This is a genomic window from Marinilactibacillus sp. GCM10026970 (genome assembly GCF_042660675.1).
Lineage (GTDB): Bacteria > Bacillota > Bacilli > Lactobacillales > Carnobacteriaceae_A > Marinilactibacillus.
The window spans coordinates 1-57,400 of record NZ_JBHSUL010000001.1 but is presented as its reverse complement, the minus strand read 5'-3'; the positions used below and the strand labels follow the sequence as shown (position 1 = coordinate 57,400).

Here is a 57,400-nt window from a genome sequence, read left to right as displayed (position 1 = left end):
TTCGGGCAAATAGTGAAAGGAGCATCAAAAGATGAAAAAAACAAAAAGCCAATACTGGAATTGGATCGATATTGCACTAAGAAGTACGCTTTTTCTAATCTTACCAGGATTTTTATTGATCTACGTATTTTACCAAGTGTTATTCAATGTAGAACTAACCTTATATTGGCTCACTGTATTCCTTGCATGGACTGGTGTCGTCAAATGGATGATTGAAAAATACGAACACCGATCATTAAACGAACCCTTACCAACCTTTGAGGGAATCGAGAGATTGATGACCACCGAAAACTGGGAAATTCTCGATAGAACAATGGACAGTATGGTTATAAGACCCACATTCGACTTCCCGTTTAACCTACTATTGAACGACAAAGTAACGGTTCAGTATGCAGACGGTCGTGTAAGTATTCAAGGTCCACTTCAATACTTAAATGTCTTTCTCCAAGAAATACGTGGAGACAAGAAGATTGAGAAAAAGAAAAACTGGACAGTTCCAGGAATCATTCTATCGGTCTTTGCGATTTCACTACCAATACTATTGGATGGAGGATTGTGGCGGGAAATGAAAATTTTCTATCACAACGCCTTTGCCAGCGAAGAAGTTCAGATAGAAGTACCAGAAGAAGGCTTCATGGGCAATTCCGCTGAAAATATCTTAGGCAGCGGTTTCGGAGCTGAAAACGAGGATTTTGTCTTTTATATTGAAAACAATGAAATCATTAAAACCAACAAAAACTTTGAAGAAAGAGAAGTTTTACTAGATTCCCAAGGGGCTACCCGAATGAATCTGAATGTCGTAGGCGATTATCTGTATTTCACAAACTACGATGAATTGAAACGGGTACCAATTAATGGTGGAGAAACGGAAACAATTTATGATATGGAAGTTCTGACAGAAGTCCAAATCAAAGATGACTGGATCTACTTTACCAGTTACGAAGACAACAGCAACCTATATAGAATGGATCTAAACGGTGGACAGATAGAAAGATTGTTAAATGAATATGTCAGCAAATTCAGTGTCTATGAAGACAAAATCTTGGTCAGTTATGAAGAAAATCAGGCGCTGAGAACGGATAGACTCAGTCTAGATGGCAGCGAACAAACGCGACTACTAAACGAAGATACCTTCAAGCTACTAGAGTGGGAAGGCTATTACTATTATCTGGATCCCGGCAGCAAACTCTACCGCAGCAAAGTAGATGGCTCAGGGAAAACAGAACAGATTCTTTACGAAAACGTTCGAAACTACACCATCACAGATCAAGGCATCTTTTACTCCATTTACCAGTCTGACCTGACCAATACCCAAAACGGTGTCTACCTGACCGATCATGAAGGAAAAGAAAGAGAAAAACTCTTTACCACAACCAACGTCACAGACTTTGCCACAACAGAACAAGGCGTCCTCTTCCAATCTAGCGGCTTCTCAGGAAGACCAAGAGTGTATGACTATTCGACTGGGGAAGTACGGGTTATTGATTAAATACATTTTATGAAGGAAACTCCGTATTTAAAAAAAGGTCCAATAAACAATGAAAAAAGTATGGGAAACCTATATCAATGTAAATGATATAATCATTATAATATAAGAGTTAATCATTAATTCTTTTAAGTGGTTCAAGATTTTCCTATGAAAATTCGTTTTTTAAGTGTTATTAATGAAAAAAAAATTTTTGAAATTGGACGGCCTTAATAAAAAACAATTAATTTATAATAAATAAATTTAATTGACTTTAATGTAACTTAATGATAAAATTAAAACGCTAACATTAATAGATAATATTGAATGTTAGGGAATATGTATATTGAAGTCAAATGGTATAACCTTTGAATTCGTGAATCTTTCGACGTAAACTTCTAATAATCTTAAGCTTAAGAATATTAGAAGCATACTTAATATTGTTAGAATATGAATTGTACTGGTCATGTCATGATATCTCCAATCTGAATGTGTTTGGAATACTGACTTAATTATATTATACAATAATTGTATTGTGAGCTTAATGCTCACCCTAGCCATGCTACAATGAGTAGTATAGTAGGTTCAAGATCAAACTTGGACAGAGTGCAACACGGATTTATTAGTAGCTAGGGCTATATCCGTGATTGCTCCAATAAATAGAAATAAGAAAGGTGCCGCTTATGGAACCTAAATATCCTTCTAAAAGATATCTGCACTTTGATAATATTACTGCATACAATAAAAAGGTAGAAAAATATGTAATAGATTTTGAAAAAAATCCAAAGCATAGTTTTCTACCTTTATTGTATAACGAGTTAATTTATGAAAAATATAATAACAGTGCTGAAGAAAATAAGATTAGAAATGTAAAGATAGTACCTGTTAAAGAAAAAATTAGACCAATAATGTATGCTTCACATGTAGATAATTTTATCTATAAACATTATGGGATAGAAATAAACGATTTGTATAATTCATCTATAAAAAATTCAGCTGTTGACGACTCAGTAATAGCTTATAGAAAAAGTGCGAATGGTAAAAGTAATATACACCATTCAGCAGAAATCATAAACTATATTAAATCTCACGATAATTGTTTAATATACATAGGAGATTATAGTGATTTCTTTGGCACAATAAATCATAATTATCTCAAAGATATGATTAACAAATTATACAAGGATAGAATGCCTCTTCATCAATTTAAAATATTTAAAAGCCTTACTAAATATTCCTACATAAATAAAGAAGATGTAAATTCAATTGTAGGCGAAGATAAGATTTTAAGAAAAAAAGAGAAAAGAAGTTATTTTAATAGTTTTAAGGAATTTAGAGACTTCAAAAAGAAAGAAAAGTTATATGAGGGTAAAAAGGAAAAGGTACTTAAAACAAACTTTAAAGATCATGGGATTCCTCAGGGTACAGCAATTAGTGCAATTTATTCAAATATTTATATGACCGAGATTGACACAAAAATTACTGAAATTGTATCGCAGTATAAAGGATTGTACAGAAGATATTCCGATGATTTTATTGTTATCCTCCCTAATATAGATAAAAGTAATTTAGAATATGTAAAAAAATCAATTTCTAACATGATAAACGAAGCTAAATTGATTCTACATCCTAATAAAACAGTTACAATTCAATATTTAAATGGCAAGTTGATAGATAATGATGATAATAAAATTGTTTTAGATTATTTAGGTTTTGTGTTTGATGGTGAGACAGTTAAAATGCGAGAAAAAAGTATATATAAATATTATAGATCTGCTTATAAATTAATTAAAAAAGGAGAAGTAGTATCTATAAGAAAAGGATTTATTGGAAAGAAAGCAAGGTTAACATATAAGAGAAAATTATATCAAAAGTATCATGCTTTTGGTGAGAGAACTGACAGAAAATATAAATATAAAAAAAGAGAATTTGGAACTTTTATAACGTATGCTTACAGAAGTCAGCAAGTATTTGACGAAATTTCACCGTACACATTAAATTTAATGAAAAAACAAATTGATAATCATCAAAAATATATTAAAAGAAAGATAATTAAAACACAATATAAACTCAGAAACTTTAATCCATAATTCTAGTTAGAAAAAAGTAATTAATGATTAGAGCAAGTTTAACCTTACATCTTTTACTTATTATAAAAAATGAGCCCAAGTAGCAGTGAAATGCTACTTGGGCTCATTTGTATCTATTTACTTGTACTGATACATAAACCGTTCCATATAATAAATCAGAGTCTGACTATAAAAGCCAGGGTAGTACAAATCACTAGCATGTTCTCCGTAAGGTGTGCGGAGAATGGCAATTTCTGAGTTGTTGTTTTCCAGATAAATATCTCTAAAGTTCTCTGATACTTGAGGATCGACGATTGTATCATGCTGCCCTTGATAAACTAAGGCAGGCGGGCTGTCTTCCGTCACGAGCAAGGCAGGATCTACGAGCTCATCTTCTCCAGTAATATCCTGATATCCAGCTAGTCCGTTTGCAGGGTAGATAGGGATGATCCCATTAACCGTCAGTCGCTCATCTAACAGATCTGTGTACTGACCACTAGCTAGTCCGAGTGCAACAGCATTTGCCAAATGACCACCAGCTGAACCACCTGAAAAAAATACAGAATCGATATTTGCTCCATACTCTTCATGATGATCCGCCAAGAAAGTCGTGAAGATACCTAGATGGCGAACCATATCATCAATTGAGAAAGCACCAGAAACTTCGTCAGGCACGCTTGAGAACGATACAAACTGATCTTGATTATTCAAGCCGTACTGAACATCGAATACCACGTAACCCTGTGCAGCGAAATACTTATTCACTTGAGCGTAGTTTTCGGATCCGTTGCTACCTGTGTTCCAGCCACCACCGTGAATCCGTATCAAAGTAGATCCTTCTCCTGGAAGTTGCGTAGCATCTGTTGTGGGCGTATAGACATCAAAGCGTAGTTCTAGTCCATCGTCAACGCCTTCTGTTCCTTCATAAAATAAAACATCTTCAGTCACACTATACTCTGTTGAGGGTGTGCCAAAGAAGTAGGCAGGAATCGAGATTGGGCTACTCATAAATAAGGAATCATCTTCACCAATCGTTTTCCATTCCTCACCAAAAGCTTCAGAGTAAGATTCTTCCGCTTCGTATAACACGGATTGAATCGTCGTCAACGGCAAGCTGAAAAGAGCGAATAAAGACAGGCCGAAAAAGGATAAAAGTAATCCTGGTATTGAACGTATTTTAATGCTTAAAACTTTTAACAATAAACCCGTCAGACTAAGAAAAATGAAGCCGTAAAACAAACTGTATTGAGATAGGACAACTTGTAGTAAGCCTACATCTCTGTTTGTCACCATAACAAATGCTAAAAAAGTACCGACTAGTAAGCATAGTGCAATAATTACAGCTAAAATCCATTTTAAAACTCTCTTCGTTTTCTTTTTGGACTGATTTTTCAGTGAGTAAGGCCTGTGAACAGGACGAACAGAATACAGTTGCGGTTTACTCGTGATAATTATTCCTAGAATCATCAACAGAAAAAGGAATCCAATCGACACTAAACTTCTAGACGATTCATTAGTAGGAGAGATTGAAGCAACTGTATTCAAAAGCATCACAGCAACTAAGCCGATACTGGATAATAGTAGATAGGCAATATCCAAAGGTTTGTAACGACTTCCAATCGTACTAGCAATGACATTGCTAATCAGGGTCACAATCAGTACAATCCCAAAGCCATTAGAAAGAATAGGGTTCATAGGAAGAATTAGGTAAAGGATACTAAGTAAAAACGAGCCGATGTTCAAAATAAAGACTGACTTAAAAAAAGGTTTCATATACTCACTCCAGGTTTTAGTGACGACTATATCCGTGCCACCATTAAAATTTTCCACTCCTTCTATTGTATGCAATAAGAAGGTCAGTTGCAAAGTATACGTGAGTACAATATAGTAGTGAAAATGAATCGGTTAGGAGAAAACAGATGAGTTCATATCAGTTTATTGCCAGTAACAAGCCGCTACCAGAAGTAGAGAATCCTTACGAAGAGTATTTATCTATTAATGATATGATCAAACGGAAAATGAAAGTAGATAAAGATTTATTAAAAGGCCCGTCTGTTAATAGAAACGAAAAGACAATTCTTTATTACCCTACAGAAGAGTCTTTTCATGAATTGGTTTTGTACAAAGACCAGGGATATGCTCATTATGCCAAAGAATATTCAAACAAACGCTTCTTTACAGGTATTCAGTGGCAGTACACCGAAAAAAGAGCTGAACAGTTAGTGACTTATCTAAAGGAACAACTTAAAACAAATGATGAACTGGAAGTCTGGGATATCTGGTTAGATGATCATGAAGAAGCTGTTGTAAAAACAGTTAATGCAAACCGATTATCGATAGTCGACCTTGCTTTCTTAGATTGGGATGAAGGTTTTGAACAAGCACAGTGTTTGGTGATCAAAAAATAATTCATGGATTAAGGTTGGTCAGTGTATTCAAATTTTATTCTTCTTAGTACAAATTTTATGATATGCTAGTAAAAGGTGCTTTGACGCTAGAGATCATTTATTGGAAAGGAGGGGTAGCATGATTCAAAGAGGTACGGACTTTATTCTTGAGAGAGGTAATCCGTTTAAATGGGTAAAGTTTTCAATTTTAACTCATACTGTATTTGCCATTGTTAAGATATTGACTAGTATTGTCAGCTTCTCTATTTTTCTTTTTATCCATTCTTTTTATAACATCATGATTGTTAGAGCCAAATACTTAGTTTTCAACACCCATAAAGACGAAAGTCCGCAGTCTTTAGATGCAGAGAAAGTGTATCAAATTATTGGCTATTCTATTATCGCGATTAGTTTTATTTTTACGATCTACTGTGTAAGGCTGTTCCACCCAAACTACAATATGATTGCTTATCCCAAACTTGTAGGAGTTGTAGTTGCATTGTTTACAGTATTCGAGTTGATCATTTCCTTTTCCGGAATCGTGACCGCTAGAATGGAGCGCGACTTACTGGCAGAGGCATTAAAGTTCATCAATATGACTTCTTCACTGATTTCTATACATTTGACCCAACTGACGTTAGTGTCATTTACGAATGCTGACCACCACATTTCCCTCTATATAGGCATTTCTGGATATATCATTGGGCTAGTTATTTTAGGAATGGGAATATTTATGATTAAAAGAGCGATTACGATTTCAGTCAACAATAATAGTATAATTTAAAAAAAATCAGTCAAATCGATATACGCATTTTTGTTAAGTAGTAGAATTCTTAAAATTCTACTACTTGTTTATGAAAAACCTAAAATAAGCAGATAGTCGAAGGACTGTCTGCTTATTTTTCTGTTTTTTGCGGTATCCAATACTTAGTCTGTTGCTATCAAAGATCCATTTCAGCTTGCTTTTTAGAGATACGTTCGCTGATTTTTAAGAATGGAAGATAAATCATAATCCCAATCAGGATGACTAGTAATTGCCAGAGCGGTGCTCTCCAGTCTCCAGCAGTTGAGAGATAACTGTTTAAGAGAGGCGGCGTCGTCCAAGGGACCATAACGACAACTCTGTTCATCCATCCGAGTGAAGTCACGATGTACTGTATGGTAATACCGATGATTGGCTGTAAGACAAAAGGAATGATCATTGGAATATTGAATACAATCGGAAATCCGAAAATCACAGGTTCGTTGATATTGAATAGACCGGGTGCAATCGATAGTTTAGCCACTTCACGACTAGCTTTAGCTTTTGAAAAAATAAAAATTGCAATCAGTAAACAAATTGTGGCGCCACTACCGCCGAGCATTCCAAACTGATCAGTATTTACCAAAATATGAGGAATTTCTTCATTCGCACCATAGGCCGCAGTGTTCTCATTTAAATTTAAAAGTAGTAAAGGATCGAGTAGAGTACCGTTGATAACGGTTTGGTGAATACCTAAAGTGAAGAGAAAATTTCCTACACTATAAATTAGCAAAAGCCCAGGTAGACTTGTATTTACACGTCTCAAAGGTTCTTGAATTAAATTAGTCACTAACGTAATTAAATCTGTTCCGGCAAAGATAAATAGTAAAGCCGCTAGTAATGCGAATATACTTAAAGTAAGCGTAGCAGGTATAAGTGAACTAAAAGAAGCAGAAACAGCTGGAGGGACATTATCGCCTAAATTGATGGAAAGCCGTTTGATAGAAGCCAATTTTATAAAGATTTCCGCAGACAGGAGTCCAATGATAATACCGGCGAACATACCTGACGTACCAACGTTTGAAAATGACAAAACACCTGTAAGACTCGCAGCTATTTCTGTCTCAGGTAAAATAGTTTCTACAGTACTTGGATTAGTCATGACTAAACTAGAGAGTGCTAAAATACTGGCGGCTATTGGGTTATAAAATCCTTTGTTTTTTGCTAGTATAAATCCAACTACAGGAGCCAGTAAGAGACCGGCGATATCCAAAGTTCCACGCGTGATAGCATTACCCCAGTACTGTAAGTTTGTTAATGAATCACCCGAGGCAATCGTAGGGAAGACAACATTATTCATCAGTACACCTATTCCCGCTAAGATGAATAGGGGCATAATCAGCGCAAATGAATCTCTTAAAGAGCGCAGATGCACTTCATTTCCTATTCGTGCAGATACTTCTGTGAATCCATCCAAGAATCGAGCGCCACGACTTTTTCCCTCATTCATATCTGATCCTCTCCTTTAACTAAATAGTCTCCATTGGTTGCAATGACTTTTTTAAACCAGTCATAACTTTTTTTCGGTACGCGTTTCATATCTTTTAAATTGTGATTATCTCTGTTTACGTAGACCAAACCATAACGTTTTCTCATATCTCCTTGAGAACTTAAGATATCAATCAAGCCCCATCCCAGATAACCCATTATTTCGATACCATCTATATGAATAGCATCATACATTGCCAGTAAATGTTGCTTATGATAATCTATACGGTAATCATCTTGTATAGAATGAACACCATCCCATTCTTCTTTGACGCCAATCCCATTCTCAATTGGAAATAGAGGGAGTTGATACCGTTGATACAACTTGTTCATCACATCTCTAAAACCTAATGGATCAATCTGCCAATTCCAGGCAGTCGTTTCAAGGTAAGGATTATCGACTTTTCCATAATTCATGTAAAGATTAGGTGCGGTTTGATTAGGAATCCGTTCTGCACTGATTGTTGTGGAAGCATAATAGCTAAAGCTAATAAAATCATTTTTTTGTTTTGAAATGGTTTCTAGTTCGCCAGGTAAAATATTCATTTGAATATGATTAGTTTTAACCCAGTGCATCATTTCGTTTGAATAAATTCCTTTAGTGTAAGCATCAAGTAAAGTGAAATTTACAAATTCATCCCATTTTCTTGCGGCTAGAATGTCTTGAGGTTTACTCGATGCCGGGTAAGCTTCACTATAGGCTAACATACCACCGATTTTTGCGTCGGTAGTTTGATGTAGATAATTGACGGTCTCTGCATGTGCAACCATTACGTTATGCAGAATTTGGTATAACTCGTCGACGGTTTGATCTCCTTTTAAGTATCCGCTGATTTTGAAAGCTTCTGGAACGTGATACAGGTTTTGTTCATTGAATACAATCCAGTATTTGACCTTGTGAGCAAACCGGTCAATCATGAGTTTACTGTAACGGATAAAGGCTTGAAGGACTTCTTTGGACATCAAACCATTGTACTGTTCTGCAAGGTGCAGAGGCATGTCAAAATGATAAAGACAGATCATAGGCTCAATACCTCTCTCAATCAAGGCGTCAATAAAACGGTCATAATAAGCAATGCCTGCTTCATTGATTTCTCCATCTCCGTTTTCGATTACGCGGGACCAAGAGATTTGGAACCGATACATATTCATTCCTAAATCCCGGATAAAGTCCAAGTCTTCTTCAAAATGATGATAGTTATCATTGGCAACTTTCCAGTCACTAGTGAATTCTGTTGCTTCTCGCACATCGTAAACGGAAGGAGATTTACCATCTTCATTCCAACCACCTTCGGTTTGCATACTCGATACTGAATTTCCCCAGAAAAATTTAGTCATTCAACATTCTCCTTAATTTTTTGTAAACGTTTTTATAAATTAACTTTATAGGATATCAATTTTCATGTAAAGGTGCCTATGTGCTATAATCACTAGTATGTAAAGCTTTTTATTTACATACTTTCTTGAAAGCAGGGGACTCATGGCAAAGTATCATGAAGTATTTAAAGATATTCGTGAAAAAATCATGACAGCATATTACGAAAAAGGAAGCCAATTACCTAAACAAGAAGAATTGAAAGGTACATACTCAACAAGTAGAGTAACCATTCAAAGAGCTTTAAATTTGCTTCAAATGGAAGGACTAATTGTCACTAAAAAAGGACAAGGAACTTTTGTGAGCGAAACGGTGTCAACTCATTTTTATCTGGATAGTCAAATTAGTAATTTTCAAGGATCAACAAGTGAATTGGAAGGAAAAGGGCAAATCACAAGTGAGATTATTTCTTTTGATATACGCCTTCCTGATGAAGTCGAGACAGAAAAACTACAGATATCTAAAGAAAAGCTTGTTTACGATATTATACGACTGCGTAAGTTAGACGATGAACCTCTTATTCTTGAATATACAATCATGACTTTCGACGTTATTCCAAATTTAACAGTCGATATACTGGAAAAGTCTATTTATCAGTATATTCAAAAGGATTTAAAACTCGTCATAGGGTCGGCTGTGAGAAGGATACATGCAGATCGAGCAGATGCATATGATAAAAAATATCTAGACTGCACACCAATAGACCCAATTCTTGAAATCGACCAAGTGGCTTTTTTAAACGATGGAACACCGTTTGAATACTCACAGACTCGTCATCGTTTTGATAAAGGGGATATTATATTTACAAGTTCGCTGAATCAATAAAAGAGTATGGTTTTAGAAGTTAGTAAAGTTTAAATCATATAGAGTCTCTATAGATCTTTTCTATAGTAGGCTCTTTTTTGTTACCAATGTAACTTAAATGTAGTTTCATGCAGGTCGCTTAAATTCGATTGAAATAGACTCTCGGGCTAGGTAGACTAAGTTTATAGAAAAGAGGGAAGTTGTTATGAAGCTGAAGTTAGTCGAAGATAAAAGCTTGAAAGAAACACTCGTCAATATTACATATGGTGTCTTTGATAAACATGTCCAGAAAATTATAGATTTCATAGAAGAAAGGGATCTGCAATTAAAAGGCGTGATAGATGATCATGAGTATATAGTAGAGAGCAACGATATTTATTACTTGGAGACAGTAGAAAATAAAACGTTTCTATATACTGAATCAAAGGTACTTGAAAACAAAGAAAAGTTGTATCAGCTAGAAGAGCGACTTCAAGAAACGTCATTTGTGCGTATTAGTAAAAGTGTTTTATTGAATATGAATCATCTAGAAAGTGTTCGTCCATTGCCTAATTACCGCTTAGAAGCTTATCTGAAAAATCATGAAAAGCTAGTGATCAATCGTCACTATATCAAAGATGTTAAAACGTACCTGAATCTATAAAAGGAGAGAGTATAATGATCAAACAATTTTTATCCTATTATTTGAATAACATGACATTTATTTTTAGCGTAATTGTTCTTTCGGTGACTCTACTGAGCGTGATGAATATACTTGAAGTGGGAGATATGACTATTTTTATTCTCACAACAGCTATTTTTACGCTAGGACTTTCTTTGATTTCTTACGGGATATCGCATTTTAACTTTAAGTCTAATTTTGCGTTCCACGTAGCTAACTGCGCTACACAATTTGGGGGCTTACTTTTAATCGGTAGATTATTGGGATACATGCCTACACTGGAAGGTGTGCTATTCAATATCGTGATTTTCTCTAGTGTGTATGCCTTAAGTGTTCGAAAAAGAAAATTTGAACTTGAACAGTTGGCAGCTGCGATGAATGAGCGGTTAGGAGAATAAAAAGAATATTACGGTTTTAACTTTTGTCAGCGAAAAATAGAGAATAAGTAAAAAGTCTCCTCAATTGTTATTAAAGTTGAGGAGACTTTTTATTATAGTTATTGAGTTAAATCACTGTTGCGCCGAGCGTATTCTTAAAATGTCTAAGAGCCCACTCGTGACCTGGCTGATCGAAGCTTGCGACTGCGTCTTGATGAACAACGATTGAGAAGCCTTTATTATAAGCATCCACTGCCGTGTGCAGAACACAAATATCTGTACAAACGCCGATCAAATGGACTTCTGTGATGTTTCGTTCTCTTAGTTTTGTCTCTAAATCTGTTCCATTGAAGGCACTGTAGCGTCTTTTATCTGTGTAATAAACAGTTTTAACATCTTTGATTTCTTGATAATAAGCTTCCAGATCACCGTAAAGCAAACGTCCATCTGTTCCTTCAATATTGTGAGGAGGAAACAGGTTTGTTTCAGGATGATAAGGATCGTTTTCAGTGTGCTTATCGATAGTGAAGGCAATAAAATCTCCAGCTTCGTAAAATTCTTTTGTTAAAGCCAGCACTTTATCGTGAATCACCTGTCCAGGATTGCCACTTGTTAAGGCGCCGTCTTTAGCGACAAAGTCATTTGTGTAATCAATATTGATCAAAGCTTTCATTTATAATCTATTCCTTTCCGGTGAATTCTAAGATTTTAATAATGCGATCGACTAAATTCGGTGAAAACTAATTGTACTTATTTTATCATAATACGAAGGGCTAAAATAGAAACGTATCTTGTATTAGACGAATCTATATAGACCATTAGTTAAATTGTCTATAACAGGAGTAGACGTAACGAAAATCTATTGATTGAATACGACGAAAGTCTAATACTTTTAAAATCATAAATTGTAAATCCCTATTTGACAAATTTTTCTCCGCCTGTTACTATTGTGAAAATGAACAAATGATTAGAGTATTATTAAAATATAGGTCACGTTGAAGAGAAGAGTACATGCTAGAGTATGATCAAAGAGAGCCTCTGTTGGTGGAATGAGGTATCAGAAAAAGAATGGAAGATGGTCTTGGAGTGAAATGGTCGAGTGTTCAGTGAATTTCAGACCATTACGGGTGCGCCCGATAAAGCGCCACAGTATCAGTAAGTCTTTACGGCTGAACGCACTGGTTAAGGTAGACACTGCGAAGTGACTATAAATCAAGGTGGTAACGCGAGAGAATTTTATCTTCCGCCCTTGCACAAGTTTATTTGTGCGAGGGCGGATTTTTTTGTTTTTAAAAGCTGGGAGGAAGTTGAAATGTCATTAGTCGTTAGAACAGGACCGCAAGAATATGAATGTCGAGTTGGGGTGCTAGAGACCCTTACAGATCGGTTAACTGCGCATCACTATAAGAAAGTTGTTTTGATTCATGGTTCAACGTCTTGGAATGTCGCAAAACCCTATCTGGATACTTTGCTTGAAAGTGAGATTGAATGTGAGCTAAGTCTTTTTAATGGGGAATGTACCTATGCAGAAGTAGACCGCATCGCGGAACTTGCTCAAGAAATAGATGCTGACGTCATCATTGGAGTAGGCGGCGGGAAGCTTTGTGATGCAGTCAAATACGCAGCGGTCAAAGTTCCAGGCGTGCAGTCGATTCTGATACCAAGCTTGGCGAGTAACTGTGCTCCGTGGACGCCATTAAGTGTAATGTATGACGAAGAAGGCGTTTGTTTAGGATTTGATATCCATAATGAACAAGTGGGCATCTTACTGATTGAGCCAGAACTGATTTTAAACTCTCCGGTAAACTTCTTTATCGCAGGTGTTGCAGATACCTTAGCTAAATGGTACGAGTCGGATGTGATTTTGTCACAGCCAGAACATCAAACAAATGCCTTTTTATTAATGGCACGAGCGGCGGCGCTAAACTGTCGAGACAATATTGTACAGCACGGGCTTCAGGCAGTGAAAGACGTCCAATCACAGACGCTAACGCCAGCTTTCACACAAATCGTCGAAACAATTATCGCGATCAGCGGATTAGTCGGCGGGCTAGGCGATCATTATGCACGAACAACGATTGGACATGCCGTACACGATAAAATTACCGTTTATCCAGAATCACACGCCTATCTTCACGGTGAAAAAGTAGCTTATGGCGTACTGGTTCAATTGGCTGTTGAGCACAAATGGGATGAAATCGATCAGTTGAGCACTTTTTATACACAACTAAGCTTACCGAAATCACTCAAGGACTTAAAACTAAGACACTTAAAGGATGAGCAAATCAATACATTTGCCGGTGAAATCAAACAGGATGACACACTGGTCAGCTCCGGCTATCCCGTTACTCAAGAAGAGCTGTATCAGGCAATGACGGCACTGGAAGCCTACATGAAATCAAGAACGGAGGTCTAACTATGGTGAATTTTGAACCATCAGATACTTTGAAACGACTACCCAGACAATATTTTTCCTATCTAGCGGAAAGAAAAAATAAAATCAAAGCACAATATGAAGACGTGATCGACCTCGGTATCGGAAATCCGGATCTGCCCGCACCAGGATTTATCGTTGATGAACTAAAAGCCGCAGCCAGCGACCCAGTTAATGATCAATACGGACCGGCAAGAGGATTCGACTACTTGAAAGAAGCCGTAGTAGAGTATTACAGAAGAGAATACAAGGTCACTTTAGATCCCAAAACAGAAGTCGCCATCTTACACGGATCAAAAGCCGGCATCGTTGAAATTAGCCAGTGCCTCTTAAACCCAGGAGACACCGTTCTCTTACCAAACCCGTGCTACCCAGACTACTTATCGGGCATCGGACTGGCAGACGCCAAGATCAAAGAACTGCCTTTACTTCAGGAAAATGCGTTTCTACCTAAGTATGATTCGATAGACGAAGAGAGCGCTGAGGAAGCTAAACTGTTGTTTCTGAATTATCCCAATAACCCGACAGCTGCAGTGGCTACGGCGGATTTCTTTTCAGAGACAGTAGACTTCGCCAAACAATATGGTATCTGTGTGGCACACGACTTCGCTTACGGAACGATCGGTTTTGACGGAGAAAGACCGTTGAGCTTTTTACAAACACCGGGTGCAAAAGAAACGGGGATTGAATTTTTCACTTTATCCAAATCACACAATATGGCGGGCTGGCGTATGGGCTTTGCGGTCGGTAATGCTTCAGTGATTGAAGGGATCAATCTTCTGCAAGACCATACAGGATGTGGCTACTACGGAGGCATACAAAGAGCCGCAGCCAAAGCACTAACGGGAGATCAGTCTTCTGTACGGGAATTAACGGCCACTTATGAAAAGCGTCGGGATTTCTTTTTAGAAGCACTCGCTGATACTGAACTAGAACTCAACAAACCAAAGGGATCCTTTTATATTTGGTTAAAAGCACCAGATGGACTGACTTCTGAAGCGTTCATGGACTATCTGGCACATAAAGCACATGTACTCGTAGCACCGGGAGATGGCTTTGGCAGTTTAGGTGAAGGCTATGTACGCATTGGTTTGTCACAGTCAGACGAAAATTTAAAAGAAGCTGCCAAACGCATCAGAGAGCTCGGACCATTTACCAATATCGATCAATAGAAGAAAAGCGAAAAAAATAGGGGGAAAATAAAATGAGAAAAACATGGGGTATTTTGAAAACAGTAGCAATCGGAGCCTTTTTAACAGGATGTGGCGGACAAGAATCAGAATCCGCAGAATCAGAAGATTTACTTAGCGATGGGGTCCTAACAGTTGGCGTAACAGCTGGACCGCATGAGGATATTGTAAACGAAGTGAAAAAGCTAGCCGCAGAAGATGATTTTGAAATCGATATTGTTTCATTCACAGACTTTGTAAAACCTAACGCTGCACTAGCTGACGGAGAGATTGATATCAACTCTTTTCAAACAGGCATCTTTTTAGACACGGTCGTTGAAGAAAGTGGCTACGACCTAGCAAAAATTGAACCAACATTAACCATCCCAATGGGAATTTACTCAGAAAAATATAATGACGTCAGTGAAATTCAAGAAGGCGACGTGATTGGTATTCCAAATTCACCAACCCAAGAAGGACGTGCCCTACAGTTATTTAACGCAGCAGGTCTGATTATATTACCAGAAGGCTCAGGTGTCGAAGTAACGACCAGTGATATCGTAGAGAACCCGTTGAACCTAGATTTCGTTACATCAGAAGCCGCGCAACTTCCGTCTCAACTACAGGATGTTGGCGCTGCAGGAATCAATTCCAATTTCATCTTGGATGCCGGAATCAACCCACAAGAATTTGGTATTTTCATGGAAGACGTTGATGACCTTGTACAAGTAAATTACATCGTTTCTCGTACAGAAGACCAAGATGATGAAGCACTCGCACAATTCGTTGAATACTACAAAACACCAGAGATTAAGCAGTACATCGAAGAAACCTTTAAAGGCGCCTTAGTACCAGCTTGGTAGAATAGAAAAATGTTTCAAAAAAAGATAACTTAAAAAACTCCAAAAGCTGAGTGAAAATGTACCGCCCCCCCAAAGTTAGAGTAACATTCTAACTTTGGGGGGGCGGTACCAATTAACGTTTTTTTAGTTACTGTGAAGTTTTTTTCTGGCCTCATTCTGATTTTTTCTATATTATAATGTCCTTAATCCTGATTACACATCTAAAAGTTTAATTCTGATATTATTTTAACTATTTCATAATTGTTTTCTCTATTCGAGAATCTGGTATAAACCATCCTATTGCAACAACAAAATATATAATATAAGAAATGAGTGGGACCCAAAACGCGAAAATAATGCCAGTTGCATACAATAACATCGTTATTTTCCCTTTCCAGTCATAGCCAATCTCTTTTGCCAAATCAGAATTTCTTCCTTCGCAATGAACTACTTTTCTCTGTAATAGCAAGTATGAGATGCCGCAAAATAATAATATTACTCCATAAAATATAGTTGGAACAGTTTCTAATGGGTTCATTCCAACCCAAGCTGTTGAAAAAGGTATTAATGACATCCAGAACAGCCAATGAAGATTACTCCAAAGAACTTGCCCATTCAGACGACTTAATTTATATAGTAAATGATGGTGATTATTCCAATAGATTCCTACATAAATAAAACTTAATATATAACTAATTAATGTTGGAATTAATATTTTGAACGCTTCTTTATCAATGATTTCTGGTGGCTTTAGCTCTAATACCATTATCGTTATAATGATTGCTAGTACACCATCGCTAAATGCCTCCATGCGATTTGTTTTCATACTGAAGTTTCTCCCAGCTTAAATAAACTTAATTCTTTCATGTTATTCCTCCAAAATAAGTTATTTTATAGAACAATTAAATATAACAAATAAACTAAGATAAAGTACATATAATTGTGTAAAAAGAAAGGCCATATGATTGCCTGTACGGTACACTATTTTTAACCACTAAAAACATACTAGAAGGCATTCATATGACCCAAGTACATTTTACACAGAAGTCTGGACTTGGCTTACTGTTTTGCTGTATTTTATTAAAGAACAATCCCAAAGATATCTGACAACAAAAAATGAAATTGTAACCGTAACCTTCATGATTTTAGTGAAATTACCCAACACTAGGATTCTATAATGTGGTATTATTATGAATTATAAATGAGAATGAAACAAAAGGGGACTAGGGTATGGAAGGGTTTATGGAGCAGGTCATGAAGGTGAATGAGTTCGTGAACAACCTCGTTTGGGGATGGCCATTTTTATTATTGATTTTTGGGACAGGGATTTTTTTAACTGCTTTTACGGGATTTATTTCTTTTAGAAAATTTGGATATATCATCCGACAAACATTTTTTAAGATTTTCAGCAAAGATCAAGTTGGTGAAGGGGAAATTACAGCATTTCAAGCTGTTTCAACGGCTTTAGCTGCGACAGTCGGTACGGGAAATATTGCTGGTGTCGGAACAGCCATCGCAATTGGTGGACCAGGTGCAGTATTTTGGATGTGGATTGCCGCATTGTTTGGAATGACAACAAAGTATGGGGAAGTTGTCTTGTCTATCAAGTACCGGGAAAAGACAGAAGATGGTCGCTTTGTTGGGGGACCGATGTACTACCTAACGAGAGGTGCCAACATGAAATGGCTCGCGATTGTTTTTGCGGTATTTGGAACACTTGCGACCTTTGGGATTGGAAACATGGTTCAATCGAATTCTGTTGCGGACTCCTTAAATGCGACGTTTGGAATTAATCCGTTGATTACAGGTATTGTGCTCGCAATTCTGGTAGCGCTCGTTATTTTAGGTGGTATCCAATCAATTGGGAAGGTTACTGAAATTATTGTGCCTTTTATGGCAGCCATCTATATTATCGGTGGTGTCAGTATCATCTTACTAAACATCACATTAGTACCAGAAGCATTCGGAGTCATTTTTCATGATGCCTTCACAGGTTCAGCAGCAACAGGAGGATTCGTTGGATCTTCTATTATGTTATCGGTCCGCTATGGTGTAGCTAGAGGAGTCTTCACAAATGAAGCTGGACTTGGTAGCGCACCGATTGCGCACGCGGCTGCGACAACAGATCATCCTGTTAGACAAGGGTTATGGGGCGTCTTTGAAGTCTTTGCAGATACGCTTGTCTTATGTACAATCACAGCACTCGTTATCGTGATGACAGGAGCCTATGATACAGGATTAGACGGTGCACCACTAACAACTGCGGCGTTTGAAGAAGGACTGGCGTATGGTGGATATGTCGTAACGTTCGGATTGATTTTCTTTGCCTTTTCAACACTACTAGGCTGGTCTTATTACGGAGAACGTTGTATGGAGTTCTTGTTTGGACCGAAGTCGATCATTGTTTATCGTCTCGTTTACTTGCCATTGATTGTTGTAGGATCAGTTGGCGGTCTACGTGCAGTATGGGCATTAGCAGATACTCTGAATGGTTTGATGGCTTTACCAAATTTGATTGGTCTTCTTATTTTGAGTCCGGTTATTGTCACACTCACCAAAGAGTATTTCGGCAAGGGCGGAATCTACGAAAAAGAAGAGAAGCAGAAATAAGTTAATAAGAAATTGACTGAGAACCTCTAGATTAGAGGTTCTTTTTTTCTAAAGAAGTGTACAATAAGACTATCAAAAGGATATGATTTAAACTTTATATTATGTGAGTGATACTATTATAGTAATGGGTTCATTAATTTAAAATTAGGAGTGGTAGCTTATCAATACGAAAATTATCAGAAGTAAAGCAAACGAAATCGTGAAAAAGAACCGCTTGATTACATACGGTTCAATCATTGTACCACCCATTCTCATATACTTGGTGATGCTTGGCGCAATTATCATCCCTATTTTAAATGAAAGTTTCTTTTCAGCTTATACCCTCGCAATATTGATTGGCTTAATCGCTGGAATCGTTCCTTTTCTAGTAGCTAGTATCCATTTGAAACTTGTACGAGACGAAAAAATAACCATTAGAGAATATGTAGTTGGTGAAATCAGAAATAATGGTATACGTTATTTTGTAGGTTCTTTTCTTGTACAAGTTTTTATTTTTCTTTGGGCACTCTTGTTTACGATTCCTGGTATCATCAAACAGTATTCTTACGCGATGACACCTTATATCATGAAAGACGATGCGACCATTAGACCCATTGATGCGATTACGGAAAGTCGTAGAATGATGAACGGGCACAAGAAATCTTTGTTCTTCCTTTTTTTAACTTATGCATTACCGCCGGCTTTATTGTATATACTGGTATTGACTGTCACGATAATTGGCACAGCCTTCTTACCTGATGGTGCTTATGAAGGCGGCACTGCAATCTTTATTTCTTTGGCTGCCCTAGTAATGTTCATTGTTGCAGTAGTGGGCCCGCTTATCTTAGCTATCAGAAATATTCCGCGCTATAATGTTGCAGCTGCTCTTTTCTACGAAGAAATTCATGGAGAAAGCCATTACGTCGTTGAAGAAACGCAGCCCGAGTGGGACGAGGAATTTTAATCTACAAAGGTAGGTCGGTATTGGATAGCGAAACCTTGTAGTAGTAAAGTTGGTTTTCTATGTAATGAACACTTTAATTTTCTGACAGATAAATCAAAACGGATAGGAGAAAATGATCATGAAAATATTGATGGTTTTATTTGGATTGATAGTGCTGAGTGGGTGTGCTGGAAATGAAGAAGGAGAGTTTTTATATAGTATCAACCAAATCGATCATTCAAAAATCGTAACGGATACAGTGATTGAGAATCGTTTGGACGTATCCATAAAGGAAGATGGGATGGTCTTGAAAGAGGAAGAACTCGATGAACTTTTCTTAAACATTGAAATTACAAATCAATCCGTTGAAGAGCTTGTTGTTGGCAGCGAATTGAGTCTTGAAAAGTATGTCGATGGAAAATGGGAGAATGCAGATCCCGAGGATTTCGCAGTAACTACTGTGGCTTATGATTTTCTTCCTGACGATACTTTTTCCTATGGAGTTAATCTCTTTGAAAGACTGGAAAGAGATTCGCAATCTCTTGACGGTGTGTTTAGACTGACAAATGCAGAGGTAGTTTATATATATTTTTCAGTGAGTCGTTTTGTGCCATAAAATGAGTAATTGAGAAATAACGACAGAATTATGAATTGAGTGACTGATAAGATAGTATCAACGATAAAGTAACTAACGTATAGTAATCTATAACTTTGAAGAAAGAGGTTATACATAATATTTTTCTATAGATATTGATATTATAAGGTTGTGTCTGTATACTCAATTAGTGGCAAAGATATATCTGGGATTAATGTGTGTATTCTCTATAATAGATAAAAGGTGTTCAAACGGAAAAAATTAGCAGTAGCTTAGTTTTCTTTGAAAAGCTATCGATCTTGAAATGAAAATCCACAATCTGAAAGTTCGAGTATATCGTTGCTCAATAAAATTGAGGAGTGACGTAAGATCGATAACAAATTATTAAGAAGTAGAGCGAATGACATAGTAAAAGGCAATTGGAAAGCTACATATGGACTGATGATTATACCGATGATCATTTTATTTATCATAAATTTTGGTTACGAGTTATTCTTCGATTCCATCATATTAGATATTGTCACCTTGTTGATTAGTCTAGTGGTTCCATTTTTCGTTTCAATCACCTATTTAAAAGTGGTTAGAAGTGAAAGACTATCATTTGAAAAAGATGTGACACAAGAAGTCAGACATAGTGGAATTAGATATTTCATCGGTGCAGGATTAAGTTCAATCTATATCATTTTGTGGAGTATACTATTTTTGATTCCGGGTTACATCAAGCAATTATCTTACTCTATGACACCTTATATTATGAAAGATAATGAAGAAATTACAGGAAACGATGCTATTGATTACAGTCGAAGTATGATGAATGGTCATAAAAAAAGCTTATTCTTTTTGTTTTGGTCATATTACTTGATTCCATTTATTATATTAGTAGTGGCGCTGGCATTGACATTTGTTCCATTAGTTACTTTAATTTTAGAACCACAAGGTATGATTGAATTTTCTGCCAATATCATTTATTCATTGGGAGGAGCGCTACTTTTGTATCTAGTATTCTTTATTTTGTATATTAGAAATATTACTCGATATAATGTAGCGGTAGCATTGTTTTATGAGGAATTAAAGATTTCTTTATCATCTTCTGATAGTACATCTTCTGAATGGGATGAACAGTTTTAAGGTTTGTAAGCTAGACTTATAAAAAATATTTCAATAATGAACAAAAAGAACCGCTTAGTGGCGGTTCTTTTTGTTCATTATTGATTGAGTTGACGAAGAATGATGACAAGGATGTATCAATTTAGTACAAGCTTGTTTTCTCGATTAGTAACCTATACTATAAGAGAAACACTTGAAGGAGTGATATCATGGGAAACAATAGGTTAGATTATAAAGTTTACTTTACGATGGGGCTCATACTTGTTTCAATCAGCCTAATCTATATTGGTGCGTATCTATTTTATCTAAAGGAGTATAGTGCAATAAATTATGTAGTACGTTACTCTTTTATCTACTTTATGATTGCTCGTCCAATTTTTTATACGGCTTTATTCGCTCTAATAACGAAAAGTATTATACTAAGATCGGTTCTTACACTACCTACTAATTACGTGCATTTCGCCAGATACTTATTCGCTATTCTGATTTTGCTTTACATATTACTGATGATTCAATTCTTTTTCGTAGTATTTCCGTCAATGCCTTTCAATATAGATTTTTATTTAATCTATAATAGTCCTATCTTGTATATCCTAATGGGTATTTTTTCAAGTTTGAGCCTATTTAGAAAGTAAAAGAATTGAGTATTTAAGGGTTGAATACAAAAAAGTACCAGAAGTTAGCCGTTGAGCTGACTTCTGGTACTTTAGTTTTTTATGAGTCTTTTTTCAAAGCTTCTTGTTCTTTTTCGCTAACAGTCACCGATGAGTTTCCTGATTTAGATCGCTCTTCTTCAGCTAGTTTTTCAGCAACGGCTTCTACGAGTGCTTCATCTTGAACTCTCGTTTGAATAACTTCACTGATGATGTGATCATCTGTCACTCTTTGTAGTTTTTGATTAACTGCTCGTTCAATTAAGAATTCTTGCCTTAGACCTAAATAAAGTGAATAAATCATTGTGAGTAATATAAAGGTGAACGGCAAACCGGTAATCACAGAAGCAGTCTGTAGTGCAGATAATCCACCACCAACAAGTAATGTCGCTGCGATAACACCTGCAATAGCAGTCCAGAATATACGCTGTGGAATTGGAGAATCAAGCTTCCCACCAGAAGTTAAATGGTCAACGACCAATGAACCAGAGTCTGCGGAAGTAACAAAGAACACGATAACCAACACAACTCCAACAAACGACAGAATAGAAGATAATGGTAATCCTTCTACCATTGCGAATAAGGCGAGTGATTCATCGACCGCAACAGCTGAAGCTAAATCAGCGATCCCATTCATTTCTTGGAAGATGGCAGTTCCACCGAATACGCTCATCCAGATGAATGAGATGGCTGTTGGAATCAAAACAACCCCAACGATAAACTCTCTAACTGTCCGACCTTTTGACACACGTGCGATAAACATTCCAACGAATGGTGACCATGAAATCCACCATGACCAATAGAAGATCGTCCAAGTGCTTTGCCAATTAGTATCTCGGAACGTTTCAGTCCAGGTACTCATTTCAATAAAGTTAGATATGAAGTAACCAATGTTTTGAGTGAAACCACTTAAAATATAAACAGTCGGACCAGTGATTAATACAAACAGTAGGAAAACCCCAGCTAAAACCATATTGATTTCGCTTAAACGTTTAACACCACCATCTAATCCCATAATAACGGAGATTGTAGCAAAACCTGTAATCACGACAATTAAAATAACTTGTACAGTTGTACTGATGCTGATACCAAATAAGTTATTTAATCCAGCATTAACTTGTGAAACACCGAGACCAAGTGATGTTGCAAGTCCCATCAGTGTAGCAAGTACGGATAGAATATCAATAATATTTCCCCAGAACCCATAGATCTTGTTTCCAATCAATGGATAAAAGAGCGAACGAATCGTTAAAGGTAAACCTTTGTTGTAAGAAAAGAAAGCTAATCCTAGTCCAACAACGGCATAAATTGCCCAAGGGTGAATCCCCCAGTGGAAGAAGGTAGTAGCCATAGCTGACTGAGCAGCAGCAGGCGAATTGGGTGCCGTAGAGTTGAACATTGGAGACGGGTTACCTAAGTGATTGATTGGTTCTGCAACACTCCAAAACAGTAATCCAATCCCCATACCAGCGCTCAACAGCATGGCGTACCAGGCAAAACGAGAGAACTCTGGTTTTGCTTTTTTCCCACCAATAACAATTGATCCATAACGACTGAAAGCAAAGAATAATCCTGCAATAATAAAAATATTAGCCGCGAAAATCATAAACCATCCAGTATTACTAGAAATAACATCCAGTGTATTTGCAAAAAATGTTTCAGCTTGTTGAGGAAATAATAGCGTTATTCCAATAAAAAAAGCTAATATGATTGCTGAGGGGATGGTAACCTCAGGATGGATATCAAATCCATAACCTTTCCAGTTTCTTTCTCCAACTTCTTCTCGACCTTCTTTATCAAATAAAGAAACGGTTGGTCTGATTTGAAGTCCTTTGAACTTTTCTCTGTTCTTGATAGCCTCTTTACGTGCTTCAACTTCTTCTTTACGAAGTTTCTTAGCTAGAAGACGTTCAGATTCGAGCTTTTTATCGAATTCTGTCTGCTCTCTTGGTGGCCGCTTCTTTCTTTCCGGTTTCTTTTTTTTGTCCTTGTCCTTGTCCATTGTTATCAACCTTTCTTAATTTGTGATAAGAAGGATACAACAACACTCAATAGTCAACAAAATCATTACTATTGAATCATGTTGATTTACACTCTTCTCGTAAGTAATGTTTTTTAACTATATATCTAAATCATTTTAACATGTTGATGGCTATCTTTCACTAAAGAATAACTTGAAATTTTGAAGATATATTAAATGAGTAGTACTGGTTATAAATATAGGAATGAAGCTTCCTAGATAAGTACACATAAAAAACTCTACCGAAACTTAGCTTTACTAAGTATATAGGTAGAGTTTTATGGTACAGAGTATTGAATTTTGGTTCGTGAAATTATGCTCCAAGTTTTGTTCTTTTTCCTGAATAAATAAATGAGGTTATATCAAATTTTCTAGAAGCATTGATAGAGTAAGTTTTTTCTGCAATTCTATCCAGACCTTTGTGTTCGTAAAAACCGTAGTTACAAGTCGTATCTGTATAAAGGAAAAAATAATCGAGGTTTCGCTTTTTCATCTGTTCTAAGAAACGATTGAATAATCCAGAACCGATACCTAAGCCTTGCGCTTTTTCTCCAACAGCAAATAAGGTAACTTCTCCTTCAAAAGTTTCGTCTAACTGATCAAATAGCTGCTGGTCATTTGAAAGAACTTCTCTTTGAATCCTTAGACTGGCTCTGCCTTCTTTGGATAGCAATAAAGGAATACCGTGCACCAATACATTCAGTAAATACAGTCTGCTGCTTAGAGGGACTTTACCAAAACTACTTGCTAGCATACCGACTACTTCTCCATCAACTTCAGCGACTTCCGTATAAGATGATTTAGCTAGTTCATAATTTAGAAAAGAGGTTCCCATATGGTGAGCATTCTTTTCAGACAGAGTTTGATCAAACTTCCAGTTTTTGATTAGAATAGAAACCAGTGACGGAATATCTCCTTTTTCTAATACTCTATATACAACTTTTTTCATCATAACACCTTTCTTCGTCCTAGTTTTTTGATTACTATAAGTATAAACGCTACAGTTACTGTAAGGTCAAGGGGGAAGAGGATGAAAAAGTACAGATTTAAAGTTTCGGAACTGGCTAGTCTTTTAGGTATCAACAAGAGAACGTTACATTACTATGATGAGATCGGATTGTTTTCTCCTGACTTTAAGGATGATAACGGTTATCGATACTATTCAGTTGAGAAGTCAATGGACCTAGCTGTTATTTTATCTTTGAAAGAACTGGAAATTCCTCTGGAGGATATTAAAAAAATTATTGATGGGGACATGTCTCATTCCAAAACGATTCTTGAAAGTAAAATTGATGAATTAGACAAGCAAATTGAATCTTTAAAAGAAATCAGACAACTAGCCACTAGAAAATTAAAACAAATCAAGATGACTGAAAGAGGATTCTTAAATATTGAAGAGATTGAATTGCAGGAAGAATACCTGACGTTAAGTGAAGTATTGGAAACAGATGACCTTTTGACAACGTTTAATGCTGTATATCAGTTATTGAATGATGAAGGGAAATATTTATTTACCAATAATCGCTATGGCTATATGATTCACACCCGAAAGAAAATCCAAAATAGTAAAGATGAATTCTACGATTACTTTTACCTTGAAAAAGGTCAGGTAACTCAGGGGGCCTTTGTTAAGCCAGCTGGGAACTATTTAAGCATGCTTTATACTGGGGCAGAAGCGGATTTATACAAAGCGTATGAGGATATCTTGAAATTTGCTTCGAAAAATCAGTATGAACTAACGGGTTACTTCTACGAATTTCCGATTCATCAAAGTGTGCATGAAAATCCTGAGGCGTTTATTACGGAAATACAAGTTAAATTCGCCAAAAAATATAAAACATAAGAGACTAGTGAGGGAAGCTGCGGATTCTTGCAGTTTTCCCACTAGTCTTTTTATGCATCAATTCATTGTTTTGAGTGAACGGTTTTTTACGATCGTGTTCAGGCGTTCATTATAGATAAACATGATGATTGTAAAGAAGCAAAGGTATACGGGGTATAATTGAATACTCAAGATTGAAGCAATCCATCCGAATAATGGCGGCATGAAGGTTGTTCCAAAATAAGCGACCGCCATTTGAATACCGATAATGGACTGAGAATAAGCTTTTCCAAAGTTTACTGGTGTACTATGAATAACCGAGGGATAGATTGGAGCACAGCCGATCCCAATAATCACGAGCCCTGAGAGGGCAAAGCCAGTGAAAGTTGTTGGAATAAATAGTAAAAAAATTCCAATGAATAAGATACCTGTTCCAATTCTAATTAACTTTGTATCCCCTAATCGATTGGCTATAAACCCACAAATAAATCGACCAAAAGTAATCCCTAAAAAGAAGAACGAAGCGAATTGAGCAGCCGTTTCAGGATCAACTGATCTGGCTTCAACAAGATAAGTACTTGCCCATAGTCCTGTAGTTTGTTCAATAGCCTGATATGCAAAAAATGCAATCAAAAGGGGAACGATACCACTCAGTCTAAAAATTTCTTTGAAGGTCAGTGATTTGGATTCTGCAATCTCAGAGTCCTCGATACTTTTGTATCCACCTCTCCACAAAGGTAAACTGAAAAGTAAAATAAGAGAAATGACAACTTGAATGATGCCCACAGTTTGGTAGCCGCTAGACCAGCTGTCTCCTCTTGTTAAGTAAAATCCCATGATGTAAGGGCTAATCGAAGCGCCCACACCCCAGAAACAATGAAGCCAGTTCATATGTTTTGGACCATAATAGAGTGCCACGTAATTGTTTAAAGCCGCATCAACGGCACCGGCACCAAGACCATAAGGGATGGCCCATAAAATTAAGGAGACGAACGTACTCGAAATTGAAAAACCGAAAAGCGCAATAGCTGTAGTCAGAACACTCAAAAAGGTTACTAGACCAGCACCAAGTCTTTTAGTCAGTTTATCTGAAAATAAACTGGAAATAATGGTTCCGCCAGCTATCGTCATGGTAATAAGCCCAGCGTAAGAAACGGGGACATTGAGATCTCCTTGCATAACAGGCCAAGCTGAACCAAGCAAAGAATCGGGTAATCCGAGACTGATAAAGGCGATATAAATAATCAGTAAAAGTAATGAATACATAAAAGCTCCTATACGAAATATTTTGAAAGCGGATCAAATTTAACTTACGAAGAAAACTGTAACACAATTCAATCCAGATAGCAGTAAAAACTTTGTTTTAAATTACGTAAAAAAGAAGCTTTCAGAGTTACGGAAAGCTTCTTTTCAACAAGTTAAAATTCATAGAACTTTATAATGCAATTCGACAAACTGATTAAAAGTCTGTGTGCCAATCAACGTAAGGTCTACATGATAAGAGCCAGGGTTGAAGAGTGGAATACCTGTACCAATAATTTTTGGAGCAACCGTGACATAAAGTTCATCGACAAGTTTATTTTTCAGAAAATAAGTAAAAAGTTGTCCGCCACCAACTAACCAGATAGTTTTACCATTGTTCTTTTTCAGCTGATTTATAAACTGTGGAATATCGTTTTTTATAAACTGAACATCATCAGTGTTTTTGTGGTCAAATTTTGAGAAAACAAAACTTTGCTTATCTTTATAGGGGTATTCCGTGAATTGATGATTATTTAAGATCCAATCATAGGTTTTTTTGCCCATCAAAACTGTATCAATCATATCGTAAAAGGCTGAATACCCATTATCGCCTTCTCCTTCCACTTCAAATAACCATTCTAACGTTTCTTCTTCTGTAGCAATAAAACCATCCAGACTGGTAGCGATAAACAAAACGACTTTTCTTTTTACACTCATGGAGCATACCTTCCTTCCAAATAGTTTGGTCGATATCATGGAACGAATGATTCATTGTGACCATTCGTGAGCTTTTGAAAGTCTTCTAGTGAATATACTTCTTTATTGTTCCATAACCATCTAGGACGAGTATCGTCACTGAAGTGATAGTGATTAGCTTCGAAAGTAGTGTCTGTATTTCCTGTATATTCATGACTGATAAATAAACCAGAAGGAGAAGCTGTTAAAGTATTGGACTTAATTGTATTTGAATCAGAATAGTACTGAAATAAAATTTGTCCACCTTCTAGACCAATCATATCATTATCAGTTAATGTATTTCCAGAGATTAGTGAGTGGGTTGTTCCCCCTCTATCGGCATCATAACCACCAATGGAAATGCCTGCATAAGTATTTTCGTAAACGTCATTACTCAATATTTTTATATGATTAGCTGATCGATTTTTGTGTTCAGAAGTGGCTTCGATACCGATATCGTTTTGGTAAACGGTGTTATTTTCAATCGTGATATCTTGCCCGCCATCTATATATATTCCGCCGGCACTATAATCGTTCTGGTAACTTGGATTATGATAACTGGAGTTGTTGTGGACTATATTTTCGCTGATGATTCCGTCTCGAGCATAGTCTTCATTGGTATCATCTGCAATATCTTCATATCCAATAGCGTCGATAGCGATATTATCTGTTTCATAGATATGATTTTCTTTGATAGAAAAGTCACTGACATTTCCATTTACCACAAGTGCTTCACTCAGTCCAAGCTTGAGATTGGTCAAAGTGTTCTTATGAATCTCAATTTTCTGAATAGATGCGTTACCGTATACAGCGATCCCATGTGCGTTCCCCTCAAATGCAGTCGTGGTAATATTTTGTATCCAATTATCGGTAAGTTTGATGTGTTGACTGGGTCCAGTCACCAACATACCTATGACCGTTTTATCAGGATCATCTGTGGAGAGATTTTCAAGTGTCAGTCTTTTTATTGAGATGTGATTGCAGCCATCAATTTCAACTAATGCACGGTCATCAGGGGTATCTTCAAATTGTTCCCCACTTAAATGAACCACTTCATCTGAGTACGCCTGAAATACGATTGGTTCTGATGCGGTACCACTATGTTGGACGATAAGAGATTCGAAGTAGGTGCCTTCTCGAATAGACACAGTTGTCCCGGAAACTGCCTGATCTGCGGCGGCTTCTAAGGTTCTTAACGGTTCGTCAATGGTTCCTGGATTCTTGTCGTCACCGTTTGTAGCGACAAATAGTTCAGAGGCATTGTCCGCAGGTGTTTGGAAATTACGTAAATTAAACCAAAAGAATCCTGAAACAACGAGGATCAATCCGATTACAGCTAAAACTTTTTTCAATAGTGTTTCTTCCTTTCTTAATCAACCATACTTTAAAAGAATACAGGCTAAATAGATACAAAATCCCATCAATTTTTATAGGAAAAGTCTCTCTTGATTTTCATGAAATCCGTTTCAATATTTGTGGTGTGTGATTGATTAAATCGCTATAATGAGTGTGAAGATCGTTTTTTTAATTTTACTGTTATCTGATTGAGGATCCTAAACGGATATTCAATGAAAGGTTTGATTGATTTTAAGTCGATCATAATCTAGAATCCATTCATTGAAGGTCGTATAAGCTTCTTTCAAAGCATCTGGAGAAGGCGCAATGACATCACAGCCACGGTCATCATACACATGGAAAATGGTATTTTTGTTTGTATTAATGAAATAAACAAAGTGGGACAAGCTCGGTTGTATACCGAAATCCTGATTGCAAAGTGCTTTAAGCATAGGCGCATACTGGAGTTCAGCCGTTTGACAACGTAAGGTGAATCTGTGAACGGCGAACGGGTCGATATCATCCTCTAAATCGGTAGAACGAAGATATTGATACTGTATCTTGAATAATAGATGTTTGTCTACATAAGGAGCGAAATTCTTAAGTTGACGCTCGAATGGTTTTCCGGTTTTTTTATCTAAAACATCTATTACGATAAGTATAGTGTCGTCGGGCTGATGGAGAAATTTAAAAAGAGTCTTCGCTCGTTTGTAGGCATCGTATAAATAAGACTCTAGCAAATCATTTTTCTCTTGCCCAAGTTCATATCGGATTCCAATTTCCCATTTGTAAAACAAGGGGGGATAAAGTTCTAGATTAGGAAAATGCTTTTGCATGAAATTATTTAAATCCATCAAAACACCTCGTAAGTTTGATTCGTACGTTAGTTAGTATATCGCATTTAAATAAAAGATTGTTTAATGGAGAGGAGAAATCTGAGATGCAGGATTCATTTGAAGAAGAGAATGAAAAGCAACTGCAGAAGGGGAAAGGATATTCCTGTTTTGGTGTGTTTTCTTTGCTGTTTATTATTGTAATCATTTTGATTCTAGGATCTATTGGTTTCTTGCTTTATAGCTTCGTGAATACGCCTTAGGTTGGAGTTAATAGGCTGAAGGGAGAAAAATATGAGCGTACCAATATATGAACCACTCAATACTTTGAAGAGAGTGGCAGACAATATCTGGATTGTTGATGGGGAAGTGATTCATATGAATGTCTTATCGGTAGGTATTCCTTTTTCAACCAGAATGACCATCATTAAACTAGCAGATCAGTCTCTATGGTGTCATTCACCGATTCAACCGAGCGCAGAATTGTTCAAAGAAATCGATAAGATTGGAAAGGTATGTCATCTAGTCTCACCTAACAAAATCCATTACGCTTTTATAAGAGAGTGGAAGACACACTATCCTGAGGCCGTAACTTGGTCAAGTCCGGGTGTAGAAAAACGAGCGGCTAGTCAAAAGATAGAAGTAAAGTTTGACCGAAATTTAGAAGATAGTCCACCCGTGGAATGGCATAAAGAAATCAATCAGCTAATTTTCAAAGGAAGTCACGTAGTACAGGAAGTAGTTTTTTATCATAAAAGTAGTCAAACTTTGATCTTAACAGACTTGATTGAAAACTTTGAACCAGAATACACAACAAGTTCTTTCTGGAGATGCGTGCATAAATTAGCTAGAATTTCAGACCCAAATGGTCAAACACCTATAGATATGAGACTGACCTTTTTGGGGCAGAAACAACAAGCAAGAGACAGTTTTCAGCGTATGTTAAGTTGGCGTCCGGAAAAAATTATTCTTGCACATGGTCGCTGGTATGAAAGAAATGGAACATCTGAGTTGAAACGAGCTTTTAAGTGGTTAGACATTTAATATAAGGTTATTTTTACTTATACAAAACGCCTTCTCTGTTGATTGAGAAGGCGTTTTGTATAGTCTGAAAAATAGAAAAATCTCGTTATTCTTCCGTCAGAGATTTTCCGTTTGTAGCGATGACTTCTTTGAACCAGTGATAACTTTTTTTAGGGACTCTTTTCATATCTTTTAGGTCGTGATTGTCGCGGTTGACGTAGACCAACCCGTAGCGTTTGCGCATATCTCCTTGTGAGCTGAGAATATCGATCAGCCCCCAACCTAGATAGCCCATGACTTCTACCCCATCAATATTCATTGCATCATACATCGCTAGCAGATGTTGTTTATGATAATCGATTCGGTAGGTATCGTCAATTGGATGTTCTCCGTCCCATTCTTCTTTTACACCGATTCCATTTTCAATTGGGAAGATAGGCAACTGGTAACGCTGATACAGCTTGTTCATGACATCTCTAAAGCCGAGTGGGTCGATCTGCCAGTTCCATTCCGTTTTATCCAAATGAGGATTCTCAACGCCACCATAATTCAGATAAAGATTGGGAACGGTATTTTCTGGAATCTTTTCTACACTGATCGTGGAAGAAGCGTAGTAGCTGAAACTAATAAAATCATTTTTCTGAGCTTTGATGGTCTCTAGTTCTCCCGGTAAAATATTCATATCAATCTGGTTTTGTGCTACATAATGCATCATTTCTTTTGAATAAGTTCCTTTGGTGTAGGCATCGAGAAGCGTGTAGTTGACAAACTCATCGTGCTTTCTCGCTACAAGGATATCTTCTGGCTTACTGGTAGCGGGATAAACTTCACTATAGGCTAGCATACCACCCATTTGAGCATCCGATTTTTCGTGTAAGTAATTAGCGATTGAAGCATGTGCAACCATCACATTGTGGAGAATTTGATACAATTCATTAGTCGTTTCCTCACCTTTTAGATAACCACTAATTCTAAAAGCGGCAGGTACATGATAAAGATTTTGTTCATTGAAAACGATCCAGTATTTGACTTTGCTTGCAAAACGATCGACCATTTCTCTACCGTAGCGAATAAAGGCATCTAAAACTTCTTTAGATACGAGTCCATTGTATTCCTCGGCAAGGTGCAAAGGCATATCAAAGTGATACAGACAAATCATCGGTTCAATGCCTCTTTCAATCAGCCCATCAATGAAGCGATCGTAATAAGCGATGCCTTCTTCGTTGACTGCACCGTTTCCATCTTTAATCACACGAGACCAGGAAATCTGGAATCGATACATGTTCATGCCCAAATCCTGAATCAGGTCTAAGTCTTCTTCAAAGTTGTGGTAATTGTCGTTCGCAAATTTCCAGTCACTAGACTCTTCAGTAGCTTCACGAATGTCATAGACAGATGGTGATTTACCACCTTCGTTCCATCCACCTTCAGTCTGCATACTTGAAACAGAATTTCCCCAGAAAAACTTCGTCATACTACACGCTCCCTTTATAAAATGAAATCGCTTTTACAAGTTAACTTTAGCGGAGAGTGTTTTCAATGTAAAGGATTAATGACGAGATTTTCTAAGAAATATAAAATAATTGGTTGGTAAAGCTCTTTTCTAAGTTACGCTTCATTTTGATAGATATTTAGTAAAAAATAAATATCGTTAAATATAGAATTGGATCAAAGAATAAGGTACACTAATATTAAGAATGTACTAATTCAAACAGGAGGTGAAGAGTTGGTTATTACCGGAATGAAAGTGTATAAATTCGTGACGATTTTTAGTATGTTATTTTTGGCGATCAAAATTGTAGTTGATACATATAGTGGCGGTGTTGAACTGATGGATACAGATTTTATCATACTAGTGTCCCTAGGTTTGAGTTATTTCTCAATTAGTCAAAGCAGAAAGAAACAGGTGCAAAAACAAAAAGTTAATTAAAAGAGGTGTTAATGAATGACAAAAGATGAAAAAGCGCAATGGATCAAACGTTTCAGTCCAGTATTTTGGGGACTCTTTATCGTGTTCGCCTTTATTCCGAATATTGATACAATCTTTGAGATGGGCAAAGAAGTTGGAAGAGCGCTAGCCTACTGGTTCTAATGATTATGAATATTTGAACTCTATCATTCCAATCAATTGACTCTATTTCTGAATTTCTTTAATCTAGAAGCAAGAGAAAGAAGGTGAATACTATGATTACAGATATGGATCCAATGGACACTGATCCTTTTAGTAACATGCTTCAATATGCAGAAAGAACGATGATGATAAACTTTGTTTTTCAAATCGTTATGATCATTCTAGCAGTGGTTGTAATTGCTGGAGTCATTTATGGATTGGTCTTGTTACGTCAGTTTCTAAATGTGTATAAAGCAAACAGCGAACAACTGCATAAAAGGGATAACAAGTAGCTAGAGTTAAAGAAAATAGTACATAAAGAGACAAGCACGAGTATAGCCAAAAGGCTGTGCTCGTGTTTTTTTTGAGGATAAGTATCGGGTGAATAGATGTATTTTCATAAGATTTGTTTTATAGTAGAGGGTATAAATATATTCAGTAGTCGTCAATCGAGGGAGTCTTTAATACAATGAATCAAAATAATCATTATAGGAATAGATGCTTCAGTCGCTTTATGATGAAACAATGAACATACCAGTTAAACAAGCGTACAGCTATGAAAATTTCTTACATTACTCTATGTGTATGGTCGGAGGATTCTGTGGGAGCTATGCTTTATTATTAAGAGGAAACTTTGGTTCAGCTCAGACAGCGAATCTCATCCAAATGTTTATCAGTATCAGCGAAGTGAGTGTCTTGGATGCATTTGTTAGAATATCAGCGCTAGGGGTCTTTATGATCAGTTTGTTTGTTTCTTCTTATTTAAGAGAAAAGTATACCGAGGCATCTGTCAAAATCTGCCTTTTAGTTGAAATCGTTGGTGTCTGCATGATCGGAGTCATACCAAGACAGGCAGATGATTTGCTGGCTTTGTTGCCGCTATTTGCTTTGACCGCATTTCAATGGGGTGTCTTCAATGGAACAAAAGAGTACGTTAGCCCGACACTATTTTCAACTGGAAACATTCGTCAGTGCATTCAGGCATGGATGGATTATCATCTGAACGCGACAGAATCTAGTAAGGTGAAAGGAACCTTTTACGGCTATACATTACTCCATTACCATCTAGGTGTACTCGTTGGGATTGCATTGATTCCTGTATTTGGTGTAAGAAGTATCTTATTTTGTTTGATTCCGTTGTTGATTAACCTTAAATTGGAAAGCCACACTAGAGGATAAGATTGTTGTCACCAAATAATAAAAATTCATAGAATTTTATAAAAATTTATACACATTCTCTACTTTAAAAAGGTATACTCTAATAGGATGTATAAACAGGTAAGTCAAAAGGAGAACAGGCTTATGGAACTGGCACGAGTAGTTAAAAGAAGAAATATCGTTATGATTATTTTACTTATTGCAGGCTTTTTGCAAGGCTCTTTATCTACAGGAGGCTCGTTGGCTGAAGTTATTTTTGTAGGTTTATTTGCAGGTATTTTTTATGCAGCGATCACATATGTGGTGTTCAGTATTTATATTTATTTTTATAAAATACTTGGAAAACCATAGACTGAAAAAGGGGCATGCGAGAGCAGGCCTCTTTTTTTAAGATAAAAAAGGAGCGTATACATATGAAAAATGTCATATTAGGAGAAAAAGTTGCCTTTACACACTTTGAGGAAGAAGATTTCGGTATGTTGACACAATACCAGTGGGACAATGAATTTTTGCGCAATATTAGTTGGGATACCTTTCATCCTTGGAATGAAGAAGCGTGGAAAACCTTTCAAGGAGATAGTGACAGTAATGAACGTTTTCTATTTGCCATTAGGGAACGCTTTTCTAGTGAATTTGTGGGCTGGGTTTCCTTATCTGATGTGCAGTTTAAAAATAGAGGAGCTGAACTAGGGCTCGCAATCGTTCCGGCATCTAACAGAGGAAAAGGATACGCAACGGATGCTTTGCATACCATCTGTAAGTTTGCTTTTTATGAGCTAGGCCTTCACAAGATACGCTTGAGTGTACACAGTAACAACGAATCAGCTATCAAGGTTTACGAAAAAATTGGATTCCAAAGAGAAGGCATCGACCGTGAAGGATTGTTTCAGGACGGAAAGTGGCTAGATGTTTACAATTACGGGCTATTAATTAGTGACTGGCATTCAAAGTAAGGAGAATAACATGAAGTCTATAACACTCACCAAGCAACTATTATTAAAAATAGGTCTTGAGGAAATGACCGCTATAAAACTAGAAACTCAAAACATTGAATATGAAGGAACATGTTTCAATTTGAATCAGCGTACTTACAGAAGTCGCTTAGCAAAATTGACTTCAAAGAAAGCTGGATATTTTGTGGTATTCTGGGAAAAGGATGCTGACAATAAGAATCAACCTTATTCATTTCATGGAAACCCAGATAAAGTAATTGTATCTATCTTGGATAATGGGAAAATCGGCCAGTTCATCTTTCCTAAAGCTGTCTTATATAAGCAAGGCATACTGAGAAGTGAAACTTCAAAAGGGAAAATGGCAATTAGGGTTTACCCTACATGGGAAAAAGAACTAAACCCTTCAGCAACAAAAACTCAAAAGTGGCAGTCAACGTATTTTATTGATTTATCTGAAAAAACCGATATTAAAAGATTATCTGAATTGTACTTTTAAGCTTAGTCAGAGAAAGAATTTGTTTATTTCGATTTCGAGACTTATACTAGAAGTAGACGAACTTTAAAACAATATCTATTTTGAAAGGAGTCGCTTATGGGACTGTTAGTTAAAGGGAAATGGCATGACAAATGGGATTACAATAATGACGAAGGCGAATTTATTCGTGAGGAGTCACAATTTAGAAACTGGATCACCAAAGACGGTAGCGCAGGTCCGACTGGAGAAGCTGGATTTAAAGCAGAGCCAGGTCGTTATCACTTATATGTTTCGCTCGCTTGTCCATGGGCCAGTCGCGCTTTAATCATGCGCAGTCTGAAAGGACTAGAAGATATAATTTCAATTTCTGTTGTGAACACTTTGATGGGAGAAAACGGATGGACATTTGAGGAAGAAGAAGGTGTCATCCAAGATCCTGTTATTCATGCAGACTTTATGTATCAGATTTATACACATGTTGAACCAGACTACAGTGGACGCGTAACTGTACCTGTCTTATACGATTTAAAACAGAATAAAATCGTCAATAATGAATCCGCAGATATTATGCGCATGTTGAATTCAGCTTTCGATGAAGTGGGCGGAAATGATAAAGACTTTCTTCCAGAAGACAAAATGACAGAGATTGATGAAATCAACGAAAAAGTTTATGGCACAATCAACAATGGTGTCTACAAAGCTGGCTTCGCTACAACCCAAGAGGTTTATGAAAAAGAAGTCACAACATTATTTGATGCCTTAGATGATATTGAAGAACGACTAGAACGTAGCCGCTTTTTAGTAGGAGACGAAATTACGGAAGCAGATTGGCGTTTATTTACGACCTTGATTCGTTTTGATAGTGCTTATCACGGTCACTTCAAGTGCAATATCAGAAGAATCGTAGACTATAAAAATCTATGGCGTTACACAAGAGAATTGTACAATGAACCGGGTGTAAAAGAGACGGTCAACTTTGATCATATCAAAAAACATTATTACCGTAGTCATAAACAGATCAATCCAAATGGTATTGTACCAAAAGGGCCAGAACTGGACTTCAGTTTAGATAAATAATCATCAATTCAAAAAGCTGTCTTTCTTCGGAAAGAGAGCTTTTTGCGTTATACTGCTGACGAGAATAAAACAGAGAAAGAGATGATGATCATGATCAAAACGGTCTTATTTGATATGAACGAAACGTTATTAAACTTGAATTTATTGAAAGAGAAATTCGACCAGCACTTTGACGGAGACTTTGCGATGGCTTACTGGTTCAAAATAGTTCTTCATTCCTCAACGGTACTAGGAGGACTGAACGAGTACGAAGATTTCAGTAAATTAACCGAAGCAGCTCTTGAAAGTCTGTTTATGGAAAGTGGTAAAGAGCTAACAGAAGATATTAAAAACGATATCCTCGATGCATTTCAGGAACTACCAGCCTATGATGATGTAGAAGAAGCGTTAAATTTGCTAAAAGATCACGAATTAACCATTATTGCCGTCACGAATTCATCAGAAGCGATGGTCGAGAAGCAATTAACCAATGCTGGAATCATTAACCAAGTAGATCATTATTATTCAGTAGACGCTGTGAAACGATATAAACCTTATAAAGAAATCTATAACTATGTATTGAATGAACAAGCATTAGTTGCTCAAGAAACAGTAATGTTAGCGACTCATGACTGGGATTTGTTTGGTGCTAAAAAATCCGGACTCAAAACAGCTTATATTAAACGAAAAAATACACAATTCAATCCTTATTACCCAGATCCTGACTTTTCAAACGATAACCTCGTGAAACTTGTAGAAGATATTCTCGAAAACCAAAAATAGTCAATAGAATTAATTTGTTCAAACAAAGTTAAATAAGAAGCATCCAAAATTTATCATCTTGGACGCTTCTTATTTTTGGGAAAACGACTTTTAAAAGAAAGAAAACAACGTTGCAAAGATGTAAGTAACTACCAGTACTGTAAAGATAAAAGACATTATTTGCGTATAACGTGTATATATATTCCAGTTTTTTCTGAATCCATTTAAATGTGACTGACCAACAGTGAGCTGACGATCAGCAGCGTAATGAAATCTCCTCTTGGGATACCAACAAACATATAACCAGAAAATATTACAATATTTAAAAATGTTAGAAAATAGGGGTTTTTAAACATTAAAACATACCTCTTTTCTTTCAGTTATTAGCTAATCTGCGGAGAATATTTGTAGTAACAATTTCCGTCTTTGAAAACGCCAAAAGGATCTTGAGAATAAGCAGGGATTTCGCCGTACAAAACAAAGCCTTCCGATTGATAAAGGGCATTTGCGGGTCCTTCTTTTTCTGTGTCTAATAACAGTAAGGTTCTATTTTCTTCTTCAGCTACTTTTAAGACGTATTGCAGAATCGTTCTGGCAACACCTTTCCGTTGCGCTTTTGGATGGGTCATCAGCTTAGCGATTTCAGCTCGATGAGGAGCATTTTCTTTATCGCTCATCTGTAATTGAACGGTGCCTACGATTTCTTCGTCTAATAAAGCAACGAACAATCGAACATGTTCTGATAGTACACCGTTCCAGTATTTAACAGCCGTCTCTTCGCTCATGGGGTGTAGAAAGTTCATAGCCGCGCCAGAAGCCACGACTTCTTGAAACAAGTCCACTAATTCTGCTTGTTCAGTTGTGATGTTTGTAATCTCTTTAATCGTTATCATAATATCCTCCTCTATTCCATACTAGATTATAAAACAAATTTAGAATAAAGTAGATAGTTGTTTTGAATTTAAGAACCAGCACATCCCATCATAGCAAACGCTAAAAAGCCAAAAAATGTTGCAATACAAGTAGTAACGATAGAAATATTTAAAAGCGGTGAAGCACTATGTCGAATAATAAAACAACTGTAAAAACCGAGGGCTGATAATCCCCACCAAAGAACATCAAACAGCGCTTCGGGAATATTTATCCATGCCAGAAACCCCGTCAGGAATAAGATGATATAGAAGATCTGGAATAAACACACCGTTAGAGTAAATGATCTTTTAGTTTGTTTTCGGTTATAAATATAAGCTATGAGTAGTATCATAATGAACAAAAGTGTGCGATCAGAAATCGATTTTAAAAACATATGTAATGTCTCCTTTAATTTATTTACACCCACTATTAAAGTATCGAAAAAAATTTAACGAATAACTAAAAATATTTAATAAAATACTTAAATCTAATAAAAGCGATTGAGCTACAAAGGTTTAAAAAGTAAGAACGTTGTTTTACCGTAAAAGAGGAGAAACTACTACACTTCTTGGAACGTCCTTTTTGCTTTACTATAAAGAACTTGATACGCTTAAGTTGATTAAATCAAACCTGTTATAGGAGTGGAAAGATGAGTCAGGAACAACTGGACGTCATAGTAATTGGAGCTGGACTAGCCGGATTATCTGCTGCTAGAGCCTTACAAGACAAAGGATTATCGTATAAACTTCTTGAAGCGACTGATCGAGCTGGAGGAAAAGTACAATCGAAAGTTTCAGAAGACCGCTCAAGTTATGTAGAGTTGGGTGCTCAGTTTGTGAATGACGATATGATTGAGATGGTTCAACTGATCAAAGAAGCGGGTATGGAGTTAGAAGATACGTATATAGTAGAAGATGCCGTTATTATCAATGAAACAAAAGACGAAGTCGGTCACATTGATTTTGAGCATCACGCAGAATTGTTGAAAGATCGTTCATTTAGAAAAGACCATACATTTTCTGAAGTTGTGGATGAGGCTGTTGAAGATGATGTGGAAGCGAAAGCGATCAAGAGTTTAGTCGCTTCGGAATTTACAGTAAGTAGCGATTATATTAATCCAAAAGCATTGAAGCGATTGATTGGAAATATCACACTAGAAGAAGATGAAGTGAAATATCAAGCTTCCGGTCCCTTGAGTCAGGTGATTGACCATCTAGTAGATATTTCGAAGACAAATCTTTTGTATGAAGAGCCTGTTGAAGCAGTTAGAAAAGTGGATGAGGGTTATGAAGTCGTATCGAAAACAGGACAGACTTTTAAAGCGAGAGCCGTTATTGTTGCTGTTCCGCCTACAGTAGCACGCCGTATTCAGTTTAGCGAAGAACTTAAAGGGAGATTTTATCCTGCATTGAATAGCTTTATAGATGGAGCAGTCATCAAGTTGACTTTTACTTATGAGGAGCCTTTCTGGCGTGAGATTATAATTAATGGAGAAAAGAAGAAGCTGTTCGGTATCTTGTTTGGTGAAGAAGAAGGTGTCAATGTAATGGAATCTTCTAAGAAGCTAGGAAAAAACCGCTTGACCATGTTTATCGGTGGAGACAAAGCCATAGAGCTTACGCGAGTAGCGTCTGATGAAAGAACAGCATTTGCAGTGGATCGTTTAACACAGGTTTTAGGTGAACGCATTGCTGCATACCAATCCCTAGAAGAGAAAGTATGGGTGGATTCTCCATACTATGGTGGAGGATATGGCGGTATCACGCATTATGGAGGAGACATTGATGCAAAACGAATATTGAAAGAGCCTTACCAGAATATCGTATTTGCCAGTACAGAATTAGCTCCAGCATTTCCTCAATTCATGGAAGGCGCTGTTCTTTCAGGAAAATATGCAGTTGAGCAATTGCTAAAAAAGCTTGTTGAGTAATGAATATATAATAGAAGAACCCGAGCTATGTGCATTTCACACAGCTCGGGTCCTTTTAAAATAAATCAGGTTTTATCTAAAAATTGCTTTAATTTCAAAGTAGTCTTCAACACCGTATAGGCCGTTTTCTCGACCGAAACCAGATTGCTTGTAACCACCAAATGGCGCTTTAGGTGAACGCGCTGCGTCGTTAATTGCGATATTACCAGTGCGCAATTGACGAGCGACTTTAACAGCTTCCTCTTCGGGTCCAACCACACCACCAGATAATCCGTAGATAGAATCGTTGGCAAGCTCAATCGCTTCTTCAACGGATTCATAAGTGATAACAACGAGTACGGGGCCAAAGATTTCTTCTTGAGCGATCGTCATATCGTTGGTTACATTGACAAAGACCGTTGGCTCAACATAATACCCTTTACGGTCTATTTTGTTTCCGCCAATTAAGACTTCTGCGCCTTCTTTTTTACCTTTTTCAATATAATCCAGTACGGTTTCCATTTGACCTTCTGAAACTAACGGCCCGACAAGGGTGTCTTCTTCTGTAGGGTCTCCAATTTTAATATCTTTGTAATAGTTTTTGATCACTTCTTTTGTACGTTCAAGTTCATCTTTGGGTACAAAAAATCGTGTCAATGCAGAACACGTTTGACCTTGGTTATGCAGTACAGTGTCCGCTGCATTTTTAACAGCCAGTTCCAGATCTCCGCCTTTAAGATAGACCATCGGGGATTTACCGCCTAATTCGAGTACCAATTTCTTGATAGTCGTTTTGGCTTTTTCGTACAAGCTCGATCCAACCTTAGTTGATCCAGTAAATGAGATGACAGATACATCTGGATGACCAGTAAGATAATCTCCTGTGTCGCTACCGGTCCCTGTTATTATGTTGAATACACCTTTAGGAAAACCGACTTCATGTGCGATTTCCGCCAAAAGCAATGCAGTGAATGGTGTCAAGTTCGCTGGCTTCACGACGACTGTATTTCCTGCAAGTAAAGCAGGGGTGATTTTTCTTTGAATTTGGTTTAATGGAAAATTCCAGGGTGTGATACAAGCTACAACACCAAAACCTTCTTTGATGACAGTCGCGTTGTCTACATTTTCTTCAAAATCATAATGTCTGATTTCTTCAATCGTTGCTTCCATCTCTTTGACCGCTAAGCCGACTTGAGTGTTATCAGCAAAAATATGAGAAGTACCCAGTTCCTTGATCATAATATCCATAAGATCTTCTTTACGTTCTTTTATACCATTTAACAATTTTTCTACATAATCTGCTCTAACTTCAGGATCCGTCTGATTCCATTCTTTGAACGCGAATTTAGCTGAAGTAACAGCCAAATTAACATCTTTTTGGTTAGCGTTAACGACTTTTCCAATCGTTTCTTCTGTTGTTGGGTTGATAACTTCTGTATAATCGGTTGATTGAGCTTTTTGCCAATCTCCATTATAGTAAAGTGTCTGTTCTTTCACTTAAAATCAGCTCCTTAATACTATTATGTAAAAATCTATCCTGAAAACCAACCCAAAGACCTTGTGAAATTAAATTGTGTACATGGATTTAAGACAGAACCTTAAAATGTCATACAAAAAAGGCCCAGTGAATTTGTTCACTAGACCTTTCAATTTAGTTAAATTATTGTTCCAGATAAGTGGGCAGATCTTCAATAGAATCGATTTCCATATAAGAAGGAACGATGTAGCCAACTTGAGTACCATGAAGATTAACACCCAAATCGTCCATTTGACCAGCATACTCTTTAATCAAAGGCGCTTGAGTCGTCGGTAACCAGACTGCAACAGTCGCATCCGTTTCACCAGCAGCGAGCGCTTTGAACATGATTGCTGGATCAACATTAGTCGTCGTAACCTTATAACCTAATTCTTCCAAAACAGCTTCGACAACATGACTGGAAGCACGCTCTGTATCCCAAGGGAAAGAGACAAGATCAAAAGACTCTCCATCTACATGGTCGATTCCTTCAGTCCAACTTTCCACCATATCTCGATTCTCTTCAATCCAAGTTTCAGATGCTTCTTCAAACTCAACATCGATTGCATCGACCATAACAGCCTGCATATCTTCAACGGTCCAGTTAAATTTTTCCAAAAACGCATAAGCTTCTGGTTTGTCTTCTTTTAAACCAAGGCGTGCCATTGTATGGATATCCTCGGCATCTCCTAATACATTTTTGGGATCTTCTAAAAACTTAATATCATAAGTCTCAAATATAAAATGTGGTGCCCATCCCGTAATAATTACAGGCTCCTTGCGTTTCGTAGCCTGATCGAGTGCAATGAGCATACCTGCAGTTGAGCTTTCATGAATTTCCCAGCCCTCTAAGTTGTCGTATGCTGCTAGTGCTTTTCGAGATGTTTCAGCGATACCGGATCCAGGTTCCATGCCAGTAATCGTAAAGTCCATTTGTTCTCCAAGATTCATTTCTTCTCGGGGTTTTCTATCTCCACAGGCAGCTATAAGTAAGGAAAGGGCCGTAAGAGAGAGAAACTTGAATGATGCTTTTTTCATCGTTTCCTCCAGTGAGTTGTGCTTCATTAAACCAAGGACGTTAAATCCTCAGGAAAGTCGCTTTTTTATCGTACATCTGATGAGTAGGTACACAGATTTTACTAGCCTATCATAAATGATTACCTACATCAAAACATATTCTATGGATTTCAGTCAGAGTGAGGAGTTTCTCATACAAGTATGAAAAAAACTAGGGATTTTAGAACGCTAAACTGTTCTAAGGCAATTGTTTACTGTATTCTTATAACCGAGGTGGAAGAATATGAAATTGATGATCAGAAAAAGACGTATCGGAAATATCCCAATACTTGAAGTGGTAGAAAGAGAAAAAAGAAACCAATTACGACCATTAATCATTTACTATCATGGATGGCAGTCATCTAAGGAACTGGTCCTAACACAAGGACGTAAATTAGCAGAAGCGGGGTTTAGAGTATTATTGCCTGATGCGGCCAATCATGGAGAGCGGAAACAGCCCATCATTCAAGTTCCTTCACTGACTTTCTGGCAAAGTATTCAAGCAAATCTTTTTGAATTTGGATCTCTGGTTAATCATTTCAAAAAACTAGGATTAGCAGATGATCGAATCGGGGTTGGTGGTGTTTCTATGGGGGGGATTACGACATGTGCATTAATGACGAATCACCCGGAGATCAAAACGGCTGCCTGCGTAATGGGGTCACCGAAACCGGTGTATTACCGTGAACGGATTTACGAACGAGCAACGGAATCGGGTAGATATGTACCTGAAGATTATAAAACTTTACTAGCATGGATTCCCTATTATGATTTGTCTTTGAGACCCGAAACGTTAGCCGGTAGACCCATGCTGTTCTGGCACGGGATAGAAGATAAGATTGTGCCTTATAGTGACGCAGCAGAATTTGTTGCTGAAAATCCAGATGCGAATCTAACGTTTGTAGATGAGGACGAAAAACATCTTGTCAAAGTACCCACAATGGAAATGATCACAGCCTACTTTGTAGATAAAATGAGTCCAGAACATTAAAAATACTTCACTAGGCTGTGGACTTGTAAAGAGTGTATGGCCTAGTTTAAGTGAGGAAAAGTTTATAGGCGAGTAATAGTTTAATATTAAAGTCAGGAGTCGTATTATGCGTTACTATTATGGAGTAGTCTTTTTTCAAACACTGATGATAGTTGTCTTTTTAAGAATAGGATATATGACAATACTAATGAGAAGGAAACTAATTTCAAGAAAGTGGTTGATCTTTCTTGGGGTATTGACGCCATTAGTACTTTTCCTGATTTTCAACTATACCCTTCCATTATACAAAGACATTCCAAATGCATTAAATAAAAAGACAAAAATTGTAGAAGGTACGATAGATACTGTCTACTTTCAAGGGGATACGTTTGGATTTTTAATAGAGGGTATTGAATACCAGAGGGATCCATGGGCATTAAAGCCAGAAGAGGGTGAGTATTACAGATTGTACTATTTGCCAGAAAGTAAATTTGTCATAGATCATGAACAGTTAGTGGCTGAATAACTATATTTTTTCTAACCGCTCGATTTGCTTACGGTGTTTTAATCCGTCCCCAATGAATGATTCTTCATTTGATGGTATACTAAAAGTAAGTAAAAAGAGAGGTTGTTTAAAAGAATGAGATTAAGTGTATTGGACCAGGCACCGATTACCGGTGGGAAAATGCCACAAAACGCGTTAGAGTATGCTGTTGAACTCGCACAAGTGGCGGAAGAACTAGGCTATGACCGTATGTGGCTTGCAGAACACCATGGAAGTGATGCATTTGCAAGTTCAGCACCAGAAATCATCACGGCTTACATCGCAGCGAAAACAAACCGTATCCGCTTAGGTACTGGTGGAACGATGATTATGCATTATTCACCTTTAAAGATGGCAGAAGTATTTAAAACCTTGAGCGCACTTGCACCAGGCAGAATTGATTTCGGTGTAGGCCGTGCACCAGGTGGAGATCAGCGATCCATTTACGCCTTATCTCAAGGAAATAATCCAGATTTTGATCATTTATATGAAAAACTGGATACGACGTTGACATTAATAAACGATGAAGTACCCGAAGAGTTATTATATAAACACACAATTGCGACTCCTCAAAAGGTTGTATTGCCAGAGTCATGGTTACTTGGATCTAGTGGGAACAGTGCGATTGAAGCAGGTCGTAGAGGTATGGGGTATTCATTTGCTCAATTCTTTATGCTTGGATCCATGCGTAAAGAAATCTTTGAGTTATACAGATATCATTTCAAACCTTCTGCTTTTATGGAAAAACCTGAAATCAATGTAGCCTATCTAGTGACGGTAGCTGAAACAAAAGAAGAAGCAGAATATCAGGCAAAACCTCAAGACATTGCGCGCATTCACTTAGCTCAAGGTAGAATGGAACAGTTAATGTCACCTGAAGAGGCGAAAAATTATCAATTGTCTGAAGAAGAAAAAGTTGGCATTCAAACGAATCGTCAGATTCATCTGGTCGGAACAGCAAAAGAAGTAGCAGATAAGTTACGTCAGGATGCAGAAGAATATGGATTCCAAGAAGCAATGATCTGCAGTATTGCACATTCTCAAGAACAAAGATTAAATGCGTACCGATTGTTAGCTAAGGAAATGCTTTAAAAGAATTAGAGTTAAAAAAGGAAGGAGACGGATTCAAGTCTCCTTCCTTTTTTCTGTTTTCAAAATATGTAAAAAAACTGAAGCAGTAAAAATACTGCTTCAGTCAAAATTAATTGTCTTATGGACGGTTGTTAAATCCGTCATTTTTTTCGCCTTCAACATCAACATTTCCATCTGTGTTGATATCGACATCTTCTTTACGAACAGTTTCAGATACTTGTTCGGTATCTTCTTTTGTTTCTTTATTGATGACGACTTCGTCTGTAACGACGGGACGTTTAGTGACTTCAATTTGTTCTTCAGTAACTGGAATTGAAACTTCTTCGTTATCATCTAAAGTGTTTTCTGCGGGTCTACCATCTGTGACAGCATGTTTTTCAACAGTAACTTCTTCATGTTTAACGGGAACTTCAATCGTTTTTGTATCTTCCGTTACGTTTTTCTGAACATGTACTTCGCCAGTTTGTACTTCGTTAGTATCAACATCCACTTGTTCTTCTTGAAGTTGAATTTTTTCTTTACTTGAGTCAGTATTTGTAGCATCCACTTCAGGTTCGCGATCTACTGAATTCAAAGCTGCTTCATTTGTTGTGTCAAGCGTTGGATCTACAGTAGGATCGACTGCTGGATCAGTTGTTGATCCAACAATAACATCTGTACTATCCATAGCTGGATCTACAGTAGTATCCCCAACTGGTTCAACAGAAGCATCGTCTGATACTCTATCCACATTTGGGTTTTCTTCTACTAAAATGACGATTCGACCATTATTGATCTCATCAGTGTAACGATTTAGAACATCATTTTCAGAGTCTGTCGTATTATTTGAGGAATCGTTTGCTTCACCGGTGAACATATCTTTTACTTTGTCCATGAAAGACTCATCTTCTGTATCACTTTTACCATATACTTTAGAATGGACATTTGTCGATAAGTTACTATTCGTAGTACCATTAGAAACTAAAGTGATATCACTGCTGTCATATCCTTGAGCAATCAGTGAATCTACTGCTGTATTTGCTTCTTCTGCTGTTACGTAAGTTCCTTGAACGTATTTGGTCATGATATGTTTCCTCCTATTAATTTTATATAAATGTATGATTAATTTGAGTACGCCATCAGTATATGAGTTAGGCTGAATAGATTCAAATAAAACGCTTGTAGCTTGATCTCTGTCATAAATTCTATGAAAATCGTTAGTGATTAGCGGCTAGAATGATTAGGATCCTCTACGGAAGAGTCTCCTGAAGCTTCACCTGGCTTAACAGATATATGATCTTGACTCGGATTTCCATGATCCGGACGAGTATCAGCTTTAGGGTTGCTGCTCGTTCCAGCGTTATGAGCGGGATCGGTTGGATCAATATCCGGATGATCCGCAGGTGTAATGGAATGGTTTGGAGAAGCGTGATCGTCTTCGTCTACCACAATATCAGCACCTTGGTTGACTGTATCTACAACTGGAGCATCTGATGGATTAGTTGTATTTATTTCATTAGAAGTTTCGTGAATTGCATTTTCATTCTCTTCTACTAATAAGATCAAGCGTCCATTATTGAGTTCTGTCTTATAATCACTTAGCAGTTTTTGATCAGCATCGGTTGTATGATTTTCGTCTGATTTAGAAAAAAGGTCTTTGATTTTATCCATCATGGATTCATCTTCCGAATCGTCTCCGTATACGCTAACAGGGATATCGGTATCTAACCCTTCTTTAGTGTCAGGACTAGCAACGATTGTCATATCCTTTTTATCGTATCCTTGTGTAAGCAAAGTGTCGACTGTTTTTTCTAATTCTTGTATGGTTAAATAACTTCCTTCGATAAAATGATTCATTTGTAATTCCTCCTATTGATACTTGCAATATTTGGTTATATGGCAAGTATAAGGAGCATAAAGATTTTATACAAATTATATGCCTTCCATTGAATGTTTGTTATTTTTATTACATTTTTGAGAAATTTAATAGAAATATTTTTAATATTACCTCAATATATAGTAGCCGCTGTATAGATAAAGAAGAGTATTGTTGAAAAGCGCTATCAAATTTGCTATCCTAAAAATAATGATAACGGGGAGGGAAGAAGAATGGCTTCGATAAGATTGCGCACTGTGGCTTTGAATCGTTAATTAAATAACAATTCAAGGTCCTGTTTTTTACGACAGATACAAGGGAGCAGTCTGCACATTTTTCTTCCATCTGGAAAATAGAGTTACTTTGAAGAGGTAGTGAGCTATCTCTTTTTTTGCGTACATTGATGTAAGGGGTTAGACCTCCCTCTGTAGTATAGAACACGACTTTAAAAAGGAGTGTTTATCTATGGAAAAATTAGTTTTAGAAATGAAAGATGTAATGAAAAGTTTCAACAGCAGAGAGGTGGTTTCGATTGATCACCTCACTGTATATGAGAATGAAAAAATTGGAATAATCGGAAAAAATGGTCAGGGAAAAAGTACTTTAGTGAAAATGATTGCTGGAGAAATAGATCAAGACAGTGGAAAAATCGAAAAATCGATTGAGTTCCAGTACTTTGCTCAAATAGAAAAAGGAACGAGAATCGATTTTGAAATGACGGATCCTGAGTTACTTGGTAAATTAAAGCTACCTACCCATTCCTTGGATTTTTACAGTGGAGGAGAAGTATCTCGTTTAAAGTTAGTAGACTTATTCTCTCATTACACTGGCGGACTCTTATTGGATGAACCGACGACTCATTTAGATACAGAAGGAAGAAGATTCTTGATAGAAGAACTTCAATACTTTTACGGAACAGCATTGATTGTTAGCCACGATAGAGCCTTTCTAGATGCTACGGTTACATCGGTATGGGAAGTAGAGTCCGGAAAAATTACGGTCTATAAAGGAAATTTTAGCCAATATGAAGTTCAAAAAGAAGCAGAATTAGATGAACAGAAACAAAAGTATAATCTTTACGTAAAAGAAAAAAATCGATTAGAGCGCACAGTAGATCAAAAACAAAGACAAGCAACCAAGCTGAACCAAGTTAGTAAGAAGCAGAAAAATAGACGAATCAAACCTAGTCGTCTGTCTTCCTCAAAACAAAAAGATACTGTTCAGAAATCAGCCCATAAAACGGTGAAAGCAATCAATAGTAGAATTGAAAGATTAGAAGATGTTGAGAAACCGAGTGCTTACCGAGCGTTGCAATTTCCAGTATCAGAAAATTTAAAAATGCATAATCGATTTCCAGTTAGAGGAGAAGCGGTGACGATAGTCAAAGGGGATCAGTTATTGCTAGATAAGATTGATTTTCAATTCCCTCTAGGCAAAAGAATTGGGATTACAGGAAATAATGGATCTGGAAAAACAAGTTTGATTCAGCATATCTTGGCGGATGATTCTGGAATTGTCATGTCTCCAAAAGCTAAAATATCTACGTACAATCAGATGGACTATTATCTTGAAAAACAGGAAACCCTTTTCCAGTATTTATCAAAAGATTCAGACTATCCAGAAGTGCTTGTAAGAGCTATCGCTCATAACTTGGGCTTTCTAGAGAATCAGTTGCACCAATCTGTTCAGTTGCTAAGTGGAGGAGAAGCCACAAAATTAGTTCTTGCCAAAATGTTTTCGATTTCTAGTAATGTTTTGATACTTGATGAACCAACGAATTTTATTGATCTTGAAACGATAGAAGCATTAGAGAAATTGATGATTGCTTATCCTGGAACGATTATCTTCACTAGTCATGATCAACGATTTATGGATTATATGGCCGATCAAATTTGGAAAATCGAAAACAGAAAATTGAATCTTGAAGTTGTAAATAAAAGGGGAGAGTAATTTGAAGACCATTATAACAATCCAACATACTGAATCTGTTCATCACACGAATGGAATGATTGGATCATGGACAGATTGGGACTTAACAGAAAAAAGGAAAAGTCGTCATCAACAAAATCAACGACGGAAGCTATAAAAAGAATTGAGCAAAAAGACAGAGAGTGAAGAATCCACTTTCTGTCTTTTTCGTATATTGTATGAATTGTAAAGTGTCCTCCTAGTAAACTTTTATCAGATTATTAAAAAAACATTTAAATTTGTCGATTATCGATAATTATCTGTTGTTATTCAGTTATATGAATGATATAGTTTTCAGTAAATCACTAAAGAAAGAAGATGAATCATGAAAATCAGGACGATCGTATTAAAAATTACGTTAGGGATTTTGGCTATAGGAACGATTGGATTTAACTTTCTAGTCTTGCCTTGGGTTACGAATTTACTTCAAATCACTCTGCCGCACATGACGATTTTACACCCATTAACACAAGGAGCTTTAATCATTACGGGTGTTTGCTTTTTGTTCATGCTAGCTCAGTCTTTCAAATTGATTGTACATATAGATGAGAACGAAGCCTTTTCCGTGAGTACTATTAGCTGCTTGAAGAATATAAGAAATGCGGCCTCTATTATGACAGGAATCTATTTACTACTACTGCCAATCGTGTATTTAGTAGCGGATCGAGACGATGCACCAGGCCTCATTCTGGTAGGACTGTTCTTTTTATTTTTTTCTGCGGTTATAGTAGCCTTTGCGGATGTCTTAAATATTCTATTTTCGAATGCAAGAGCGTACAAATTAGAAAATGACTTAACGATATGAGGGGAATATAATGGGAATTATCGTAAACTTAGATGTAGTATTAGCAAAAAGAAAAATGTCCGTTACAGAGCTTTCAGAAAAAGTGGGCATCACCATGGCGAATATCTCGAATTTAAAAAATGGGAAAGCAAAAGCTATCCGTTTTTCTACTCTGGAAAAACTCTGTGAAGTACTAGAATGCCAGCCAGGAGATATACTTGAATACGGACTGACGAGTATTAAGTGAAGCAGAAGTAATGGGATTTCATGTCTTGGACTAAGACAAAGTCTGTAATAAAATTTAGTGGATACGATATATGAATAGTATAGAGAATCTGGAAGGATACGAGAAAAAAAGAACGTACACGCAAGTTCACTGGGAACTGTGTGTACGTTCTTTTAAATAAGCAATTAAAGTCCGTTAGTCAGATCGTGGTCTTCGTCAATGGGAACACTTCCGGGAGCATCATCATCATCTCCAACTGGAACATCACCTGGTGTAGGATTGTCACGCATCGTGTCTGAGTTTGTGCCAGTAGTCAAATTGGAATTTGGGTTAGGATCTTCTGCCGGGCTGTCTGCCTCATCGTTTGTAGCGCCAGTTTTCTGATCGTTATCAATACTTGGATCCTCTTTTACTAACGCAACAAGATGACCCTGTTCAATGTCTTCCTTGTATGAAGCTAAAGATTCGTGAGATATGTCTGTTGAAATATTGATGTCCAAATCTGAAGAAAGTTCCGAATGTTTGGATTCACTCGTTACAAAAGTGATATCCTCTCTTGAATAACCACGAGTCACCATGGCGTTTGTAGCTTGAACCGCTTCTTTTATAGAGGCGTAACTGCCTTCTACAAAATGAGTCATAATATAGTCCTCCTAAAATTTACATTTGCTTCTAATATTAAGGTTTATTAAGGTCGATGAAATAAATCGCTATTATCAATATGAATATCCTGATCTTGATCTTTCTTGAATCCGTCAGTTGTTTGAGGGATAGGGTTAATATCCGGATCTTCTATTGAGCTGTGGTTATCATACCCGTTCGTTGGATCTGTTGTAGGGTCTCGGTCTACATCAGAATTGAATTCTGCCAAAACGATAGTATTGCCTTGTTCAATGTCTGTTTCGTGGTCTGCTAACAAATCAGCCACTTTTTTTCCTTCTGAATGATTGTGATCAGAATGAGGTGTTAAGGTATCTTTGATCTTGTCCATCGTTGACTGCTCTGTATCATTCTCGCCTTGCCTTAGCAAGTCTATGGTCGTCACTTTGACTTCTGTTTTTGAAGAAAGCTCTTCTTTTTTGGAATCATGGGTGACAAGTAATAAATCTTCCTTTGCATAGCCTTGAGTATAAAGCGCATTTACCGCATGAACGGCTTCATCGATTGTTGCATAACTACCATCAATAAATTTATCCATTGAACAAGGGTCCCCCTTTGTAATAAGAAACAAAGATTTAAAATTATTGTTTAGTCAATCGTTAGTCTTCTTAAGGCTACCTAGATTATTGTAGAGGTCTACCGGCACCGATATCATGATCATCGATTTTGACGGTATCGCTTGAAGAATCTTGATCCTTTTCTGTTGAAACGTGTTCTGAGTCACCATTACCGATATCATCAGTTGAAGAAGCTGTAGAATCCAGATCAGGATTTGGTGCATTGTCTTTAACTGAGCGATTCGGTTCATCAGTATGATCACCAGCGACTAAGTCATCATTAATACTTGAATCTTTTTCATAAAGTAAAACCAGTTGTCCTGAATCAATTTTATCTTTGTGATTACTTAATAGCTCTTTGTAAGAAGTAGATTCGTAATCCTCAACATTTACCGCAACTTCTTCTGCATGATCTTCTTTGAGTGTAGAAGTGTTACCAACCAACACCATATCTTCTTTTGAATACCCATCTGTGACGAGTCCGTTGATTGCTATGATTGCTTCTTTCATCGATGAATAAGTTCCGTCTATATATTTACTCATAAAACATTCCTCCTTAAAGCTATATATGCTTCTCTAAATTCCAGTATATAAACCATAAAAGGGATTTACAATTCATATGCCCTCGATAAAGTGTTGGAATGACCATATTTTATTAGTCTTTGAATTGTGTAAAATAAACACACCCAAAATGTAGCAAAGCAAATGTTCTATACGTTATACTGACATAGAGGTGAAAAAATGAACTGGACAATTGCGCTCGTAGATGACGAAAAAATTCAGCAAGATTTAATTAAAAAATTATTAAAAGAGTACGAAGCCATGCACTCTATACAATTAAATATTTTCACTTTTGAATCGGCAGAAGCTTTTTTGTTTCACTTCGAAGAAGACAAATCAGTGGAATTATTGATTTTAGATATTGAAATGGGCAAAATGAATGGAATGGAATTAGCACACTATTTAAGAAAGCAGCGTCATGATCTTAAAATTCTGTTTGTTACGGGATACTCCAAATATTCATTGGATGGATATAAGGTGGATGCTGTAGATTATTTATTGAAACCAATGGATAGAGAAAAACTATTTCAAGTGCTTGATCGGATAAGAGCGCTACGACCTAGAAAAAATGAGTATTTAATTCTTGAGACGACGGATGGCTCTGCTCGAATCAATCAGCGAGATTTGATTAGTCTGGAAGCGTTAGGACATGAAACGATTATCCAAACTGTAGAGGAACCGATTGAAATCAAACAAGGATTAGGTACGATTCAAGCAGAGCTTCCAGAAAATATTTTTGTAAAGCCTCATCGTTCTTATCTAATCAATATAGAACATGTGAATAAAATCAGTAAAACAGAAGTCTATTTGACAAATGGCGTGACGGTTCCTGTCTCTAGACGACTATATAAGAAAGTAAATGAATCATTCATCCGATACTTCAGAGGAAGTGAGTAGTGAAATGTGGTATTACATAATGGGTAGTATAATACTACTGACCGTAATCATTTATAGTCTTCGTTATTTTGTACGAAACTATTACGAAAAGAAAATTGTTGAAACGAACGCAGCTATCATTCATTCGCACGTCGAAGAGGTTGAAAGTATTTATAAACAAATGCGAGGCTGGCGACATGACTACAAAAATCATATTCAGGCAATGAAAGCTTATCTTGAAATGGACCAAATTAATCAAATAAAAGAATACTTAAATGAATTAGATGAAGACCTAATGTCGGTCGATACTTTAATCAAGTCTGGAAATGTCACTGTTGATGCTGTCTTGAACAGTAAACTAACACTTGCGCAATCCAGAGAAATTGTATTGAATGCGAAAGCACAAGTGCCTAAATCAATTCAAATACTAGATGTCGATCTGGGGGTTATTTTAGGAAATTTACTGAACAACGCTATAGAAGGATGTCTGACAGTTGATAATCCTCAAGACCGATTTATCCGAGTATACATTCAAGTCATGAAAGAACAATTATATATCAGTGTGACCAATTCGATGAACAGACAAGTCAGGAAAATTGGCAAACAGTATATTACAACGAAATCCGGTAAAGATCACGGATTTGGATTACTTAGAATTGATAATACAGTCGAAAAATACGGTGGATATATTAACCGTCAGTCAGAAGAAGGCGTGTTTGCAACGGAAGTGATGCTTCCGTTGTAAACACTTCTTTTTTATAAAACCACTCATGAGAAAAAATGAACCACTCGTGAAAGAAATAACCAGACGCGATTTTTTTCAGTAAGATGAAATAGAGGTGAAGGATATGACAGAAAATAACAGCAAACAGTCGACTGTTCAAAATATTGGATACTTACTTAAGCGCATAGCGAGCTACGATAAAAAACTGATTGTGTACATGATTGTTGCAGGTATCGCAGAAATGATCTTACCCTTAGCGACATTAGGACTGACGGCAGTTTTGCTAGATACCTTTAGTCGAGGGGAAAGTTTAACTTATTTTTTTGTCAGATTTTCAGGAGTATTACTGATTGTTTTAGGAAGTACGCTTTTATCAAAGTGCTTGATCAATTTATTGAGTAATAAAGGAAATAGTTTTAGAGTTTCTTTGTTTATGGATTTAGGGAATAAGATTACTCAGGTAGATTATAGTATGTTTGATGGAAGCAAAGGACAGGAAATAATAAACAAAGCACTAGATTCTGTTAATAATGCGTACAGTGGGATACAACAATTCTTTATGACAGGAGAAAATTTTGTTAAAAGTACATTGGGCGTCATCCTTTACGGAATGATTCTAGGACAAATTCACGTCCTATTTGTAATAGTCATTCTCGTTTCATCTACGTTAAATTTTTTGTACGGATTATACATAAATAAACGAGAAGATCAGAATAAAAAAGAGATTGCCCCGTTAAATCAGAAGTTACGTTATTTTAATGATAAGTCCGCTGAATTCAAGTCAACAAAAGATATGCGTTTATACAAGATGAGTCATTGGTTCGGTTCAGTATTTGAAGAAGTTATTCAACAAAAACAAATAAATTTATTCAAGTTAGATAAAATCAAATTTGGAGGAAATTTATTGAGCGCTATAGGTCGTTTAGTTATTGATTTAACAGCTTACCTATATCTCATCAACTTACTTACATTGGGACAAATCAGTATTGCTGAATTTACTATTTACTTAGGATCTGTCGCAACATTATCCCAGTGGATAAATGGCTTATTTCAAAGTGCTGTTGAGTTTAATAAAATCGGATTATCTGTAAATGATTTTGAAGCATTTATGAATATCGAAAGCGGAACGAATCAGCAAAAAGGATTCAATGTTGAAAGCCAGTTTGGCAAACAATTATCAATAGAATTCAAAAATGTCTTTTATCGGTATCCAGAAGCAAACGAAGATATCTTTCAACAATTCAACTTAAAGATTGCTCCCGGGGAAAAAGTTGCATTAGTGGGTGTCAATGGAGCTGGGAAGACAACCCTTATTAAATTATTGAGTGGTTTATATCTACCTACTCAGGGTAGTATATCTATTAATGGTCATGATATGAGTGATTACAATATCAATGATTACTATCGTTTGTTCTCAGTTGTATTTCAAGATTATTTTGAATTGCCTATTACAATCGAAGAAACAGTATTTCAAAACCAAGAAAAAGATTTTGAAAAGTTAGAGAAAGTCATGAAATGGAGCGGACTAAACGATGTTGTCCAGTCTTTGCCGAACAAGGAACAGTCAAAACTCGTTAAGAGAATACATGAAGATGCAGTCGATCTTTCAGGTGGGCAGAAGCAGAAGTTACAATTAGCAAAGGCACTATACAAAGATGGTCCTATACTGATTTTAGATGAGCCGACAGCAGCCTTAGATCCAATAGCAGAAAATGAAATCTATCAACAATACGAAAGACTGTCAAGAAACAAAACCTCTATTTTTATCTCGCACCGTCTATCTTCAACGCGTTTCTGTGACCGTATTTTATTCATGGAAGATGGAAAAATTGTTGAGGAAGGATCTCACAGCCAATTAATGAGCAAGCAGGGTAAGTACTTTGAGATGTTCGAAACCCAGAGTTACTATTACAAAAAGAAGGTTGGTGAAGTTAATCATGAAGCAGTATAGGAAACGTTTGAATATGTTGATTCAAGGTTTCAAGGAGGTTTATGCGATTGATGCTAGAATACTTTATGTTTTATTGATTGATGGGTTGGTCAATGCAATTTTTCCGTTTATTTCTTTGTTGTTCACTTCTATGATATTGAATCAACTAATTGTTGAAGCTTCTTTTGATAAATTGATACCAATTATAAGTATGGCGTTAGGTACTGGATTTTTGACTACATTAATTTCGAATGGTCTGAGACATTATAGAGAAACGATTCGTGCGATTGCTTTGGATAAGAAAAATGTACGCCTTAACAAAGAAAGCATGTTTATGGATTATGAATATATAGAAAATCAAAAAGTTCATGAGTTGCGTAGTCACTTAGAAATAGCAGAATTGACAGGTGGGAGAGGACTGTATGCCTTGTTTTTTATCGAAGGTTTAATTAAACAGTTCGTAACCTTGATTATATCAATTGTATTGATCTCAAATTTATTTTTAAGTAGAGTAGCTAATCAAAGTCCTTTTAAATTTATTGATCATCCTTTAATTGTAGTTCTTTTCATAGCGACGTTTATACTTTATTTCAAATATAGTTCCATACTATATCAAAAAGTTATGATAATCTTGTCCAAAGTTATGCAAGAAGGAGAAAAAGGGAATAATATATTTGGATTTGTTTTAGGACAACTCTTTAATTATCAGTCGGGAAAAGAAATCAGAGTATATCACCAACAAGCTCTTTATAAAAAAGTTTTTATGGATATGGGTGCTACCGCAAATAAGGCGAGTAGGTCAATGGAAAAAAGTGAAAATAAAAATACTTTGATCTTACAGTCACTTATCCACGTGTTACTAGGAATTGGATTTCTTTTTGTAGCTTTAAAAATGCTAGGAGGAGCTATTGATCCTGGTGAAATTGTAATTTACACAGGAGCCTTTTCAAACTTCATTATGGGCTTTTCAGAATTTTCTTCTAATTTTTCTAGAATTTTAGGAAATAGTGAATTGCTAGAAAAGTATTTTGAATTTATGAATCTTAAAGATGTTAAACCAGTCGGAACATTACCTGTCGAAAAAAGAGTGGACAATGAATATGAACTGGAAGTAAAGGACGTTTCTTTTAAATATCCAGGAACGGATGAGTATGCACTAAAAAACGTGAACCTGAAGTTATCCATTGGAAAGAAAGTCGCGATTGTTGGAATGAATGGTAGTGGTAAAACGACCTTAATCAAATTGCTTTCTAGACTATATGACCCTACAGAAGGTGAGATACTATTAAATGGTATCGATATTAAAAAATATGATTATAATGAATACTTGAATCTTTTTTCAGTTGTCTTTCAAGATTTTTCTCTTTTCTCTTTCGACCTTGCTCAGAATGTTGCGGCGAGTACAGACTACGATGAAAAGAATATACATGTCGCGCTTAAACAGGCAGGTTTCTCTGAGCGGTATGATAAATTTAAGAATGGACTGAAAACTTCCTTATATCAAGATTTCGATAAAGATGGAGTAGAAATTTCAGGTGGAGAAGCACAGAAAATCGCAATGGCAAGAGCTCTATATAAAGATTCACCTATTATCATCCTTGATGAACCAACAGCAGCACTAGATCCGATTTCTGAGTTCAAGATATATGCTAACTTTAATGAAATCGTCGGAAATAAAACAGCTATCTATATTTCTCATAGACTCTCTAGTTGTCGTTTCTGCGATGAGATTATTGTATTTGATAAAGGGAAAATGATTCAAAGAGGTGGACACGACCACCTTATAAAAGATTTAAATGGAAAATACTACGAGCTCTGGAACGCTCAAGCACAATATTATGCTGAAGAAGAAGTTGAAGAATGGATACTAACTTAAAAAAGAGGCTGGGACAAAAGTCCCTTAAAATATTCAAATACAAATAAACCCTGTAAGAATTGTGCTTTTTTACAATCCTTATAGGGTTTATTCTTGTTTA

At 36.6% G+C, this 57,400-nt stretch carries 59 protein-coding genes and 1 other annotated feature; of the genes, 38 read left to right on the top strand and 21 right to left on the bottom strand.

Going from position 1 to position 57,400, the window contains the following annotated elements:
- The first annotated feature begins 31 nt into the window (after positions 1-31).
- Together ACFP65_RS00295 and ACFP65_RS00290 are read left to right on the top strand one after the other, a co-directional pair.
- Positions 32-1,489 carry a DUF5050 domain-containing protein gene (locus tag ACFP65_RS00295; RefSeq protein WP_379914789.1) on the top strand — a complete coding sequence of 486 codons (1,458 nt, stop codon included), beginning with the start codon at positions 32-34 and terminating at the stop codon, positions 1,487-1,489.
- A 659-nt stretch (positions 1,490-2,148) separates the two neighbouring features.
- Positions 2,149-3,555 (top strand): reverse transcriptase domain-containing protein, encoded by a 1,407-nt coding sequence (locus tag ACFP65_RS00290; RefSeq protein WP_379914787.1) that lies wholly within the window; start codon positions 2,149-2,151, stop codon positions 3,553-3,555.
- Between the two features lie 117 nt (positions 3,556-3,672).
- Here ACFP65_RS00290 and ACFP65_RS00285 read toward each other — a convergent pair whose 3' ends face one another.
- A complete protein-coding gene (locus ACFP65_RS00285) occupies positions 3,673-5,307 on the bottom strand; it encodes an alpha/beta hydrolase (RefSeq protein ID WP_379914785.1) in 1,635 nt (544 codons plus the stop codon).
- 146 nt (positions 5,308-5,453) lie between these two features.
- On the opposite strand from ACFP65_RS00285, the gene ACFP65_RS00280 reads away from it, so the two are divergent.
- Positions 5,454-5,942, top strand: coding sequence for a hypothetical protein (locus tag ACFP65_RS00280; protein ID WP_379914783.1), 489 nt, complete (start codon positions 5,454-5,456; stop codon positions 5,940-5,942).
- 118 nt (positions 5,943-6,060) lie between these two features.
- Entirely contained in the window at positions 6,061-6,705 is a 645-nt protein-coding gene (locus tag ACFP65_RS00275; RefSeq protein WP_379914781.1) for a hypothetical protein, read from the top strand.
- A 157-nt stretch (positions 6,706-6,862) separates the two neighbouring features.
- Here the strand turns inward: ACFP65_RS00275 and ACFP65_RS00270 are convergent, their stop codons facing one another.
- Positions 6,863-8,173, bottom strand: coding sequence for a PTS sugar transporter subunit IIC (locus tag ACFP65_RS00270; protein WP_379914779.1), 1,311 nt, complete (start codon positions 8,171-8,173; stop codon positions 6,863-6,865).
- Positions 8,170-9,549, bottom strand: a complete 1,380-nt coding sequence (locus tag ACFP65_RS00265) for a glycoside hydrolase family 1 protein (RefSeq protein ID WP_379914777.1) — start codon at positions 9,547-9,549, stop codon at positions 8,170-8,172. The genes ACFP65_RS00270 and ACFP65_RS00265 overlap by 4 nt, the downstream gene beginning before the upstream one ends.
- A 142-nt stretch (positions 9,550-9,691) precedes the next feature.
- On the opposite strand from ACFP65_RS00265, the gene ACFP65_RS00260 reads away from it, so the two are divergent.
- From ACFP65_RS00260 to ACFP65_RS00250, 3 genes are all read left to right on the top strand, one after another.
- Positions 9,692-10,411, top strand: coding sequence for a GntR family transcriptional regulator (locus ACFP65_RS00260; protein WP_379914775.1), 720 nt, complete (start codon positions 9,692-9,694; stop codon positions 10,409-10,411).
- A gap of 184 nt (positions 10,412-10,595) precedes the next feature.
- Entirely contained in the window at positions 10,596-11,033 is a 438-nt protein-coding gene (locus ACFP65_RS00255) for a LytTR family DNA-binding domain-containing protein (RefSeq protein WP_379914773.1), read from the top strand.
- Between the two features lie 14 nt (positions 11,034-11,047).
- The gene (locus tag ACFP65_RS00250) at positions 11,048-11,449 is read left to right on the top strand and encodes a hypothetical protein (protein ID WP_379914771.1); all 402 of its coding nucleotides are present in this window, start codon (positions 11,048-11,050) and stop codon (positions 11,447-11,449) included.
- Positions 11,450-11,555: 106 nt separating this feature from the next.
- On the opposite strand, the gene ACFP65_RS00245 is transcribed toward ACFP65_RS00250, so the two are convergent.
- Positions 11,556-12,101, bottom strand: a complete 546-nt coding sequence (locus ACFP65_RS00245) for a cysteine hydrolase family protein (protein ID WP_379914769.1) — start codon at positions 12,099-12,101, stop codon at positions 11,556-11,558.
- A 313-nt stretch (positions 12,102-12,414) separates the two neighbouring features.
- Positions 12,415-12,682, top strand: a binding site (T-box leader).
- A gap of 58 nt (positions 12,683-12,740) precedes the next feature.
- On the opposite strand from ACFP65_RS00245, the gene ACFP65_RS00240 reads away from it, so the two are divergent.
- Genes ACFP65_RS00240 through ACFP65_RS00230 form a run of 3 tightly spaced genes read left to right on the top strand, consistent with a single transcriptional unit; the run spans position 12,741 to position 15,894 of the window.
- Positions 12,741-13,844, top strand: a complete 1,104-nt coding sequence (locus ACFP65_RS00240) for an iron-containing alcohol dehydrogenase family protein (protein ID WP_379914767.1) — start codon at positions 12,741-12,743, stop codon at positions 13,842-13,844.
- A gap of 5 nt (positions 13,845-13,849) precedes the next feature.
- A complete protein-coding gene (locus tag ACFP65_RS00235) occupies positions 13,850-15,034 on the top strand; it encodes an aminotransferase class I/II-fold pyridoxal phosphate-dependent enzyme (protein WP_379914822.1) in 1,185 nt (394 codons plus the stop codon).
- Positions 15,035-15,066: 32 nt separating this feature from the next.
- Positions 15,067-15,894: a MetQ/NlpA family ABC transporter substrate-binding protein gene (locus tag ACFP65_RS00230; RefSeq protein WP_379914764.1), complete on the top strand. Its 828-nt coding sequence runs from the start codon at positions 15,067-15,069 to the stop codon at positions 15,892-15,894.
- A gap of 229 nt (positions 15,895-16,123) precedes the next feature.
- Here ACFP65_RS00230 and ACFP65_RS00225 read toward each other — a convergent pair whose 3' ends face one another.
- Positions 16,124-16,699 (bottom strand): TMEM175 family protein, encoded by a 576-nt coding sequence (locus ACFP65_RS00225; protein ID WP_379914762.1) that lies wholly within the window; start codon positions 16,697-16,699, stop codon positions 16,124-16,126.
- A 404-nt stretch (positions 16,700-17,103) separates the two neighbouring features.
- Here ACFP65_RS00225 and ACFP65_RS00220 point away from each other — a divergent pair, with 404 nt between their 5' ends.
- From ACFP65_RS00220 to ACFP65_RS00205, 4 genes are all read left to right on the top strand, one after another.
- Positions 17,104-18,483: an alanine/glycine:cation symporter family protein gene (locus ACFP65_RS00220; RefSeq protein ID WP_379914760.1), complete on the top strand. Its 1,380-nt coding sequence runs from the start codon at positions 17,104-17,106 to the stop codon at positions 18,481-18,483.
- A gap of 199 nt (positions 18,484-18,682) precedes the next feature.
- Positions 18,683-19,426, top strand: coding sequence for a DUF975 family protein (locus tag ACFP65_RS00215; protein ID WP_379914758.1), 744 nt, complete (start codon positions 18,683-18,685; stop codon positions 19,424-19,426).
- A gap of 118 nt (positions 19,427-19,544) precedes the next feature.
- Positions 19,545-20,021: an immunoglobulin-like domain-containing protein gene (locus ACFP65_RS00210; RefSeq protein WP_379914756.1), complete on the top strand. Its 477-nt coding sequence runs from the start codon at positions 19,545-19,547 to the stop codon at positions 20,019-20,021.
- A gap of 432 nt (positions 20,022-20,453) precedes the next feature.
- Positions 20,454-21,128: a hypothetical protein gene (locus ACFP65_RS00205; RefSeq protein WP_379914754.1), complete on the top strand. Its 675-nt coding sequence runs from the start codon at positions 20,454-20,456 to the stop codon at positions 21,126-21,128.
- Between the two features lie 693 nt (positions 21,129-21,821).
- Here ACFP65_RS00205 and ACFP65_RS00200 read toward each other — a convergent pair.
- Positions 21,822-23,762 carry a BCCT family transporter gene (locus tag ACFP65_RS00200; RefSeq protein ID WP_379914752.1) on the bottom strand — a complete coding sequence of 647 codons (1,941 nt, stop codon included), beginning with the start codon at positions 23,760-23,762 and terminating at the stop codon, positions 21,822-21,824.
- A 331-nt stretch (positions 23,763-24,093) separates the two neighbouring features.
- On the bottom strand, positions 24,094-24,729 hold the full coding sequence (locus ACFP65_RS00195) for a GNAT family N-acetyltransferase (protein ID WP_379914750.1): 636 nt from the start codon (positions 24,727-24,729) through the stop codon (positions 24,094-24,096).
- Positions 24,730-24,810: 81 nt separating this feature from the next.
- Here ACFP65_RS00195 and ACFP65_RS00190 point away from each other — a divergent pair, with 81 nt between their 5' ends.
- Positions 24,811-25,623, top strand: a complete 813-nt coding sequence (locus tag ACFP65_RS00190; protein ID WP_379914749.1) for a MerR family transcriptional regulator — start codon at positions 24,811-24,813, stop codon at positions 25,621-25,623.
- 57 nt (positions 25,624-25,680) lie between these two features.
- Here ACFP65_RS00190 and ACFP65_RS00185 read toward each other — a convergent pair whose 3' ends face one another.
- The 4 genes from ACFP65_RS00185 to ACFP65_RS00170 form a co-directional block, all read right to left on the bottom strand.
- On the bottom strand, positions 25,681-26,868 hold the full coding sequence (locus ACFP65_RS00185; protein ID WP_379914747.1) for an MFS transporter: 1,188 nt from the start codon (positions 26,866-26,868) through the stop codon (positions 25,681-25,683).
- 159 nt (positions 26,869-27,027) lie between these two features.
- Positions 27,028-27,561, bottom strand: a complete 534-nt coding sequence (locus tag ACFP65_RS00180; protein ID WP_379914745.1) for a dihydrofolate reductase family protein — start codon at positions 27,559-27,561, stop codon at positions 27,028-27,030.
- A 35-nt stretch (positions 27,562-27,596) separates the two neighbouring features.
- Positions 27,597-28,931 (bottom strand): NosD domain-containing protein, encoded by a 1,335-nt coding sequence (locus tag ACFP65_RS00175; protein ID WP_379914743.1) that lies wholly within the window; start codon positions 28,929-28,931, stop codon positions 27,597-27,599.
- 213 nt (positions 28,932-29,144) lie between these two features.
- The gene (locus tag ACFP65_RS00170) at positions 29,145-29,768 is read right to left on the bottom strand and encodes a DUF3885 domain-containing protein (protein ID WP_379914741.1); all 624 of its coding nucleotides are present in this window, start codon (positions 29,766-29,768) and stop codon (positions 29,145-29,147) included.
- An 86-nt stretch (positions 29,769-29,854) separates the two neighbouring features.
- Here ACFP65_RS00170 and ACFP65_RS00165 point away from each other — a divergent pair, with 86 nt between their 5' ends.
- Together ACFP65_RS00165 and ACFP65_RS00160 are read left to right on the top strand one after the other, a co-directional pair.
- Positions 29,855-30,010: a hypothetical protein gene (locus ACFP65_RS00165; RefSeq protein WP_379914739.1), complete on the top strand. Its 156-nt coding sequence runs from the start codon at positions 29,855-29,857 to the stop codon at positions 30,008-30,010.
- Positions 30,011-30,041: 31 nt separating this feature from the next.
- The gene (locus ACFP65_RS00160; RefSeq protein ID WP_379914737.1) at positions 30,042-30,791 is read left to right on the top strand and encodes a DUF4336 domain-containing protein; all 750 of its coding nucleotides are present in this window, start codon (positions 30,042-30,044) and stop codon (positions 30,789-30,791) included.
- Positions 30,792-30,876: 85 nt separating this feature from the next.
- On the opposite strand, the gene ACFP65_RS00155 is transcribed toward ACFP65_RS00160, so the two are convergent.
- Positions 30,877-32,244, bottom strand: coding sequence for a glycoside hydrolase family 1 protein (locus ACFP65_RS00155; RefSeq protein WP_379914735.1), 1,368 nt, complete (start codon positions 32,242-32,244; stop codon positions 30,877-30,879).
- A 252-nt stretch (positions 32,245-32,496) separates the two neighbouring features.
- On the opposite strand from ACFP65_RS00155, the gene ACFP65_RS00150 reads away from it, so the two are divergent.
- The 9 genes from ACFP65_RS00150 to ACFP65_RS00110 all read left to right on the top strand — a co-directional run bounded on the left by ACFP65_RS00150 (position 32,497) and on the right by ACFP65_RS00110 (position 37,305).
- Entirely contained in the window at positions 32,497-32,700 is a 204-nt protein-coding gene (locus tag ACFP65_RS00150; protein ID WP_379914733.1) for a hypothetical protein, read from the top strand.
- Positions 32,701-32,715: 15 nt separating this feature from the next.
- On the top strand, positions 32,716-32,862 hold the full coding sequence (locus tag ACFP65_RS00145) for a hypothetical protein (protein WP_379914731.1): 147 nt from the start codon (positions 32,716-32,718) through the stop codon (positions 32,860-32,862).
- Between the two features lie 92 nt (positions 32,863-32,954).
- Complete coding sequence (locus ACFP65_RS00140; protein WP_379914729.1) at positions 32,955-33,173, top strand: hypothetical protein; 219 nt, start codon at positions 32,955-32,957, stop codon at positions 33,171-33,173.
- Positions 33,174-33,405: 232 nt separating this feature from the next.
- Complete coding sequence (locus ACFP65_RS00135) at positions 33,406-34,059, top strand: YoaK family protein (RefSeq protein WP_379914727.1); 654 nt, start codon at positions 33,406-33,408, stop codon at positions 34,057-34,059.
- Between the two features lie 123 nt (positions 34,060-34,182).
- Positions 34,183-34,389 (top strand): hypothetical protein, encoded by a 207-nt coding sequence (locus ACFP65_RS00130; protein WP_379914725.1) that lies wholly within the window; start codon positions 34,183-34,185, stop codon positions 34,387-34,389.
- 62 nt (positions 34,390-34,451) lie between these two features.
- Positions 34,452-34,991, top strand: a complete 540-nt coding sequence (locus ACFP65_RS00125; protein ID WP_379914723.1) for a GNAT family N-acetyltransferase — start codon at positions 34,452-34,454, stop codon at positions 34,989-34,991.
- A 10-nt stretch (positions 34,992-35,001) separates the two neighbouring features.
- A complete protein-coding gene (locus tag ACFP65_RS00120) occupies positions 35,002-35,487 on the top strand; it encodes a MepB family protein (protein ID WP_379914721.1) in 486 nt (161 codons plus the stop codon).
- A gap of 96 nt (positions 35,488-35,583) precedes the next feature.
- Positions 35,584-36,543 (top strand): glutathione S-transferase family protein, encoded by a 960-nt coding sequence (locus ACFP65_RS00115; protein ID WP_379914720.1) that lies wholly within the window; start codon positions 35,584-35,586, stop codon positions 36,541-36,543.
- A gap of 42 nt (positions 36,544-36,585) precedes the next feature.
- Complete coding sequence (locus ACFP65_RS00110) at positions 36,586-37,305, top strand: haloacid dehalogenase type II (RefSeq protein ID WP_379914718.1); 720 nt, start codon at positions 36,586-36,588, stop codon at positions 37,303-37,305.
- A 362-nt stretch (positions 37,306-37,667) separates the two neighbouring features.
- Here ACFP65_RS00110 and ACFP65_RS00105 read toward each other — a convergent pair whose 3' ends face one another.
- Positions 37,668-38,177 (bottom strand): GNAT family N-acetyltransferase, encoded by a 510-nt coding sequence (locus tag ACFP65_RS00105; protein WP_379914716.1) that lies wholly within the window; start codon positions 38,175-38,177, stop codon positions 37,668-37,670.
- Positions 38,178-38,245: 68 nt separating this feature from the next.
- A complete protein-coding gene (locus ACFP65_RS00100; protein ID WP_379914714.1) occupies positions 38,246-38,590 on the bottom strand; it encodes a hypothetical protein in 345 nt (114 codons plus the stop codon).
- Positions 38,591-38,845: 255 nt separating this feature from the next.
- Between ACFP65_RS00100 and ACFP65_RS00095 the strand changes: the two genes are divergently transcribed.
- Entirely contained in the window at positions 38,846-40,126 is a 1,281-nt protein-coding gene (locus ACFP65_RS00095; protein ID WP_379914712.1) for a flavin monoamine oxidase family protein, read from the top strand.
- Between the two features lie 72 nt (positions 40,127-40,198).
- Here the strand turns inward: ACFP65_RS00095 and ACFP65_RS00090 are convergent, their stop codons facing one another.
- Together ACFP65_RS00090 and ACFP65_RS00085 are read right to left on the bottom strand one after the other, a co-directional pair.
- Positions 40,199-41,602, bottom strand: coding sequence for an aldehyde dehydrogenase family protein (locus ACFP65_RS00090; protein WP_379914711.1), 1,404 nt, complete (start codon positions 41,600-41,602; stop codon positions 40,199-40,201).
- Positions 41,603-41,765: 163 nt separating this feature from the next.
- Positions 41,766-42,659, bottom strand: a complete 894-nt coding sequence (locus tag ACFP65_RS00085; protein WP_379914709.1) for a glycine betaine ABC transporter substrate-binding protein — start codon at positions 42,657-42,659, stop codon at positions 41,766-41,768.
- Between the two features lie 262 nt (positions 42,660-42,921).
- On the opposite strand from ACFP65_RS00085, the gene ACFP65_RS00080 reads away from it, so the two are divergent.
- The 3 genes from ACFP65_RS00080 to ACFP65_RS00070 all read left to right on the top strand — a co-directional run bounded on the left by ACFP65_RS00080 (position 42,922) and on the right by ACFP65_RS00070 (position 45,283).
- Positions 42,922-43,668: an alpha/beta fold hydrolase gene (locus ACFP65_RS00080; protein WP_379914707.1), complete on the top strand. Its 747-nt coding sequence runs from the start codon at positions 42,922-42,924 to the stop codon at positions 43,666-43,668.
- Positions 43,669-43,774: 106 nt separating this feature from the next.
- Entirely contained in the window at positions 43,775-44,173 is a 399-nt protein-coding gene (locus ACFP65_RS00075; protein ID WP_379914705.1) for a hypothetical protein, read from the top strand.
- Between the two features lie 114 nt (positions 44,174-44,287).
- Complete coding sequence (locus tag ACFP65_RS00070; protein WP_379914703.1) at positions 44,288-45,283, top strand: LLM class flavin-dependent oxidoreductase; 996 nt, start codon at positions 44,288-44,290, stop codon at positions 45,281-45,283.
- 118 nt (positions 45,284-45,401) lie between these two features.
- Here the strand turns inward: ACFP65_RS00070 and ACFP65_RS00065 are convergent, their stop codons facing one another.
- On the bottom strand, positions 45,402-46,346 hold the full coding sequence (locus ACFP65_RS00065) for a YsnF/AvaK domain-containing protein (RefSeq protein ID WP_379914701.1): 945 nt from the start codon (positions 46,344-46,346) through the stop codon (positions 45,402-45,404).
- A gap of 140 nt (positions 46,347-46,486) precedes the next feature.
- The gene (locus tag ACFP65_RS00060; protein WP_379914700.1) at positions 46,487-47,119 is read right to left on the bottom strand and encodes a hypothetical protein; all 633 of its coding nucleotides are present in this window, start codon (positions 47,117-47,119) and stop codon (positions 46,487-46,489) included.
- Between the two features lie 484 nt (positions 47,120-47,603).
- Between ACFP65_RS00060 and abc-f the strand changes: the two genes are divergently transcribed.
- The 4 genes from abc-f (at position 47,604) to ACFP65_RS00040 (ending at position 50,137) form a co-directional block, all read left to right on the top strand.
- Complete coding sequence (gene abc-f / locus ACFP65_RS00055) at positions 47,604-49,088, top strand: ribosomal protection-like ABC-F family protein (protein ID WP_379914698.1); 1,485 nt, start codon at positions 47,604-47,606, stop codon at positions 49,086-49,088.
- 1 nt (position 49,089) lies between these two features.
- Entirely contained in the window at positions 49,090-49,224 is a 135-nt protein-coding gene (locus tag ACFP65_RS00050) for a hypothetical protein (protein WP_379914696.1), read from the top strand.
- Positions 49,225-49,431: 207 nt separating this feature from the next.
- Positions 49,432-49,911, top strand: coding sequence for a DUF2975 domain-containing protein (locus ACFP65_RS00045; protein WP_379914694.1), 480 nt, complete (start codon positions 49,432-49,434; stop codon positions 49,909-49,911).
- 10 nt (positions 49,912-49,921) lie between these two features.
- A complete protein-coding gene (locus ACFP65_RS00040; RefSeq protein ID WP_208559065.1) occupies positions 49,922-50,137 on the top strand; it encodes a helix-turn-helix domain-containing protein in 216 nt (71 codons plus the stop codon).
- A gap of 164 nt (positions 50,138-50,301) precedes the next feature.
- Here ACFP65_RS00040 and ACFP65_RS00035 read toward each other — a convergent pair whose 3' ends face one another.
- The 3 genes from ACFP65_RS00035 to ACFP65_RS00025 all read right to left on the bottom strand — a co-directional run bounded on the left by ACFP65_RS00035 (position 50,302) and on the right by ACFP65_RS00025 (position 51,876).
- Positions 50,302-50,757: a hypothetical protein gene (locus tag ACFP65_RS00035; protein ID WP_379914692.1), complete on the bottom strand. Its 456-nt coding sequence runs from the start codon at positions 50,755-50,757 to the stop codon at positions 50,302-50,304.
- A 47-nt stretch (positions 50,758-50,804) separates the two neighbouring features.
- On the bottom strand, positions 50,805-51,314 hold the full coding sequence (locus tag ACFP65_RS00030) for a hypothetical protein (RefSeq protein ID WP_379914690.1): 510 nt from the start codon (positions 51,312-51,314) through the stop codon (positions 50,805-50,807).
- 85 nt (positions 51,315-51,399) lie between these two features.
- The gene (locus tag ACFP65_RS00025) at positions 51,400-51,876 is read right to left on the bottom strand and encodes a hypothetical protein (RefSeq protein ID WP_379914688.1); all 477 of its coding nucleotides are present in this window, start codon (positions 51,874-51,876) and stop codon (positions 51,400-51,402) included.
- A gap of 198 nt (positions 51,877-52,074) precedes the next feature.
- On the opposite strand from ACFP65_RS00025, the gene ACFP65_RS00020 reads away from it, so the two are divergent.
- From ACFP65_RS00020 to ACFP65_RS00005, 4 genes are all read left to right on the top strand, one after another.
- Positions 52,075-52,791: a LytR/AlgR family response regulator transcription factor gene (locus tag ACFP65_RS00020; protein WP_379914687.1), complete on the top strand. Its 717-nt coding sequence runs from the start codon at positions 52,075-52,077 to the stop codon at positions 52,789-52,791.
- Positions 52,792-52,795: 4 nt separating this feature from the next.
- Positions 52,796-53,515: a sensor histidine kinase gene (locus ACFP65_RS00015; protein ID WP_379914685.1), complete on the top strand. Its 720-nt coding sequence runs from the start codon at positions 52,796-52,798 to the stop codon at positions 53,513-53,515.
- A gap of 103 nt (positions 53,516-53,618) precedes the next feature.
- Positions 53,619-55,445 carry an ABC transporter ATP-binding protein gene (locus ACFP65_RS00010; protein WP_379914683.1) on the top strand — a complete coding sequence of 609 codons (1,827 nt, stop codon included), beginning with the start codon at positions 53,619-53,621 and terminating at the stop codon, positions 55,443-55,445.
- Positions 55,432-57,300 (top strand): ABC transporter ATP-binding protein, encoded by a 1,869-nt coding sequence (locus ACFP65_RS00005; protein WP_379914681.1) that lies wholly within the window; start codon positions 55,432-55,434, stop codon positions 57,298-57,300. Before ACFP65_RS00010 ends, ACFP65_RS00005 begins: the two co-directional genes overlap by 14 nt.
- The last annotated feature ends 100 nt before the right edge of the window (positions 57,301-57,400 follow it).

What these genes read in the sequence shown, in the direction of transcription:
- ACFP65_RS00065 (WP_379914701.1), bottom strand. Translation starts at nt 46,346, where the DNA reads ATGACCAAATACGTTCAAGGAACTTACGTAACAGCAGAAGAAGCAAAT.
- ACFP65_RS00025 (WP_379914688.1), bottom strand. Translation starts at nt 51,876, where the DNA reads ATGAGTAAATATATAGACGGAACTTATTCATCGATGAAAGAAGCAATC.
- ACFP65_RS00060 (WP_379914700.1), bottom strand. Translation starts at nt 47,119, where the DNA reads ATGAATCATTTTATCGAAGGAAGTTATTTAACCATACAAGAATTAGAA.
- ACFP65_RS00260 (WP_379914775.1), top strand. Translation starts at nt 9,692, where the DNA reads ATGGCAAAGTATCATGAAGTATTTAAAGATATTCGTGAAAAAATCATG.
- ACFP65_RS00275 (WP_379914781.1), top strand. Translation starts at nt 6,061, where the DNA reads ATGATTCAAAGAGGTACGGACTTTATTCTTGAGAGAGGTAATCCGTTT.
- ACFP65_RS00130 (WP_379914725.1), top strand. Translation starts at nt 34,183, where the DNA reads ATGGAACTGGCACGAGTAGTTAAAAGAAGAAATATCGTTATGATTATT.
- ACFP65_RS00165 (WP_379914739.1), top strand. Translation starts at nt 29,855, where the DNA reads ATGCAGGATTCATTTGAAGAAGAGAATGAAAAGCAACTGCAGAAGGGG.
- ACFP65_RS00005 (WP_379914681.1), top strand. Translation starts at nt 55,432, where the DNA reads ATGAAGCAGTATAGGAAACGTTTGAATATGTTGATTCAAGGTTTCAAG.
- ACFP65_RS00115 (WP_379914720.1), top strand. Translation starts at nt 35,584, where the DNA reads ATGGGACTGTTAGTTAAAGGGAAATGGCATGACAAATGGGATTACAAT.
- ACFP65_RS00070 (WP_379914703.1), top strand. Translation starts at nt 44,288, where the DNA reads ATGAGATTAAGTGTATTGGACCAGGCACCGATTACCGGTGGGAAAATG.
- ACFP65_RS00250 (WP_379914771.1), top strand. Translation starts at nt 11,048, where the DNA reads ATGATCAAACAATTTTTATCCTATTATTTGAATAACATGACATTTATT.
- ACFP65_RS00140 (WP_379914729.1), top strand. Translation starts at nt 32,955, where the DNA reads ATGATTACAGATATGGATCCAATGGACACTGATCCTTTTAGTAACATG.
- ACFP65_RS00265 (WP_379914777.1), bottom strand. Translation starts at nt 9,549, where the DNA reads ATGACTAAATTTTTCTGGGGAAATTCAGTATCGAGTATGCAAACCGAA.
- ACFP65_RS00045 (WP_379914694.1), top strand. Translation starts at nt 49,432, where the DNA reads ATGAAAATCAGGACGATCGTATTAAAAATTACGTTAGGGATTTTGGCT.
- ACFP65_RS00170 (WP_379914741.1), bottom strand. Translation starts at nt 29,768, where the DNA reads ATGGATTTAAATAATTTCATGCAAAAGCATTTTCCTAATCTAGAACTT.
- ACFP65_RS00180 (WP_379914745.1), bottom strand. Translation starts at nt 27,561, where the DNA reads ATGAGTGTAAAAAGAAAAGTCGTTTTGTTTATCGCTACCAGTCTGGAT.
- ACFP65_RS00270 (WP_379914779.1), bottom strand. Translation starts at nt 8,173, where the DNA reads ATGAATGAGGGAAAAAGTCGTGGCGCTCGATTCTTGGATGGATTCACA.
- ACFP65_RS00160 (WP_379914737.1), top strand. Translation starts at nt 30,042, where the DNA reads ATGAGCGTACCAATATATGAACCACTCAATACTTTGAAGAGAGTGGCA.
- abc-f (WP_379914698.1), top strand. Translation starts at nt 47,604, where the DNA reads ATGGAAAAATTAGTTTTAGAAATGAAAGATGTAATGAAAAGTTTCAAC.
- ACFP65_RS00105 (WP_379914716.1), bottom strand. Translation starts at nt 38,177, where the DNA reads ATGATAACGATTAAAGAGATTACAAACATCACAACTGAACAAGCAGAA.
- ACFP65_RS00285 (WP_379914785.1), bottom strand. Translation starts at nt 5,307, where the DNA reads ATGAAACCTTTTTTTAAGTCAGTCTTTATTTTGAACATCGGCTCGTTT.
- ACFP65_RS00230 (WP_379914764.1), top strand. Translation starts at nt 15,067, where the DNA reads ATGAGAAAAACATGGGGTATTTTGAAAACAGTAGCAATCGGAGCCTTT.
- ACFP65_RS00120 (WP_379914721.1), top strand. Translation starts at nt 35,002, where the DNA reads ATGAAGTCTATAACACTCACCAAGCAACTATTATTAAAAATAGGTCTT.
- ACFP65_RS00020 (WP_379914687.1), top strand. Translation starts at nt 52,075, where the DNA reads ATGAACTGGACAATTGCGCTCGTAGATGACGAAAAAATTCAGCAAGAT.
- ACFP65_RS00280 (WP_379914783.1), top strand. Translation starts at nt 5,454, where the DNA reads ATGAGTTCATATCAGTTTATTGCCAGTAACAAGCCGCTACCAGAAGTA.
- ACFP65_RS00195 (WP_379914750.1), bottom strand. Translation starts at nt 24,729, where the DNA reads ATGAAAAAAGTTGTATATAGAGTATTAGAAAAAGGAGATATTCCGTCA.
- ACFP65_RS00100 (WP_379914714.1), bottom strand. Translation starts at nt 38,590, where the DNA reads ATGTTTTTAAAATCGATTTCTGATCGCACACTTTTGTTCATTATGATA.
- ACFP65_RS00220 (WP_379914760.1), top strand. Translation starts at nt 17,104, where the DNA reads ATGGAAGGGTTTATGGAGCAGGTCATGAAGGTGAATGAGTTCGTGAAC.
- ACFP65_RS00205 (WP_379914754.1), top strand. Translation starts at nt 20,454, where the DNA reads ATGATCATTTTATTTATCATAAATTTTGGTTACGAGTTATTCTTCGAT.
- ACFP65_RS00085 (WP_379914709.1), bottom strand. Translation starts at nt 42,659, where the DNA reads ATGAAAAAAGCATCATTCAAGTTTCTCTCTCTTACGGCCCTTTCCTTA.
- ACFP65_RS00015 (WP_379914685.1), top strand. Translation starts at nt 52,796, where the DNA reads ATGTGGTATTACATAATGGGTAGTATAATACTACTGACCGTAATCATT.
- ACFP65_RS00135 (WP_379914727.1), top strand. Translation starts at nt 33,406, where the DNA reads ATGAACATACCAGTTAAACAAGCGTACAGCTATGAAAATTTCTTACAT.
- ACFP65_RS00255 (WP_379914773.1), top strand. Translation starts at nt 10,596, where the DNA reads ATGAAGCTGAAGTTAGTCGAAGATAAAAGCTTGAAAGAAACACTCGTC.
- ACFP65_RS00190 (WP_379914749.1), top strand. Translation starts at nt 24,811, where the DNA reads ATGAAAAAGTACAGATTTAAAGTTTCGGAACTGGCTAGTCTTTTAGGT.
- ACFP65_RS00035 (WP_379914692.1), bottom strand. Translation starts at nt 50,757, where the DNA reads ATGACTCATTTTGTAGAAGGCAGTTACGCCTCTATAAAAGAAGCGGTT.
- ACFP65_RS00200 (WP_379914752.1), bottom strand. Translation starts at nt 23,762, where the DNA reads ATGGACAAGGACAAGGACAAAAAAAAGAAACCGGAAAGAAAGAAGCGG.
- ACFP65_RS00185 (WP_379914747.1), bottom strand. Translation starts at nt 26,868, where the DNA reads ATGTATTCATTACTTTTACTGATTATTTATATCGCCTTTATCAGTCTC.
- ACFP65_RS00290 (WP_379914787.1), top strand. Translation starts at nt 2,149, where the DNA reads ATGGAACCTAAATATCCTTCTAAAAGATATCTGCACTTTGATAATATT.
- ACFP65_RS00080 (WP_379914707.1), top strand. Translation starts at nt 42,922, where the DNA reads ATGAAATTGATGATCAGAAAAAGACGTATCGGAAATATCCCAATACTT.
- ACFP65_RS00145 (WP_379914731.1), top strand. Translation starts at nt 32,716, where the DNA reads ATGACAAAAGATGAAAAAGCGCAATGGATCAAACGTTTCAGTCCAGTA.
- ACFP65_RS00155 (WP_379914735.1), bottom strand. Translation starts at nt 32,244, where the DNA reads ATGACGAAGTTTTTCTGGGGAAATTCTGTTTCAAGTATGCAGACTGAA.
- ACFP65_RS00295 (WP_379914789.1), top strand. Translation starts at nt 32, where the DNA reads ATGAAAAAAACAAAAAGCCAATACTGGAATTGGATCGATATTGCACTA.
- ACFP65_RS00030 (WP_379914690.1), bottom strand. Translation starts at nt 51,314, where the DNA reads ATGGATAAATTTATTGATGGTAGTTATGCAACAATCGATGAAGCCGTT.
- ACFP65_RS00095 (WP_379914712.1), top strand. Translation starts at nt 38,846, where the DNA reads ATGAGTCAGGAACAACTGGACGTCATAGTAATTGGAGCTGGACTAGCC.
- ACFP65_RS00075 (WP_379914705.1), top strand. Translation starts at nt 43,775, where the DNA reads ATGCGTTACTATTATGGAGTAGTCTTTTTTCAAACACTGATGATAGTT.
- ACFP65_RS00010 (WP_379914683.1), top strand. Translation starts at nt 53,619, where the DNA reads ATGACAGAAAATAACAGCAAACAGTCGACTGTTCAAAATATTGGATAC.
- ACFP65_RS00125 (WP_379914723.1), top strand. Translation starts at nt 34,452, where the DNA reads ATGAAAAATGTCATATTAGGAGAAAAAGTTGCCTTTACACACTTTGAG.
- ACFP65_RS00240 (WP_379914767.1), top strand. Translation starts at nt 12,741, where the DNA reads ATGTCATTAGTCGTTAGAACAGGACCGCAAGAATATGAATGTCGAGTT.
- ACFP65_RS00245 (WP_379914769.1), bottom strand. Translation starts at nt 12,101, where the DNA reads ATGAAAGCTTTGATCAATATTGATTACACAAATGACTTTGTCGCTAAA.
- ACFP65_RS00225 (WP_379914762.1), bottom strand. Translation starts at nt 16,699, where the DNA reads ATGAAAACAAATCGCATGGAGGCATTTAGCGATGGTGTACTAGCAATC.
- ACFP65_RS00210 (WP_379914756.1), top strand. Translation starts at nt 19,545, where the DNA reads ATGAAAATATTGATGGTTTTATTTGGATTGATAGTGCTGAGTGGGTGT.
- ACFP65_RS00040 (WP_208559065.1), top strand. Translation starts at nt 49,922, where the DNA reads ATGGGAATTATCGTAAACTTAGATGTAGTATTAGCAAAAAGAAAAATG.